Source organism: Dehalobacter restrictus DSM 9455, from assembly GCF_000512895.1.
Lineage (GTDB): Bacteria > Bacillota > Desulfitobacteriia > Desulfitobacteriales > Syntrophobotulaceae > Dehalobacter > Dehalobacter restrictus.
On sequence record NZ_CP007033.1, the window covers coordinates 1,280,343 to 1,336,445 of the forward strand.

Annotated in this window: 64 protein-coding genes and 1 pseudogene (1 of these 65 cut by a window edge); 57 read left to right on the top strand and 8 right to left on the bottom strand. The window is 45.4% G+C overall.

All coding sequences use genetic code 11. The annotated features are described in order from the left end of the window. From DEHRE_RS06165 to DEHRE_RS06215, 11 genes are all read left to right on the top strand, one after another. Positions 1-397 carry the 3' portion of a shikimate kinase gene (locus DEHRE_RS06165; RefSeq protein WP_019225803.1) on the top strand. Its footprint begins 143 nt before the window's first position, so the window shows 397 of its 540 coding nt (coding positions 144-540); its start codon lies beyond the left edge, outside the window; its stop codon occupies positions 395-397. Next, entirely contained in the window at positions 394-1,473 is a 1,080-nt protein-coding gene (aroB, locus tag DEHRE_RS06170) for a 3-dehydroquinate synthase (RefSeq protein ID WP_019225804.1), read from the top strand. The genes DEHRE_RS06165 and aroB overlap by 4 nt, the downstream gene beginning before the upstream one ends. 180 nt (positions 1,474-1,653) lie before the next feature. Beyond that, positions 1,654-1,989: a type II secretion system protein GspG gene (locus tag DEHRE_RS06175; RefSeq protein WP_019225805.1), complete on the top strand. Its 336-nt coding sequence runs from the start codon at positions 1,654-1,656 to the stop codon at positions 1,987-1,989. Positions 1,990-2,074: 85 nt separating this feature from the next. Continuing rightward, entirely contained in the window at positions 2,075-2,452 is a 378-nt protein-coding gene (locus tag DEHRE_RS06180) for a type IV pilus modification PilV family protein (protein WP_019225806.1), read from the top strand. Between the two features lie 135 nt (positions 2,453-2,587). After that, positions 2,588-3,085 (top strand): type II secretion system protein, encoded by a 498-nt coding sequence (locus DEHRE_RS06185; RefSeq protein WP_019225807.1) that lies wholly within the window; start codon positions 2,588-2,590, stop codon positions 3,083-3,085. 59 nt (positions 3,086-3,144) lie between these two features. Beyond that, positions 3,145-3,468: a hypothetical protein gene (locus DEHRE_RS06190; RefSeq protein WP_242837057.1), complete on the top strand. Its 324-nt coding sequence runs from the start codon at positions 3,145-3,147 to the stop codon at positions 3,466-3,468. Continuing rightward, positions 3,461-5,152 (top strand): GspE/PulE family protein, encoded by a 1,692-nt coding sequence (locus DEHRE_RS06195; RefSeq protein WP_019225809.1) that lies wholly within the window; start codon positions 3,461-3,463, stop codon positions 5,150-5,152. Before DEHRE_RS06190 ends, DEHRE_RS06195 begins: the two co-directional genes overlap by 8 nt. Before the next feature lie 25 nt (positions 5,153-5,177). Next, entirely contained in the window at positions 5,178-6,341 is a 1,164-nt protein-coding gene (locus DEHRE_RS06200) for a type II secretion system F family protein (RefSeq protein WP_019225810.1), read from the top strand. Positions 6,342-6,436: 95 nt separating this feature from the next. After that, positions 6,437-6,892, top strand: coding sequence for a prepilin-type N-terminal cleavage/methylation domain-containing protein (locus DEHRE_RS06205; RefSeq protein ID WP_019225811.1), 456 nt, complete (start codon positions 6,437-6,439; stop codon positions 6,890-6,892). 18 nt (positions 6,893-6,910) lie between these two features. Beyond that, a complete protein-coding gene (locus DEHRE_RS06210) occupies positions 6,911-8,281 on the top strand; it encodes a type IV pilus biogenesis protein PilM (RefSeq protein WP_019225812.1) in 1,371 nt (456 codons plus the stop codon). A gap of 170 nt (positions 8,282-8,451) precedes the next feature. Continuing rightward, positions 8,452-8,871 (top strand): hypothetical protein, encoded by a 420-nt coding sequence (locus DEHRE_RS06215; RefSeq protein WP_242837059.1) that lies wholly within the window; start codon positions 8,452-8,454, stop codon positions 8,869-8,871. A gap of 45 nt (positions 8,872-8,916) precedes the next feature. Here the strand turns inward: DEHRE_RS06215 and DEHRE_RS06220 are convergent, their stop codons facing one another. Then, the gene (locus tag DEHRE_RS06220; protein WP_019225814.1) at positions 8,917-9,363 is read right to left on the bottom strand and encodes a MarR family winged helix-turn-helix transcriptional regulator; all 447 of its coding nucleotides are present in this window, start codon (positions 9,361-9,363) and stop codon (positions 8,917-8,919) included. A gap of 274 nt (positions 9,364-9,637) precedes the next feature. Between DEHRE_RS06220 and DEHRE_RS14390 the strand changes: the two genes are divergently transcribed. The 6 genes from DEHRE_RS14390 to efp all read left to right on the top strand — a co-directional run bounded on the left by DEHRE_RS14390 (position 9,638) and on the right by efp (position 15,087). Further along, entirely contained in the window at positions 9,638-10,675 is a 1,038-nt protein-coding gene (locus DEHRE_RS14390) for an amidohydrolase family protein (RefSeq protein WP_019225815.1), read from the top strand. Positions 10,676-10,693: 18 nt separating this feature from the next. Next, positions 10,694-11,686, top strand: a complete 993-nt coding sequence (locus DEHRE_RS06230) for an amidohydrolase family protein (RefSeq protein ID WP_019225816.1) — start codon at positions 10,694-10,696, stop codon at positions 11,684-11,686. A 593-nt stretch (positions 11,687-12,279) separates the two neighbouring features. Continuing rightward, a complete protein-coding gene (locus DEHRE_RS06235) occupies positions 12,280-12,786 on the top strand; it encodes a LysM peptidoglycan-binding domain-containing protein (protein ID WP_019225818.1) in 507 nt (168 codons plus the stop codon). Positions 12,787-12,948: 162 nt separating this feature from the next. Then, entirely contained in the window at positions 12,949-13,446 is a 498-nt protein-coding gene (locus DEHRE_RS06240) for a type II 3-dehydroquinate dehydratase (protein WP_025205480.1), read from the top strand. Further along, a complete protein-coding gene (locus DEHRE_RS06245; RefSeq protein WP_019225820.1) occupies positions 13,406-14,464 on the top strand; it encodes a M24 family metallopeptidase in 1,059 nt (352 codons plus the stop codon). The genes DEHRE_RS06240 and DEHRE_RS06245 overlap by 41 nt, the downstream gene beginning before the upstream one ends. Before the next feature lie 65 nt (positions 14,465-14,529). Further along, complete coding sequence (gene efp / locus DEHRE_RS06250; RefSeq protein WP_015042509.1) at positions 14,530-15,087, top strand: elongation factor P; 558 nt, start codon at positions 14,530-14,532, stop codon at positions 15,085-15,087. 89 nt (positions 15,088-15,176) lie between these two features. On the opposite strand, the gene DEHRE_RS06255 is transcribed toward efp, so the two are convergent. After that, the gene (locus DEHRE_RS06255; protein WP_025205481.1) at positions 15,177-16,586 is read right to left on the bottom strand and encodes a glycoside hydrolase family 18 protein; all 1,410 of its coding nucleotides are present in this window, start codon (positions 16,584-16,586) and stop codon (positions 15,177-15,179) included. Positions 16,587-16,780: 194 nt separating this feature from the next. Here DEHRE_RS06255 and spoIIIAA point away from each other — a divergent pair, with 194 nt between their 5' ends. From spoIIIAA to DEHRE_RS06330, 15 genes are all read left to right on the top strand, one after another. Next, positions 16,781-17,836: a stage III sporulation protein AA gene (gene spoIIIAA / locus DEHRE_RS06260; RefSeq protein ID WP_019225822.1), complete on the top strand. Its 1,056-nt coding sequence runs from the start codon at positions 16,781-16,783 to the stop codon at positions 17,834-17,836. 36 nt (positions 17,837-17,872) lie between these two features. After that, on the top strand, positions 17,873-18,382 hold the full coding sequence (locus tag DEHRE_RS06265; protein WP_019225823.1) for a stage III sporulation protein AB: 510 nt from the start codon (positions 17,873-17,875) through the stop codon (positions 18,380-18,382). 16 nt (positions 18,383-18,398) lie between these two features. Further along, positions 18,399-18,596, top strand: a complete 198-nt coding sequence (gene spoIIIAC, locus DEHRE_RS06270; protein ID WP_015042513.1) for a stage III sporulation protein AC — start codon at positions 18,399-18,401, stop codon at positions 18,594-18,596. 12 nt (positions 18,597-18,608) lie between these two features. Next, on the top strand, positions 18,609-18,995 hold the full coding sequence (gene spoIIIAD / locus DEHRE_RS06275) for a stage III sporulation protein AD (protein WP_019225824.1): 387 nt from the start codon (positions 18,609-18,611) through the stop codon (positions 18,993-18,995). 12 nt (positions 18,996-19,007) lie between these two features. Further along, on the top strand, positions 19,008-20,252 hold the full coding sequence (gene spoIIIAE / locus DEHRE_RS06280; RefSeq protein ID WP_019225825.1) for a stage III sporulation protein AE: 1,245 nt from the start codon (positions 19,008-19,010) through the stop codon (positions 20,250-20,252). Between the two features lie 17 nt (positions 20,253-20,269). Further along, positions 20,270-20,887, top strand: a complete 618-nt coding sequence (gene spoIIIAF, locus DEHRE_RS06285; protein WP_019225826.1) for a stage III sporulation protein AF — start codon at positions 20,270-20,272, stop codon at positions 20,885-20,887. Positions 20,888-20,903: 16 nt separating this feature from the next. Continuing rightward, entirely contained in the window at positions 20,904-21,461 is a 558-nt protein-coding gene (locus DEHRE_RS06290; RefSeq protein ID WP_019225827.1) for a stage III sporulation protein AG, read from the top strand. A 1-nt stretch (position 21,462) separates the two neighbouring features. Beyond that, entirely contained in the window at positions 21,463-22,005 is a 543-nt protein-coding gene (locus DEHRE_RS06295; RefSeq protein WP_019225828.1) for a SpoIIIAH-like family protein, read from the top strand. A 144-nt stretch (positions 22,006-22,149) separates the two neighbouring features. After that, a complete protein-coding gene (locus DEHRE_RS06300) occupies positions 22,150-22,587 on the top strand; it encodes an Asp23/Gls24 family envelope stress response protein (protein WP_019225829.1) in 438 nt (145 codons plus the stop codon). Positions 22,588-22,723: 136 nt separating this feature from the next. Next, positions 22,724-22,879: a DUF2273 domain-containing protein gene (locus DEHRE_RS15230; protein ID WP_242837081.1), complete on the top strand. Its 156-nt coding sequence runs from the start codon at positions 22,724-22,726 to the stop codon at positions 22,877-22,879. 23 nt (positions 22,880-22,902) lie between these two features. Beyond that, entirely contained in the window at positions 22,903-23,325 is a 423-nt protein-coding gene (nusB, locus tag DEHRE_RS06310) for a transcription antitermination factor NusB (protein WP_015042521.1), read from the top strand. After that, complete coding sequence (locus DEHRE_RS06315) at positions 23,322-24,275, top strand: Kae1-like domain-containing protein (RefSeq protein WP_019225831.1); 954 nt, start codon at positions 23,322-23,324, stop codon at positions 24,273-24,275. The genes nusB and DEHRE_RS06315 overlap by 4 nt, the downstream gene beginning before the upstream one ends. Positions 24,276-24,555: 280 nt before the next feature. Continuing rightward, positions 24,556-25,398 (top strand): sulfide/dihydroorotate dehydrogenase-like FAD/NAD-binding protein, encoded by an 843-nt coding sequence (locus DEHRE_RS06320; RefSeq protein WP_015042523.1) that lies wholly within the window; start codon positions 24,556-24,558, stop codon positions 25,396-25,398. A gap of 2 nt (positions 25,399-25,400) precedes the next feature. Next, a complete protein-coding gene (gene gltA / locus DEHRE_RS06325; protein WP_019225587.1) occupies positions 25,401-26,789 on the top strand; it encodes an NADPH-dependent glutamate synthase in 1,389 nt (462 codons plus the stop codon). A 627-nt stretch (positions 26,790-27,416) separates the two neighbouring features. Beyond that, positions 27,417-28,370, top strand: coding sequence for a magnesium transporter CorA family protein (locus tag DEHRE_RS06330; RefSeq protein WP_025205486.1), 954 nt, complete (start codon positions 27,417-27,419; stop codon positions 28,368-28,370). Between the two features lie 155 nt (positions 28,371-28,525). Here the strand turns inward: DEHRE_RS06330 and DEHRE_RS06335 are convergent, their stop codons facing one another. Next, complete coding sequence (locus DEHRE_RS06335; RefSeq protein WP_019225585.1) at positions 28,526-29,044, bottom strand: ferredoxin domain-containing protein; 519 nt, start codon at positions 29,042-29,044, stop codon at positions 28,526-28,528. Between the two features lie 179 nt (positions 29,045-29,223). On the opposite strand from DEHRE_RS06335, the gene xseA reads away from it, so the two are divergent. The 11 genes from xseA to recN all read left to right on the top strand — a co-directional run bounded on the left by xseA (position 29,224) and on the right by recN (position 39,132). Beyond that, a complete protein-coding gene (gene xseA, locus DEHRE_RS06340) occupies positions 29,224-30,471 on the top strand; it encodes an exodeoxyribonuclease VII large subunit (RefSeq protein WP_019225584.1) in 1,248 nt (415 codons plus the stop codon). After that, a complete protein-coding gene (gene xseB / locus DEHRE_RS06345) occupies positions 30,468-30,704 on the top strand; it encodes an exodeoxyribonuclease VII small subunit (RefSeq protein WP_019225583.1) in 237 nt (78 codons plus the stop codon). Before xseA ends, xseB begins: the two co-directional genes overlap by 4 nt. Positions 30,705-30,719: 15 nt before the next feature. Further along, positions 30,720-31,586 carry a polyprenyl synthetase family protein gene (locus tag DEHRE_RS06350; protein ID WP_019225582.1) on the top strand — a complete coding sequence of 289 codons (867 nt, stop codon included), beginning with the start codon at positions 30,720-30,722 and terminating at the stop codon, positions 31,584-31,586. An 87-nt stretch (positions 31,587-31,673) separates the two neighbouring features. Further along, on the top strand, positions 31,674-32,132 hold the full coding sequence (locus DEHRE_RS06355; RefSeq protein WP_015042532.1) for a divergent PAP2 family protein: 459 nt from the start codon (positions 31,674-31,676) through the stop codon (positions 32,130-32,132). 122 nt (positions 32,133-32,254) lie between these two features. Then, on the top strand, positions 32,255-32,785 hold the full coding sequence (locus DEHRE_RS06360) for a hypothetical protein (protein WP_242837060.1): 531 nt from the start codon (positions 32,255-32,257) through the stop codon (positions 32,783-32,785). Position 32,786: 1 nt separating this feature from the next. Continuing rightward, positions 32,787-34,661 (top strand): 1-deoxy-D-xylulose-5-phosphate synthase, encoded by a 1,875-nt coding sequence (gene dxs, locus DEHRE_RS06365; RefSeq protein ID WP_019225580.1) that lies wholly within the window; start codon positions 32,787-32,789, stop codon positions 34,659-34,661. Positions 34,662-34,720: 59 nt separating this feature from the next. Next, a complete protein-coding gene (locus DEHRE_RS06370) occupies positions 34,721-35,539 on the top strand; it encodes a TlyA family RNA methyltransferase (RefSeq protein ID WP_025205487.1) in 819 nt (272 codons plus the stop codon). A gap of 4 nt (positions 35,540-35,543) precedes the next feature. Next, positions 35,544-36,362 carry an NAD(+)/NADH kinase gene (locus DEHRE_RS06375; RefSeq protein ID WP_019225578.1) on the top strand — a complete coding sequence of 273 codons (819 nt, stop codon included), beginning with the start codon at positions 35,544-35,546 and terminating at the stop codon, positions 36,360-36,362. Next, positions 36,352-36,960: a tRNA 5-(aminomethyl)-2-thiouridylate-methyltransferase MnmM gene (gene mnmM / locus DEHRE_RS06380; RefSeq protein WP_176714392.1), complete on the top strand. Its 609-nt coding sequence runs from the start codon at positions 36,352-36,354 to the stop codon at positions 36,958-36,960. Before DEHRE_RS06375 ends, mnmM begins: the two co-directional genes overlap by 11 nt. Continuing rightward, positions 36,957-37,406 (top strand): arginine repressor, encoded by a 450-nt coding sequence (argR, locus tag DEHRE_RS06385; protein WP_019225576.1) that lies wholly within the window; start codon positions 36,957-36,959, stop codon positions 37,404-37,406. The genes mnmM and argR overlap by 4 nt, the downstream gene beginning before the upstream one ends. A gap of 52 nt (positions 37,407-37,458) precedes the next feature. Continuing rightward, a complete protein-coding gene (gene recN, locus DEHRE_RS06390; protein ID WP_025205490.1) occupies positions 37,459-39,132 on the top strand; it encodes a DNA repair protein RecN in 1,674 nt (557 codons plus the stop codon). 76 nt (positions 39,133-39,208) lie between these two features. Here recN and DEHRE_RS06395 read toward each other — a convergent pair whose 3' ends face one another. After that, positions 39,209-40,228, bottom strand: a complete 1,020-nt coding sequence (locus DEHRE_RS06395) for a lysylphosphatidylglycerol synthase transmembrane domain-containing protein (protein WP_019225574.1) — start codon at positions 40,226-40,228, stop codon at positions 39,209-39,211. A 435-nt stretch (positions 40,229-40,663) separates the two neighbouring features. Here DEHRE_RS06395 and spoIVB point away from each other — a divergent pair. Continuing rightward, a pseudogene (gene spoIVB / locus DEHRE_RS06400) lies at positions 40,664-41,512 on the top strand (SpoIVB peptidase); the annotation flags it as partial. A gap of 264 nt (positions 41,513-41,776) precedes the next feature. After that, positions 41,777-42,586, top strand: coding sequence for a sporulation transcription factor Spo0A (gene spo0A / locus DEHRE_RS06405; protein ID WP_034362028.1), 810 nt, complete (start codon positions 41,777-41,779; stop codon positions 42,584-42,586). A 101-nt stretch (positions 42,587-42,687) separates the two neighbouring features. On the opposite strand, the gene DEHRE_RS06410 is transcribed toward spo0A, so the two are convergent. Further along, on the bottom strand, positions 42,688-43,254 hold the full coding sequence (locus DEHRE_RS06410) for a hypothetical protein (RefSeq protein ID WP_019225573.1): 567 nt from the start codon (positions 43,252-43,254) through the stop codon (positions 42,688-42,690). 137 nt (positions 43,255-43,391) lie between these two features. Between DEHRE_RS06410 and DEHRE_RS06415 the strand changes: the two genes are divergently transcribed. From DEHRE_RS06415 to DEHRE_RS06440, 6 genes are all read left to right on the top strand, one after another. Further along, the gene (locus DEHRE_RS06415) at positions 43,392-43,916 is read left to right on the top strand and encodes an NUDIX hydrolase (RefSeq protein WP_025205492.1); all 525 of its coding nucleotides are present in this window, start codon (positions 43,392-43,394) and stop codon (positions 43,914-43,916) included. Between the two features lie 78 nt (positions 43,917-43,994). Next, on the top strand, positions 43,995-44,594 hold the full coding sequence (gene spoIIM / locus DEHRE_RS06420; protein ID WP_019225571.1) for a stage II sporulation protein M: 600 nt from the start codon (positions 43,995-43,997) through the stop codon (positions 44,592-44,594). A gap of 101 nt (positions 44,595-44,695) precedes the next feature. Beyond that, positions 44,696-45,667, top strand: a complete 972-nt coding sequence (xerD, locus tag DEHRE_RS06425; protein ID WP_019225570.1) for a site-specific tyrosine recombinase XerD — start codon at positions 44,696-44,698, stop codon at positions 45,665-45,667. Beyond that, complete coding sequence (locus DEHRE_RS06430) at positions 45,636-46,820, top strand: phosphopentomutase (protein WP_019225569.1); 1,185 nt, start codon at positions 45,636-45,638, stop codon at positions 46,818-46,820. The genes xerD and DEHRE_RS06430 overlap by 32 nt, the downstream gene beginning before the upstream one ends. Next, the gene (locus DEHRE_RS06435) at positions 46,813-47,646 is read left to right on the top strand and encodes a purine-nucleoside phosphorylase (protein ID WP_025205493.1); all 834 of its coding nucleotides are present in this window, start codon (positions 46,813-46,815) and stop codon (positions 47,644-47,646) included. Before DEHRE_RS06430 ends, DEHRE_RS06435 begins: the two co-directional genes overlap by 8 nt. 582 nt (positions 47,647-48,228) lie before the next feature. Beyond that, positions 48,229-49,530, top strand: coding sequence for a pyrimidine-nucleoside phosphorylase (locus DEHRE_RS06440; protein WP_025205494.1), 1,302 nt, complete (start codon positions 48,229-48,231; stop codon positions 49,528-49,530). Positions 49,531-49,639: 109 nt separating this feature from the next. Here DEHRE_RS06440 and DEHRE_RS15235 read toward each other — a convergent pair whose 3' ends face one another. Beyond that, complete coding sequence (locus DEHRE_RS15235) at positions 49,640-49,810, bottom strand: tyrosine-type recombinase/integrase (RefSeq protein ID WP_345787672.1); 171 nt, start codon at positions 49,808-49,810, stop codon at positions 49,640-49,642. A 255-nt stretch (positions 49,811-50,065) separates the two neighbouring features. Between DEHRE_RS15235 and tnpA the strand changes: the two genes are divergently transcribed. The 3 genes from tnpA to tnpC all read left to right on the top strand — a co-directional run bounded on the left by tnpA (position 50,066) and on the right by tnpC (position 52,434). Continuing rightward, positions 50,066-50,398, top strand: coding sequence for an IS66 family insertion sequence element accessory protein TnpA (tnpA, locus tag DEHRE_RS14105; protein ID WP_019226926.1), 333 nt, complete (start codon positions 50,066-50,068; stop codon positions 50,396-50,398). Continuing rightward, on the top strand, positions 50,392-50,748 hold the full coding sequence (gene tnpB / locus DEHRE_RS06450) for an IS66 family insertion sequence element accessory protein TnpB (protein ID WP_019226927.1): 357 nt from the start codon (positions 50,392-50,394) through the stop codon (positions 50,746-50,748). Before tnpA ends, tnpB begins: the two co-directional genes overlap by 7 nt. Before the next feature lie 84 nt (positions 50,749-50,832). After that, positions 50,833-52,434 carry an IS66 family transposase gene (tnpC, locus tag DEHRE_RS06455; RefSeq protein WP_242836908.1) on the top strand — a complete coding sequence of 534 codons (1,602 nt, stop codon included), beginning with the start codon at positions 50,833-50,835 and terminating at the stop codon, positions 52,432-52,434. Between the two features lie 50 nt (positions 52,435-52,484). On the opposite strand, the gene DEHRE_RS15565 is transcribed toward tnpC, so the two are convergent. After that, positions 52,485-52,775, bottom strand: a complete 291-nt coding sequence (locus DEHRE_RS15565; RefSeq protein WP_345787666.1) for a tyrosine-type recombinase/integrase — start codon at positions 52,773-52,775, stop codon at positions 52,485-52,487. A 21-nt stretch (positions 52,776-52,796) separates the two neighbouring features. Here DEHRE_RS15565 and DEHRE_RS06465 point away from each other — a divergent pair, with 21 nt between their 5' ends. Together DEHRE_RS06465 and DEHRE_RS06470 are read left to right on the top strand one after the other, a co-directional pair. Beyond that, entirely contained in the window at positions 52,797-53,849 is a 1,053-nt protein-coding gene (locus DEHRE_RS06465) for a CHAP domain-containing protein (RefSeq protein ID WP_025205496.1), read from the top strand. Between the two features lie 8 nt (positions 53,850-53,857). Continuing rightward, the gene (locus DEHRE_RS06470) at positions 53,858-54,325 is read left to right on the top strand and encodes a hypothetical protein (protein ID WP_025205498.1); all 468 of its coding nucleotides are present in this window, start codon (positions 53,858-53,860) and stop codon (positions 54,323-54,325) included. Between the two features lie 691 nt (positions 54,326-55,016). Here DEHRE_RS06470 and DEHRE_RS06475 read toward each other — a convergent pair. Further along, positions 55,017-55,358: a winged helix-turn-helix transcriptional regulator gene (locus DEHRE_RS06475; RefSeq protein ID WP_025205499.1), complete on the bottom strand. Its 342-nt coding sequence runs from the start codon at positions 55,356-55,358 to the stop codon at positions 55,017-55,019. Positions 55,359-55,515: 157 nt separating this feature from the next. Between DEHRE_RS06475 and DEHRE_RS06480 the strand changes: the two genes are divergently transcribed. After that, a complete protein-coding gene (locus DEHRE_RS06480; protein WP_025205501.1) occupies positions 55,516-55,908 on the top strand; it encodes a pyridoxamine 5'-phosphate oxidase family protein in 393 nt (130 codons plus the stop codon). The last annotated feature ends 195 nt before the right edge of the window (positions 55,909-56,103 follow it).

A 56,103-nucleotide genomic window follows, 5' to 3' on the forward strand; every position in this document is an offset into this window, starting at 1 on the left:
AAGGTTGAAAATCCCGGAAATTTTTCAAAAATACGGTGAAGCAAGGTTCCGGTCGGAAGAAAATCTGCTGGTTCATAAGATTTCCGGATTTACCGATACAGTTATTGCCACTGGCGGAGGAACGGTTTTAAATCCGGAAAACTGGAATATTCTCCACGGACTTGGGAAGTTGGTTTACCTATATGTTCCATTGGAGATTGCTTTACAGAGAGCAAAAGAACATCACGATCGGCCGCTTCTTTCCAGCAGCGAGCCGGAACAAATAGAAAAGCTCTGGAGAGACCGGGAAGTGATTTACAGAAAGGCGCCTATAACGGTTGACACATCGGATAAAGATGTTCAAACCGTTGCGGCGGAGATCCTCGAACTGCTGAAAGGAGAACACATTACAGCATGATACAGAGAATAGATGTCAGTAGAGGACACGGTTACCCACTGTTACTGGGAGCAACTTTGGACGAGCTTGGCGGTCATTTGAAAACAGCATACGGCACGAGCGGGCATTATCTTCTCATCACAAATGATGTTGTGGCCGGATACCATGCAGATAAACTTTTGGACGGAATGAAGGACTTAAAGACCGATTTGATTACCGTTCCTGACGGTGAACAGGAGAAATCACTGGACAGGATCAGTAAACTGACGGAACAGGCGCTGCAATTCAAAGCGGACAGGGACACTGTGGTACTGGCCCTCGGCGGAGGGGTGATCGGGGATTTGTCCGGATTTTTTGCAAGTATTTTTATGCGTGGAATGCGTTACATCCATATTCCGACCACCTTGCTGTCCCAGATTGATTCGAGTATTGGCGGCAAGGTGGCGGTGAACCATCCTTCCGGTAAAAACCTCCTGGGGTCTTTTTATGCCCCCCAGGCCGTCTGGACGGATTTTGACACCTTGCAGACACTTCCGTGGCAAGAGATGCGGAACGGGCTTGCCGAAACCATTAAACACGCGCTTGTCGCTGATCCGGATTTGTTTGAATTCATCGAAGAACATGCTGATGCTATCAAAGGATTGGACTACAAGATCATTAAGGAAATGTCCCTGCGGTCTCTGGCTGTCAAAGTTAAGATTGTCACTGAGGATGAGAAAGAAAAGGGAAACAGGATGCTTCTAAATCTCGGACACAGTTTCGGGCATGCTCTGGAGACAGAGGAAGCCTATCAGGGTGTTATGCACGGCGAAGGGGTCAGTATCGGGATTGCCGCCGCAGCCAATCTGTCCAGAGAAAGAGGTTTGGTTAACGACAAACAGCTTGACAGAATCCTGAATCTCTTAATGAAAATGGATTTGCCCACTACGGCCAAAGCGCATGACCGGGCAGTACTTCTTGGACACATGTCTGCAGATAAGAAGAATAAAGCCGGTAATAAGGTGCTGATTTTGCCGGTCGGCATTGGGAGATCGGTCATCGCTGCAGACTGTAACGATGAAGAAATCCTTAGGGCCTGGGAAAAAGTCATCATTTAGGTCAAATAAGTACTAATAATATAAATTGCAGAATAAAAAACTGTAAGTTGAGATTTACAGCAGTACCTTTTTGTTGTTCCCCCAAAATACCAATCTTAAAGGAAATAGAATATTTGTGTAGAAAATATGTAATTAATTTACATATTTTTTCGTTTTATCAGAGACAAGAAAGGAATCGTTATGCCAAAAGCTTGCAAGAACGGTTTTACTTTATGGGAAGTATTATTGGTCATCGCTTTGTTGGGTATCCTGGCCTCTATGATTCTGCCATGTTACAGCGGCAGTATCAACAGTACAGAATCGGAAGTGCACAAAGTCAATATTCTCAAAATAGAAAGTGCTGCAAGACTATACCGTCTTGACGTGGGCAGCTATCCGGAAAGTCTGAATGATCTGATTACCTGCCCTTCTGCTGATCTAAACTGGCAAGGACCGTATCTTGAGGAAATACCGGCATGCCCGTTTGATCCAAGCAAACATTATACGCTTGATGATGGAAAAGCAGTGGTTCGTTAAGCTAAGGATACTAATCCAAGCAAAGCTTGTTTTTTTAATTTTTATAGGATTTACGAATTAATCTACTTAGGGGGGAGGCGCAGGAATGAACGATAAGAAAAAAGGTTTTGTTTTGCTTGACGTTTTAACGGGACTCTTTATTTTTAGTTTGGGATTTGCAGTCATGCTGGCATTGATCAATACGGCTTACATCAAGAATAGCCATACGGATAATATCCTGCAGGCAGTCAATCTTGCCAGCTCGACAGTAGATGAAATTACGGTGGTCCTGCTCGATGATCCTTCTGCCGTTAATCGTTATTTGAACGGAACTGAGCGCGATGAATCCGGCCGGTTTTCCAGAACTGTTTGTTGTGAATGGGACTCTCAAAATCTGCTGAAAATTTCTGTAAAAATCATCTGGACAGAGTTGAAAGATCAAAAAGAGTACAACCTGACCTATCTGCATTATATTGCAGAATAATAATTAATTTGGGAAAATAAGTAAATTATTTTATAAAACAGGCAGGAAGTTTAAGAAATATGTAGAAATATAGTAATTAAGTTAAATAATGGAAATAAGTAGATGAGAGTTTGACTATGCTGGTTGGAGTAACATATGGCTGGGTTGACAAAGAAAACGGTACAGCAAAATGACAAGGGGTTTACGCTGTTAGAAGTCCTCGTTTCACTGGTCATTACCGGAATCATTGCGGCAATGGTTCTTCAATTGTATATCAGCCAGTACCGGATGGCTAAAGGGTTAATGGCAGATGGCGACCTTTCCTTTGCAGCTGTCCGGGCAGGCCAGGTATTGACCGCCGCTGTTTCTACAGCAGAAGGTGTAGCATGGACAGGCAAAGTATTACGTATCAACTGTCTTGAGGACGGTAAGATCATTACAGACAGCTACTATCTTGCGGACAAGGACTTTAACGGAGTTTTGGACTTGTACCGTGAACATCTTGGCGTTCCGATTCCGGTAGCAAGCAGGATTTGTGAATTTCATTGTACTGGGGTTAGGGAGGGATTATGGCAAATATCTTTAACAGCAGCGCAGGCGGAAAGAGCCGTTTATTGGCAAAGAACTGTTCGCTTAAGAAGTTCTTCGGAATAAATTGGGAAAGCGGTAATGTATCTTTACTAATACTTCTTGTTACGTTTTCTTTATCCTGGATGGGAGTTCAGACCTTTATTCTGATCAGCTCACAGGAACGTATCGTTGTCTGTGAGGCCCAAAAAATTAAGACCGCTTATATGGCTGACAGTGGGCTGGAATACGCCAAAGCAGTTCTTGCTCATGATCCTTCCTGGCAGGGGAGCATTCAATACGATTCGGAAGGAATGGTTGTAGAAATTGATGTTATACGGGCCAACGATGTAACTCAAATCACATCCAGGGCAACAATGGGGAATATGAAACAGTGCAGAGTTGGGGAGCTTGTGTTGGGAGAAGATGGGAAGTACGACCTTACCGGGTACAGGTACGTTTATGATTGATCAGTCCAAACCAGGATTTTGGAAAGATTTTGTACTTAAAGAACTTTACGTGTATGCCCGTGAGAACAAGGTGCTTATTTCAAATGCCGATGAGATAGCTACTCAGCTTGCCCTGCTTGACCAGGGAGCAAAACTTGAAGAACTTCTTGCAGCGTATTTGGCAGAAGAGGAAATCCTGGAATTTAAAAGCCGGATATCAGGAATTAACATGATCAGTCTTGCAGAGAGACCTGTCAATGTTTCAGCAGCAAAGTTGGTTTCGGAAGAACTGGCCCGGAAATATACGCTGATTCCGATTGCGGCTCAGAATCAAAGAATCATCATCGCTATGGCGGATCCTACAGATAGAACCGCGTTGGATGATGTGATGCTTTTTACCGGATATCAGGTTGATCCACTCCTGGCTTCCGCTGAAGAAATCAAAATTGCGATCCGAGAATGTTTTACATTGGAAAGATCAACTGGGGAACATGCTGTTCTAAATCCAAACGAATCAGTGAGCTGGAAGATTGAAGAAAATATCAATGCCCAGGAAACGCCGGTCGTCAGCCTTGTTGATTCGCTGTTCCGACAGGCTGTTATCGAAAAAGCAAGTGATATACACTGGGAACCGATCGAAACCGGATTCAGCGTGAAATTTCGGATAGATGGGCTGCTGATGGTTAAGGAAAACTTGCCAAAGGATCTGTCCAGAAGTGTTACCGCCCGTTTGAAAGTCATGTCGGGTCTGGATATAACCCAAAGACGTCTCCCTCAGGATGGCAGAATCATGCTGGACATTTCTGATAAGAAAATTGATGTCAGAGTTTCTACTTTTCCGACTGTCTATGGAGAAAAAGTCGTGACCAGGATTCTGGATGAAAAGACCGCACGTCTCTCCCTGGAAGAACTGGGTATGCGGGAGGATGTCGAATACCAAATTCGAAAGCTTATCCGCCAGCCGCATGGGCTGATTCTCATTTCCGGCCCGACCGGGAGCGGCAAAACCACCACATTGTATGCCCTGATCCGGGAGCTGCAGTCTGAAACCATCAATATGGTATCCATCGAAGACCCTGTCGAATACCGGCTACCGGGAGTCAGTCAGGCCCAGGTCAATGCCGGTATTGGCCTGGACTTTGCAAGTGGCCTGAGATCCATTCTTCGTCAGGATCCGGATGTTATCATGGTAGGGGAAATAAGAGACAGAGAAACCGCCAAAATTGCAACAGCGGCTGCAATGACCGGGCACCTTGTTTTATCTACCGTTCATACCAATACTGCAGCAGAAGCGCTTACCCGTTTATTGGATATGGATATCGATGCCTATATGGTAGCTTCGGCGGTTTGCGGGGTACTGGCTCAGAGACTTGTCCGGAGACTATGTCTGAATTGCCGGAAATTAAAACCGGTTTTAGCTGAAGAGAAACAAATTTTTCACGGGGAAGCCTTATCAGCTATTTATGAACCGGCAGGCTGTTCCAAGTGCCATGGGACCGGATACAACGGCAGGATAGGGATTCATGAATATCTTCCCTACAATCAGGAAATTAAGGAACTAATTCTGCAAAAAGGCAGTGCCGCCAGCCTTGAAAAGGTCTCTGAAAAATCTGGAATGCTTACGTTGAAAGAAGATGCGCTTAGGAAAGTCGCTGCCGGAATAACTTCTCTGGAAGAAATCATGAGACTGTGGGCGGAAATATAGATTAGGACAATAAGAGGGTTTGCGATTGCTCTGGAAATGGAAAGCCGTTGATCAAAATAGCAATATACGGAAGGGCTACTGGGCGGAGGAAGATCAAAGCAGAGTTGTTTCCGGGCTTAGGGAACAGCATTTATATCCCGTGGAGATCACCAGGGCATTATTCACTTCGGTGTGGATCAGATACAAGACGGGAAATAGAAAACTGTTTTGGGGGAGGACAGCTCGTAAGCTGGGAACAATGCTGGAGGCAGGCATTCCTCTGCTTGCGGTATTAGATGTCATTGCGGAAAGAGAAAGAACCGGTTTAGATAAAAATCAATGGAAGCAGGTTAGCCGCTCTCTTCAAGCTGGCGTCGAACTGCATGTCAGTTTGCAGGGCATCATTCCCTCTCCGGGGCACTTGTTTGCCACGATGGTCAAAGCCGGCGAAAGAAGCGGGACCCTGCCGACTGCGTTGATCGATATCGCAGATTATCTGGAGGACGCATATTTTTTTGAGAAGAAATTCAAAAATGCTTTATTTTATCCGGTTCTGCTTCTTGTCGCATCTTTGTTTATTATCTATACCCTCAGTATTATGATTCTGCCGATGTATGAAACCCTTTTCCGCGGGTTTGAGACGGAATTGCCGCTGGCAACCAAAATAATGTTTAATGTGGGTTGTTGTATCCCGTATTTGACAGCCGTTATCCCTGTTTTGGCCATAACGGTGTGGCTGCTGAATAAAAAAGGATATTCCTTCATCATACCTGGAACCGGTAAGATCAACAGAACCAGGCAGCTCATTCAATTTTGTTCGGTCCTGGGAAGATTGCTGGACGCGGGGCTGTCTCTGCAGGAATCACTGCTCCTGGTGAAAAACCTTTTCAAGGATCATCTGATGCAGGAATTGACAACCCAATTAATTTTTGCTGTCAACGAAGGAAGAAGAATGTTCTCGGTCATCATGACGAGTAAGCTGTTTCCTCCGGAAGTTGCAAAAATGCTGGAGGTTGCGGAGGAATCCGGCAAACTAAGTGAAATGCTTGCGTATATGACTCGGATGTTCAAAAAAGAGCTGGAGGAGCGAATTGAGCAGTATACGAAGCTCTTAGAGCCTGCTCTAGTGTTTCTTATGGCGGGCCTGGTCGGTTTCGTGGCTATCGGAGTTCTCCTGCCGATCTTTGATATAAGCTCACAGATTCATTAAGCTGATATTTTGTACAATAAAAAAATTCAACATGCCATTAAATCACAGGAAAAAATTAAAATAACCGTCAAAAAATACAGGGAGGAATGTCTTAAGTGGTTAAAAACGAGAAAGGATTTACCCTTCTGGAAGTTATGCTGGTGGTCGTTATTCTGGCCATCCTAGCCGCAATTGTCATCCCGCGTTTCGTTGGGAATGCAGAAACAGCTCGGGAGAAAGCCGACATCACAACAGGACGTGAAGTCAAAGCAGCGCTGGACAGGTATCAGGTCGACAATGGAATATATCTCAGGATTGATGAACTTTCTGCTGCAAACGGAACGATCACGGGTTCAGGACTTATCCCTGATTATATTGCCAGACTTGATCCAACGGTGACGCAGCAAAAGGCCGAGACAGGGAAAACGGGCTTTGGTATTGCAGAAATTACCGGAAATACCTTTCCTGACCCCGGAAATTTGATTATGGTATATCTAAGTTCGGATGGATCTCAGGCTGAAGTTAAAGTTTTTGACGAAAGTCTTGCCAGTACTTTATGGTCGTCTATTTAGAAGGCAGGCCGAGAAAAAATGCTTTTTTTAGAGATTGATGCCCAAGAAATAAGATTTTTTTATCGCTCGAAGCGTCTTGGAAACATGGGTTCCGAGATTGTCGTCTCCAGCTTTCCACTGGAGACTTTTTCAGGGTCCGAAGGCAGTGACACCGAAGAAAATCTTAAAATGGTTCTGGATGAATATCGTCAAAAAGACTGTCAGGGACGATTTGGGCAACGAAAATGTTCGAGAAAAGTCCCTGTTTATCTGTTGCTTCCTTTTCAGAACGGGCTGATCAGGGAATTTTGTATTCCTTGGGTTGTTCCGAAGTATCGGGATAAAACAGTTCATCTCTGGCTTGAACAGGAAGTTCCGGTTCCAATCAGCGAACTTAGTTATGAATACGTGGTATTGGACGAGAAGAAGGATGAATATCTTCGGATCAGCGTCATTGGCGTAAGGAAAACTACGCTTGAGCTTTATGCCCGGTGTCTTCAGCAGACGGGATATGAACTTTGCGGTGCTGAATATACTGTTCAGGCATTTGGCGGGATCCTGGCACCTTTAAAAGAAAAAAGAATTCTTTGCCTGTTTAAACTTCATAATCAAAATATCCAGGCTGTCCAATATCGCAATGGCTTGCCGGAAGTGATAAGGGTGATCCCGGGCAGTGAACCGGAGACTCCGAAATATCAGATTTATACTGCGCTGAAAGACTGCACAATTCCTTTCAATATCGTTGTCACGGATGGAAGCGCTGAAGCCACCCGGATCGCAGATATCCTGATTGATTCAGGAGAGGCTGAGGGTGCCCGGACACTGGAATCCGTTTATCAGGAATTCGATTCCAGTGATTTTTCGGCAGATAGCCATTCTATGAATTTTCATTACCTGGCACTGCTGGCTGGTAGGCAAAGAGTGAAAGAAAAGAAAAACTGCAATTTTGGCTGCATTTTTTTGCGGCCGGCCAAAATAAAAACATGTCTGCTGGTCCTGATGATTTTTATTGGAATGATCTTCGGGATAGGTTGTTATTGCTATCCGCTAATCAATCATATTTCTGAGCACCAGATAGAAATTACGGCACTGCAGGAACAGGTCGATGAACTAAACGCGGAACGGAAAAATCAGATCTGGTCGGAATGGGAACGGAACCGCAGCGATACATTTGGGGATTTGACAATGGTTCAGAAGTCCTTAACCAGTCTTAACAGCAGTATACGTTTGAATCGCCTGAGCTATCGGCAGAATACGCTGTACCTATATGCGGACTGTTCCGATAATCTTAGTATCACAAGTTTAATCGGGGTTTTGACGGAAGAAGGCTGGAGGGAACCAGTCCTGACCGATTATGATTATCGGGATAAAACAATTTCGTTCTGCTTGCGTGTAGAAAGAAAAATTTGAAGTGAGGTAAAGATGTGTCTTTTAAATACCTTCAATTTTTAAAGCACTTTTTATCTGATAGAAACATCTCATCTCAGAGAGATTTCTTATCTGAGCCTGCTACAAGGTGGCGGTTTTTAGATAGGTTAAGTTTAAGCAGAATTGTGATCATGGGCGGGAGTATCATTCTATTGGCCGTCATCGCAGTCCAGGTCCTGGCAGTGCGACCGCTGACCCGGCAACTAGATACCGTCAGTGCAAAAGAAAACTTACTCCGGCAGGAATACCAGGACATTCTAGCAGAAGGCGCCAAGAACAATGTGCTGATACCGGATCGCGCCGATCTTCCGCATATGCTGGAACAGATCAATCATTGCCTCAAATCCGAAAATGTTTCGGTTAAGGCAATGGATATCACCCAGCCGTCAATGAAAAGAGGGGATTTCTTTCAAGCCACGATCAAAGTAAACGGAGAAGGGGAACTGAAGAAAATACTCCGGGCGGTGAATACAATTCAGCTTCAGAAGGAGGTCCCTTTTTTGATTCAGGAACTGGATTATGTAAACGGAGAAGCGGAAATTCGTCTGAGTATTCTTATTCGCTCCGAATAGAGAGGGCGACTTTGATCATTTCCTACCTAAATATTTATACTTATCCTATTCATTTTCATCTATTTTCTCGAGCGATTTCTTAATTGAAACCGCCGCAGACATTAACGCGTCAAGCTCTTCATCGGACAGTAGATCCAGCTTTGATGAAAGTCCGGTTTCTACATGCGTATAGATCTCATTAAGAGCGTTTCTTCCCTCTTCGGTCAGCCGGACATAGACAATACGAAGATTATTCTTATCAAGATAACGCTCAACGTAACCCTTTCTCAGCAATTCACCAACGATGATGGTAAGCTGCTGCTTCGAGACCAATAGGTCCCGACCGAGTTCTGACATGGTCATCTCACTGTAATTTGACAGTGCGATCAGGGCGTACTTTTGCGAAGGCTTTACATTCACTTTGCAATTTGATTCTATGGGCCGGGTTAGAATCTTGCGAAAAAGATGCCCGACATCGGTTAGTTCCTTTATTAGTTCGGATTTATTCTGCATGATCGTTACACCTTATTACATCATTTTATTACGGTAAAAAATATTTTACTTTACCGTTGACAATGGTAACATCTGGTAGTATCATTGTCAACGGTAAAGTTTTTTTTACCATAAAGTAAATATTACTTCGAGAGGTGGTCTGCCAGGCATATGAAATAGAAGGAAATATCGTATGAATAACAGGTGGTTTGTTAGGGATCGTCGGGAATTGGACTAGCGGGAACAAATATGAAGTAAGCGCTTGTCCCAAAATGAGAATTTAGGAGGGGAAGTTATGTCAATAGAAATAACCAATGTACAGATTTTTGATGGCATAAAATTAACGAATCATAAATCGGTTGTGATTGAAAATGGTTTCATATCCCACAAAACCAAAGGGGACACGGTTATTAACGGCGAGGGGGGTACACTGCTGCCCGGACTGATTGACGCGCACGTCCATATGGAAGCATTAAATGATCTGGAAAATGGTGTAAAATACGGAGTCACCTCTATGCTTGATATGGCGGCTCATTCCACGGAGTTTATAAACAGCCTGAAAAAACGCCCGGGATTTTCGGATATATTGACTTGTTACACAGCTGCGCTTTATCCTATTGACGATCCCAAAGCTTTCGTTGCCGATCAGGTTAATAAAGGCGCAGATTATATAAAAATCATCATTGAGGATCAACCGCGTATGGCGGAAAAGCCCTTATCCCCGGAAACAATTACCGCCTTGACGGAGGCAGCACACGAACATAAACTTCTGGTATTCGCTCATGCTGTATCGATGGCGACTTTCAAAACGGCCATTGATGCAGGTGTTGATGTTATTACGCACATTCCGGTTGAAGCCCCGATGTCGCAATCCCTGATCGAAGAAATGTTGAAAAAAGGGACTATTACGGTTCCTACTTCGGGCATGATGAAAAAAACGATCGCTTTTCTAAATCGTATCCCCAATGTCAACTTGGATACGCAAAATATAGATATGACACTAAAAGCCTTAATGAATGCGGGAATACCAGTCATTGCAGGTACTGATGCAAATCATGCACCCTTTGCCCCTGCCAGTATCGACCACGGCATTGGTTTACTTGATGAAATCGAAGCGTTTGTGGCTGCAGGCATGACTCCTGTGCAGGCGCTGCAAAGCGCAACCAGCCTTCCAGCCAGATTATTCGGATTCATCACTGACAGAGGGATGATTAAACCGGGTCTCAGGGCGGATTTGCTTTTGGTTGATGGTGACCCTACTACCGATATTAAAGCCCTCCATAAGGTTAAACGCGTATGGGTCAATGGGATTGAGTCATCTATTACCGCATAAAGGAAACGTGAATAAAAAATGAAGATTATTACAATTGAAGAGCATGTAAATAATAAAGAAATAACCGCAGCGTCATGGAAAAATTTGTTGCAAATGACACCGTACATTTCCGATTCCCACTCGCCGGGGTTGTCCTATTACACAACGAGTACCGATGGGAATGTTGAGGAAAAGTGGTTGGAAAGCATGGATGCAGGAAAAATAGATATGCAGGTGCTTTCTTATACCACAGCGACTCAGCTAATTCCGGCACCGGAAGCTGTTTCGATAGCGCAGGCAGCCAATAATGAAATGGCGGAGAGGGTTAAAAGATATCCTGACCGCTTTGCAGCTTTTGCAACACTACCGTGGGCAGACCCGAAGGCGGCGGCAGATGAACTGGAACGCACCGTCAAAGAACTTAATTTCAAGGGGGTTTTACTTAGCGGACGACCGTCTGCAGACGCAACCTTTCTTGATAACCCTAAATTTGAGCCTGTTCTTGAGATGGCAAACTTTTTAAAGGTGCCCATTTATATGCACCCGGGATTTCCTGCCAGAACAGTGCAGGAGGCGTATTATGCCGGATTGGATCCAGTTGTCAGTGCAAGGTTGTCAGCGTTTGGCTGGGGGTGGCACGCAGAAGTAGGCGTCCATATGCTACGAATGATATTAGCGGGTATTTTTGAAAAATATCCCGATTTACAGCTGATTGCAGGTCATTGGGGCGAGATGGTGCCGTTTTTCCTTGCACGTCTTGATGAAGCACTTTCCAAGGAAGCGACACATCTCCCGAAAACAATATCTGAAACCTTTATAAACCATGTTTATGTTACGCCAAGCGGTATGTTTACGCTGCCGCACTTCCAATTTATCTTGCAGGTATTGGGAGCAGACAGGATCATATTCTCTGTAGATTATCCTTATATCGGCAACGAGAACGCGCGAGCGTTTCTTGAAAATGCACCAATCAGCCCTTCCGATAAGGAAAAGATTGCCCATGGCAATGCAGAGCGTCTGCTCAAGCTGTAAATTTCAACTTCATATTAAAGCAGTTGCCGAGAACATTTCCCCGGCAGCTGCTTTAATTTGTTTTTACCACCCTAACTACATGATTTAATTTAATCGGTTCATCTTTCGATATATCAAATTCATCAAGAGTAAGGGTTCCGTCGTTGTGTTTAATTGCTATCAATAGAACGGCAAGTCAATCATTTCATTAACCGAAGAATTTGTAGGCGCGTACAAATTCTTTAAATTAAAAAAATTTGCCGTATCGAAGATTCACATCGAAAGACTTGACAACAAGTCATGCGGGGAAAGGGAACAACAATGGATGACTGTTAATCATTTGCACATATGCCTTTTACAGTAGCATAGTAGACGTAAAGAAAGTAAGGATGTAAAGGATAAAAACAAGAGGTAAATGAAGCTACATGTTGGAGCTTCTTTGGCCAAGAATCGCTGATACCGTGGATATTTTACCATTTCTCAGGAGTGATCGTAATTTTATCGACGACTTGATGTTTATAAATTTCGTTAAAGCTGTCAAAGACCTACTAGATAAAAAAGAACCTGACAACCTTGATCTCCATAATATGGAAATGTAGAAAGGGGTAGGGCCGTTGAAAAAGTATGCAATAAAGTCAGGAGATACATTTTTCCTTTTAGCCAGCCAAAACGGGTGCTGCTGGCAGGATATCAGCAAAGCAAACCCCGGCGTTGATCCCTGCGCTTTGGTCATAGGACAGCTCATCAATATTCCGGATCGTCAGGCTTCCGGTTATGGTGCTTCCGGATCTGCCGGTTCAGCTTACGCCAACAATCCAGGCAATTCTTTTACCGGTGCCCAAAAACGGTATGATGATGTAATCCTTGAAGTCGAAGGCGTAAAAATCCGGGTTGCCAGAATCGGCGAACCGACAGTTCCGCATGAGGTGCATTTTATCCTGCCAAGGACTGAAATCCGGAAAGTGGAATGTCCCGGAAATGGAGTTATTGAAACCAGCATCATGCTGAGCAATATTAACATTGTCAATTCTCCGCGGATCGAAGGCGAAAAATCTGCGCTTGGAGTTATTTATCGTCAGACCCAGAACAGTGAGAAGACGAACAGCGAAGCGCCAAAATAGATGTCCCTGACGCGGTTCATAACGATTTGAAAGAAATCACTAAAATGATTTTAATAATCTTCATTTTTTTGTTATAATGAGATATGCCTTATTTTAGATAGAAAAAGGCTATGTCATTATTTTGTTTTCTATAGAAAATAATAGATAAAGAAGGAGAGACCTATGAACCGTATTCATGTTTTCCATGGTGTCAATCTTCATTTTCTCGGGCAGAGAGAACCGGATATATACGGCAGAATAACCCTTGATGAAGTGAACGGCAGACTGATCGAGACGGGGCAAACACATGGCTTCACTGTCGAGTGCCGTCAGACGAACTATGAAGGAGAGCTTGTGGACTGGATTACAAAGTTAACGCCGTCTGATTTTTTAATCCTTAACCCCGGGGCCTGGACCCATACGAGCTATGCGCTTTACGATGCGATCAAAGGGGTCAGCGTACCCGCTCTCGAAGTGCATCTGTCGAATATTTACGCCCGGGAAAGTTTCCGTTCCCATTCGGTGATCGCTGGAGCTTGCGTCGGGCAAATCAGCGGACTCGGGACAGACAGTTATTTTCTGGCCTTAGCCTATGCGCTGGAATTTCAAAAGTACCGTCAGAAAGAAAGGAATAGCAACCATGAGGCTGGAAAAGATTCGCCGGAGACTGGCCGAGAATAAACTTGATGCGCTGATCGTGACCTCACCGCCCAATATTTTTTATTTGAGCGGTTTCACGGGAACCAGTGCAACCTTGCTGATTGAACCAGAACGTTCCATTCTGTTCACAGACTTCCGGTACATGGAACAGGCAGCAACGGAAGCTCCGGGTTTTGAAATTGTCAAAGTGGCCGGAGATCCCTATACAGTCATCGGGGAAATGCTTAAAGGGCTGATCGTGATAGGGATTGAGGAAGAGGCTTTGTCCCTGGGCGATTTCCAGAAACTGCAGAAGACTCTTGACGGGCGCAGATTCGAGAATGCCTCAGCACTCTTTAAGAAGCTTCGACAAATTAAGGATGAAACAGAAATTGCGCTGATTCGCCAAGCGATTGGAATCACGGACCATGCCTTCGCCCAGACGCTCAGCAAGATTTATCCAGGAATGACGGAAGAAGAGCTTTCTCTGGAACTGGAATTCTCGCAAAGAAAAATGGGTGCCAGCAGTCGTTCGTTTGACTATATTGTGGCCTCAGGGATACGCTCCTCGTTGCCGCACGGTACAGCTTCCAGCAAAAAAATGCAAAAAGGGGAATTTTTAACGCTCGATATTGGAGCGGTCTACCAAAGGTATTGTTCCGATTTCACACGGACGCTGTTTTTGGGAAAGCCTGAGAGCAAGCACCTGGAAGTTTACGATATCGTGCTCGAGGCACAACTGACCGGGCTTAAAGCTCTGAAGCCCGGCGTTAAGGCCAAAGATGTCGACGCGGCAGCCAGAGAAGTGATTACGCGTGCTGGTTACGGTGAATATTTCGGTCACAGTCTGGGACATTCCCTCGGGATCGAGATCCATGAGACACCGTTTTTAAATACCCGTGATGAAACGGTACTCGAACCGGGTATGGTACTTACCATTGAACCCGGAATTTATATCCCTGACTGGGGCGGTGTCAGAATCGAAGATGTTGCGCTTGTCACAAATTCTGGTGCGGAAGTATTGACACAAACGCCAAAGCAGTGCATTATTATTGATTAGTGGTATGACTTGTATCCGTTATTGATACATAAAAGAATCTACAATATTATGGGAGGATCAGCAAAATGATTTCTTCAAACGATTTTAAAACCGGAGTGACTATTGAACTGGATGGCGATATATTTCAGATAGTCGAATTCCAACACGTGAAACCTGGAAAAGGCGCTGCTTTTGTGCGTGCCAAAGTTAAGAATGTCAGAACGGGCGGCGTTGTCGAAAAGAAATTCAATGCTGGGGAGAAAGTTCCCAGAGCCCGTCTGGATCGCCGTGAGATGCAATATTTGTATAAAGACGGTGATCAATTCGTTGTGATGGACAATGAAAGCTATGAGCAGATTATGCTGACCGAGGCTCAAATTGGGCAGGAAGTCAAGTGGCTCAAAGAAAATATGAACCTTGGTGTCTTGCTCTATAATAGCGAAGTCATTGGGGTAGACCTTCCCAATACAGTTGTGCTTAAAGTAACGGAATGTGAGCCCGGAGTTAAGGGTGATACGGCCACAGGCGGTACGAAAGCTGCCACTGTCGAGACTGGCGCTACGGTTCAGGTTCCATTCTTTGTGAATGAAGGCGATGTCCTGATTATCGACACCAGAAGCGGAGCGTATGTTTCCCGGGCTTAGTCATCTTATCTACCGCAAGAAGAATAATTAGAATAAAAAGGGTTGTTGGGCAAGTAATTTTCTTGAGCAACAACCCTTTTTTATTTGGCTCATTTCCGGATCGTAAAATTATCTTCCAGCAAAGCCCAGTTTTGAGGGAAGGGATAGGCTAAAGCCCAATAACTAATACCTCTTAAGCCATAAGCTTTGACGGTATCAAATTTGGCCTGGGCACTGCGGGCATCCTCAAACCACACTTCGTGACCGCTTCCCTGCGTATCCGTATACCGGTAGAAAGGGGACTGGGTAACCGTGTCGTACTGGATCTCAGCATGGTATCGAAGGGCTCTGGACATTGCTTCATCCATCCCAAAGGTTTCGGCAATTTGGCCGGAGACGTGCGGCAAAAGCCAATCTCTGGCATAAATTTGAAAGCCAAAAAAGATTTTGTCTCTTGGCATGACTAAAACAGCATAATCCAAAACCCGTTTGATCTGATTCAAGGGAGAAATTGCCTGCGGTGAAGCACCACGCCAACCCCATTCATAGGTCATGAGAACAACGAAATCTACAATTCGGCCATGGGCTGGATAATCGTGCGCCTCATAGAGCAATCCCCGTTGCTCTGCGCTTAATTTTGGCGCTAAAGCCGTTGAAACGAAGAAACCCTCTGCATGAAGACGGGTTACGGCTATTTGAAGCAAAGCGTTATAAGCTTCTCTATCCTCGGGAAGTACGTTTTCAAAATCAATGTTAAGTCCCCGATAACCCTTTTCTTTCATGATATTGATGACATTTGTCATTAACCGATTAATGGCTTCAGTATTGGTTAAAACGAGATGAGCAAGATTTTCTCCACGCGTAGTGGACGTAAAGTTGGTAATAGACATCATCGGGGTCACCTTTTTTGATATGGCAGCTTGAATGAGCGGAAGATCATCAATTGTCTGCAGGCTTCCATCCTCTCTAATCAAGTAGGCAAAAGGACTTAAATATGTAAGATGTTCAGCTTCCCGATTGACAGTAGCAACCGCGTCCTGACTGAAACGATAGATATAGCCATTGACATCGATGGTCGGCCGAGGTTTACGAGGGATAATGAGTACGGTGCCCGGATAGATCAAATTGGCGTTCGTGATGTTATTGACTTTAATGAGGTTTTGTAAAGAGACTTGGTATTTTTGAGCAATAAACCATAAAGTCTCCCCAGCAAGGACGCGATGCCGCCTGGCAGGAATGGTGATCAACTGACCAGGATAAATATTGGCAGGGTTCGTAATTTGATTGTTTCCGAGAATGACTTGTACGGTCGTTCCATAAATCTGGGCAATTCTCCATAATGTTTCTCCCGGTTTCACAGTATGGAGGACATCTTCAGTCGGTATAACTAATGCTAGTCCGGTTAGCAATTGTACAGGTTCAACAAGTCCATTCACGCTTATGATTGATGCCGGCGAGACCCGATATGTAATTGCAATCTGATCCAAAGTTTGATTCGCTTTGACGACATGGATAAGCATAGAGCACCTCCCACTCCTTTTCATGTAGGATATGTAGAAAGGGGACTCAAGGTGATTTATCTTTGGCAAGGGGCCTTTCATGTTTAATTTTCCTTAAAACGGCCATTGAGGTCGTTTTTTATTTTCTCCGAACAAACTGGTAATTCTAAAAACGTTTATTAGGACATACCTTCTAATACAGAGGAGGTTAAAACATGAAGGTAAGCTTTGCTTCACCTTTAACGGAATTTCCTAGGAATAAAAATGATGTACTCTTTAATCCGGAATCAGAGGGTGAAGGGATTATCCGTTGGTTTGGGGAACGGCTGGGCGGAATGATCCGCAAGGCGGCAGGGGCTTTACCCGACACGGAAAATATTGAAGAAATTCGTCTCAGAATCAACCAGCCTGTCCTCTTCAGAACAGGGACCAGGGAATATTTCTGTACTTCGGCGGGGCAAACCGGAACAAAGAATCTAGCGTATATTGTCAAGCGTGAAGACCTGTTGGAAACGCTGGAAAAAATGACCTTCAGTTCTGTATATGCCGCTGAGGAGGAATTACGGCAGGGTTTTCTGACTTTGCCCGGTGGGCACCGCGTGGGATTAAGCGGAGAAACAGTCGTTGAACATGGCAAGATCAGGATCATGCGCCATATTTCCGCTTTGAATATTCGTTTAGCGAGACAGCCGGAAATGATCGTTCCGGAATTGCTGGGCTTACTGATCAATCAGGAAAATACAGTCTGCCATACGTTGCTTGTTTCACCTCCGAGAGCAGGGAAGACCACAATGCTGAGATTTTTAGTAAAAAATCTCAGCAACGGTGTACCTCAGCTATGCCTGAAAGGTCATAATGTCGGCGTGGTTGATGAAAGAAGTGAGATTGCCGGAATGTGGCAGGGCATTCCTTCTTTTGATCTTGGCTGCCGCACAGATGTGCTGGACAGATGTCCCAAGGCCCAGGGACTGATCATGCTGATCAGGTCTATGGCGCCTGAGGTGGTTGCTGTTGATGAACTGGGGGGGCGGGAAGATGCCGCGGCGCTTGGGGAGGCCGTTCGCTGCGGCGTAAAAATTCTGGCTACGGTCCATGCCGGTTCTCTGGACGAACTGCAAAAAAGGGCCCATCTCAGGGAATTGCTGAATAGAGAGACGTTTGAAAGGATTGTTGTGTTAAGCAGGGCAAACGGTCCAGGCACGGTGGAAGCTGTTTATGACATGGCGAGCGGCGTTAATTTGTTTAATAAGCAAGAACGTTTTACGCATTGATCGGTCCGCTTTATTAGGCCGTTGGAGGCGAAAAGTATGTTGGTTGCAGGGTATCTTGGGCTGATTATAGGGTTTGGTTGTTTGGGGATTATCAGAGCAAATCAAATTAAGAAACGTCCGCAGGAAATCAGGGAAATGATCAACGCCTTGGCGCTGCTGGATACGGAGATATACTGGGGAGCAACACCCCTGCCGGATGCTTTCCAGGTACTTAAGGAAAGAACCGGTCCTCCCTGGCAGCTGTTTTTTGCGAGTCTCGAGGAAAAGATCAGAGCCGGAGAAAATGCTTCTCAGGCCTGGAAAAAAAGCATTGAAATGCACCGCCGGAAAACCTGCCTGATAGAGGACGATTGGCTGGTGATCAGTGGAATTAGTCAGGGATTGGGCAGGTCGGACCGGAATGAACAGCATAAACAGCTCGAACTTGTTCAGCGGCATTTGGCAGGCGTAGACGAAAAGGCCAGGCAGCAGGCAGAAAGCAGGGCAAAGATGTGGTCTTACCTCGGTTTCCTGGGCGGAATTGCGGTTGTCATTATGATCATGTGAGGAGGTAGGGTTCGCGATGAGTATTGACCTCATTTTGAAGGTAGCAGGTATTGGTCTATTGGTGGGCATTTGTGCAATTATCCTGAATGAGGCCGGTAAGAAAGAGCAGGCCCAGATGGTTACCATTGCCGGGGTTGTTGTCGTGTTGTATCTGGTCATCCAGGGAATCTCCGATCTGTTTGTTCTGGTGAAAAGCGTATTTAATCTATACTAGGGGGCTCTGGCAATGGAAATAGCACAAGTGATTGGACTCGCCATCATTGTCACGGTTCTCGGAGCTGTTCTGAAACAAATTAAACCTGAGATTGCAATTCAGCTAAGCATTCTGGCAGGGGTAACCATATTTCTGCTGATCATGGACAAAATCAGACTGGTGGTTGATCTGCTGCAGAAACTGGCTGATCAGGCAGATATCAGTTCCTACTACTTGTTCATAGTTCTTAAAATCGTGGGAGTAGCCTATTTGGCGGAATTGGGAGGCCAAATCTGCCGGGATGCCGGAGAGAATGCACTGGCCACAAAAGTTGAAATTGCAGCCAAAGTATTCGTGGTCATTTTGGCTATCCCGATCATTGCAGCGATTATGGAATCCATGATGAAGCTGCTGGCGTGAGGAGCGATACGGATGACAAAAAAAGTCTTGGCTGCGCTGGGGCTTGCCATATGGATGACCCTGGTATTTGCTTTTCCAGTGGTGACCCTGGCGGCAGAAAGTCAGGAGACGAGTTACACAGGGACGGAGGCGGATAAACGATTTGCGGAAGCAGAGACTTCCGGGGAGATGGGCGTGTCCGGAAAAGTAGATTTGTCTGAAGAGATAGATTTATCTGAAGTCAGAGAATTTTTGAATCAACTGGACCGCGATGTTCAGGACTCTCTGCCTGATTTTTCTTTAACAGAGATCTTTGAAAGCATTAAAAACGGCGAGGTTAATTTTAGTCTGCAGGGCATCGGCAGCAGTATTGTCAAGGCTCTGCTAAAACAGGTAGTCACCAACGCGCCTTTGATTGCAAAGCTGCTGGTGCTCGCTGTGATCTGCGCAATCATCAATCAACTGCAGTCTGCTTTTACTGGCGAAGTAAGCAGGATAGCCCGAATGCTCGTATATCTTGTTCTGCTGGCGCTTGCGATGACATCTTTTCGTATTGCACTGGATGTTGGCAATGCGTCCATTGACAATATGGTTTCTTTTATGCAGATCATCCTCCCGGCCATGTATACTGTCCTGCTGACCATGGGCAGTCTGACCAGTGCAGCCTTGTTTAAACCAATGGTCATCGGAAGTCTGATCTTTTTGGCTACGGTAATCAAAAACATTGTGTTGCCGCTTTTTTTCCTGAGCATTATCCTGAGGCTGTTCAATAACATTTCCGAACAGTTCAAGCTCAGTAAATTAGCCTCTCTGCTGGAGTTCGGAGGTAAACTCAGTATTGGTATCGTCATGACGGTTTTTATCGGCATTATGTCGGTACAAGGCGTAACAGGGGGGGTAGCCGACGGGGTCACGCTGAGGACGGTAAAATATGCAGCAGATTTGATCCCGGTTGCCGGCAAATTTTTCAAAGACGCTGTTGAGATCGTGGCAAGCTCAGGTCTCTTGCTTAAGAACGCGCTGGGGATCGTGGCAATGATTGCAATTATCATCATTACCTTTCTGCCGGCGATTAAGATTATCGCGATGATGTTTACTTTTAAACTGGCTGCGGCGCTGGTCGAACCTTTGGGAGAAAAAGAACTTGCGGATAGTCTTCAGGACATGTCCAAAGGTTTATTATATATTTTTGTAACCGTTACATCCGTCGGTATCATGTTTTTTATGACGATTGTGATCATTGTCGGGACTGGAAATTTGGCGGTAATGCTTCGCTGATTTTGAGGTGTGGGAAAATGGAAGGATTAAAGACGCTGATTCGCAACCTGGCTTTCATTCTATTGCTGGCCTCCTTTCTCGAGATGCTTCTGCCGAATAAATCCATGCGGGGATTTGTGCAGATGGTCATGGGGCTGTTTGTGATTGCGGCAATCCTGAATCCGTTGGCAGATCTACTGAACTGGGACTTTGAAAATAGCGTGCCGGCCTGGGCCGGCAGTTCTTCCGGAGACTTGCCTGTTCTGGCACAGGAAAATAGTTCTGACGGAGAAGACAATTCTTCCACGGAAGCAAATGCTCTGGTGATCGAACAATACCGCAGGATTCTGGTTAGCCAGATCCAGGCCCTTGTATCCGGGGTGGAAGGGGTCAAAAGCTCGGATACGAATGTTGAACTGGAGGACGGTGGAGAAGGATTTGCCGACTATCCGCAAATCCAAAAAGTCGAGATCCATTTCAGTCAGCAAAGTGTCAGCATTGAGCCTGTTAAGCCGGTCATTATCGGAGGTGTCAACACAGACCAGGCCGAGGGCCAGGGAGCGGCTGAGTCAGCGAAAGCAATGGAAATAAAAAAACAGGTTGCAGCACTCATGCAGCTGCCGGAAGAAATCGTGTTTGTGCAGGAAGAAAAATAGGAGGAAGGAAGTCAGTATGGGATTTTTCAAGCAGGTGATCACAGAAAAGATTACGTTGGCCGTGATCTTGCTGGTAATCGTCGCAGCAATTCTTATTTTTACCTCACAGGAGGATCAGTCCGCTGCATCAGTCCAACTCCCGGCTGAAACGGTAACAGCCGTTCCAGAAAATGAATCGGGTTTTACTGCATTGGAAAAACAACTTGAAGAAAAACTTGCAGCCAATCTGGAAAAAATTCAGGGCGTTGGCAAAACGAAGGTCCTGGTTACCCTGACCTCCGATGTAAAGAAACAGTATGCCAGGGATGAAAGCGTTACGAAAAAAACTTCCAAGGAAACGGATAAAGACGGCGGAACCAGAGAGACGGAAGAGGTGACTCAGAATAACAAGATCGTGGTCGTCGGCGAAAATGCTTTAATCATTACGGAGGAGCGTCCACAGGTCACGGGAGTATTGGTTATCGCGCAGGGAGCAAGTGATCCCAAAATAAAGGAACAAGTATTTGAAGCGGTCAGGACGCTGTTGAATATTGAACCGGCCAAAATCAGCGTTGTTCCAATGGGGGGCGTCTGAATTGGACCTAAAAATAAAAGCATCCTTAATCTGGATCACCGTGATTCCGGCCATCGCGGTATGCTCCATTGTTTGGCTCAGCCAAGCATGTTTTGGGCAGCAAAAGGAAGAAGGCTTGCCGGTCAATATCCCGGATTCCGTTTGTTTCTCAGCAGAAATTATTGAACTGACGGAAAATCAGGGGGAAAACTACTTTGTTAATTATAGGATCAAACGGGAACAGACCAGACAGGAAACACTTAACATGCTGGAGCCTCTGCTGGCGTCCGATATCACGGAGACACGCAGTCAGGCGCAGCAGCGCTGGCTGGACTTAAGCGACAAGATCAGCAGGGAAGCCGAAATTGAGAATGTGCTGAAAATGAAAGGTTTTACAGATATTGTTTCGGAAGTCAACACGCAAAAGGCCACGGTTACAGTCCTGACAAACCAATTAAAAGTTCAGGACATGTTTATTATCCAAAACACGGCATCGGAAATTACCGGTTTTTCAGTTGATCAAATCGAAGTAGCAGTCGTCAAAGACACGTCGGAAAAAATCTGAGAATCGGGTCCGGTGGGAAATGTTCCATATTTGCGTTATTCAGGAATGAAATTTACGTTAATCAGGCAGGGGGATTTGCGGCAACGGGGGATTCTGTTATAATAAAAATAATAACAGGTTGAAGATGGAAAATGAGGTGCGATAATGGATAATAACAAAATAGATCATTCAATCGGTTCAGTCAAAATTGCTGATGAGGTCGTCGAAGTGATTGCCGGAATGGCAGCTTCGGAAGTTGAGGGAGTCGCTGAGTTAAGCGGAGGTTTCGCCCAGGATATCGCCAATATTTTAGGCCGGGGCAAAAATACATCCAAAGGTTCCAGGGGTATCAAAGTTGAAATTGACGAAAAAGAAGCTTCCGTGGATTTGTTTATTGCCGTCCAGTACGGGGTGTCAATTCCTGATGTAGCCCAGAAGGTACAGGTCGTTGTGAAAGAAGCGATTGAAGGGATGACCGGATTAACCGTCATGGTCATCAACGTTCATATTCAAGGCATCGCGTTTAAAAACACGGCTGAGATCAAGGACGTCAAAGACAGCAAAGATAAAACGAATAAAGAAAAAGATTTGAAAGAAAAATAGAACAGTGCAGCAGGGTGGAGAGATGAGCAATTTCTGGAGAAATATCGGAGATAAACTCAATATTTTTTTTCTATGGTGTCTTAATAATCATCCTGGTAAATTTTTTGGTTTTTTGATTGGTTTTTTTGTGGCTTTGATGTTTATTTTGCTGGGATTTTGGCAGACGCTGCTTTTAGCTGCCTTATCCTGCGGGGGATATTACTTGGGAAAATGCTGGGATGATGGGGTTTGGCCTACCGGACTGAGCAAAGTAATACATAGAATACCTTTTTGGGGCAAACATAAAACGTAGAATGAAATTCCGGAGGCATATTCATGAGTAAAATAATGGGCCGAAGAAAGGCCCGCGAAACGGCACTGCAAATACTTTATCAAATTGATATAACGGGAGAAACGGACAAGCGGGAACAAGTCCTGCAGCATTGGATCCAGGAATTTGCCGTCTCTGATAAGACGGCAGATTTTATTAGGGAACTGGTTGAAGGAACCCTGCAGAACAAAACGGATATTGATGCCAAGCTTGCTTCGACTTCCCACGAATGGGCCCTGGACAGGATGGGCAATGTGGACCGTAATCTGATGCGGCTTGCTGCCTATGAAATGCTGTACAGCCCCGGCACCCCCCAGCGGGTCACTTTAAATGAAGCGATTGAGATTGCCAAAAGGTTCGGCGGAGATGATTCAGCAAAATTCATTAACGGTATTTTAGACAAGCTGATGGACGAGAGTGAAAAATGATGTTCTTAGGTCTTGATACAAGCGCATACACGACATCCGTTGCCGTGGTGGATCAAGAAAAGCATCTGGTCTGCGAAAAAAGACGCCTACTCGAAGTTCCTCAGGGAGAGAAAGGCTTGGCCCAGTCGGAAGCTCTTTTTAATCATATTAAAAATCTTCCGGAACTACTGGCCCTGGTTCCGCCAACGATATGGCCGGAAATTGCCGGCATTGGCGTCAGTACGGCGCCTCGTCCGGCAGAGCAATCCTATATGCCGGTCTTTCTGGCAGGAAGGTCGGTTGCTTCATCTCTGGCCAGCGCTTTAAATGTAAAGCTTGTAACGACGAGTCATCAGGAAGGACATCTGGCTGCAGGATTGGAATCCGCCGAAGGTTTTGCTTTGACGGATTTTTTGGCTGTCCACCTTTCGGGAGGAACAACGGAAGTATTGAAAGTCCGGAAGGATTCTCCGGGAAAACTAAGTTTGCAGATTCTTGGCGGAAGCAGTGATCTGCATGCCGGTCAATTTGTAGACAGGGTCGGCGTGCGTCTGGGACTATCTTTCCCGGCGGGAAAGGAGCTCGAAAAACTGGCTTTAAAATCAGCGCCTGGATCTGCTTCCCTGCTGCCTTCCTCGGTCAAAGGATATGAGATGAGTTTTTCGGGCGTCGAGTCGGCAGTTCAGCGTCTGATCGAAGAAAAAAAACGTCCGGCCGATCTGGCCCGGGCGGTGGAAGGATGTATTGTCCGGACGATTTATAAGGTATTGACCAAAGCTGTTGACGATACCGGACTCACAGATATTCTGATTGTCGGCGGAGTAGCCTCAAATCAATATCTAAGGAATCAGCTTGAAAAGAAGCTGGAATCTCAGGCCAGATTATTTTGGGCAAAGCCGGGATGGAGTTCGGATAATTCGATTGGGGTCGCACTTCTGACGCGGGAAACGATGCTGTCGGACAATCATTAATTGTTTTTATCTTCTATAAAGAGATTTAAAAAAGAGATTTAGAAAAAAGATTTTAGAATAAAACTAAAAATATGATATATAATGAGTTTTTTCGTGCCCTAAGGACATTTTACAATTAAAAGACTTGATTTCGAGGCAAAAGTTCATTTATAATAAACAAGGTAAAGTATCAAATACGTGTTACTGTGCCAAACATAGATGTATATACTTGTATAGCTTGGAAAAAGGGACCATGCATCCGTTTGGTCGGTACAACGAATAATCCTGAGGGGGAGACAACGTGTATAAGGTAGTCAAAAGAAGGCAGTTGGCGGACATTATTACACTGCTGGAAGTAGAAGCTCCGGAAGTCGCCAAAAAAGCCCAACCCGGCGAATTTGTCATTGTTCGACAAAATGAGGAATCTGAAAGGATCCCTTTGACCATCATGGACTTTAATCGGGATAAAGGGACAATCACCATCGTCATCCAGGAAGTAGGCTATTCATCCAATCTGATTACCCGGATGCAGGAAGGGGATTCTTTTGTTACATTTGTAGGTCCGCTCGGACAAGCCACCGAAATCGAGAATTACGGTACGGTTCTGTGCATTGGCGGCGGCGTGGGCGTCGCGCCGGTTCATCCGATTGCGCGCGGCCTGAAAGAAGCAGGCAACAAGGTCATCTCCATTCTCGGAGCAAGAACTAAAGACCTGCTGATCCTCGAAGACGAAATGCGGGCTGTAAGTGATGAAGTCATCATTACAACCGATGACGGGACTTATGGTATGAAGGGTTTTGTCACGCACGGCATTCAGTCCGTTTTGGATCAGGGCATCAAAGTTGATGCGATCTGGGCGATTGGTCCGGTCGTTATGATGAAATCCGTAGCGAATTTCACCAGACCTCTTGGTATTAAGACCATCGTCAGTATGAATCCTGTCATGGTCGACGGAACAGGTATGTGCGGCGCCTGCAGACTCGATGTCGGCGGCGAAACCAAATTTGCCTGTGTTGACGGGCCGGAATTTGACGGCCACAAGGTAGATTTTGACCTGGCCATGAAACGTTCGGCCTTCTTTAAAAACGAAGAAGCTGTCGCTTACGGTAAAGTCAAGTGCCAGTGTGCAAAGGAGGGCAAATAATCATGGCATCAAAAGCACCACGACATGATATGCCCTGTCAGGACCCGATTGTCCGGGGGAAAAATTTCAGCGAAGTTGCGCTGGGATACACGGTAGAGACTGCTGCAGAAGAGGCCAAACGCTGCATTCAGTGCAAGAAGCCAAAATGTGTGGAAGGCTGCCCGGTAGGGGTAGATATTCCGCAGTTTATCAATAAAATAGCCGAGGGTGAACACCTCGAAGCTGCGTCCATCTTAAAAGGTAAAAATACCCTGCCGGCAATTTGCGGACGTGTCTGCCCGCAGGAATCCCAGTGTGAAGCCCAGTGTATCCTTGGCGTAAAGGGCGAACCGGTTGCAATCGGCCGTTTGGAGCGCTTTGCAGCGGATTACGAAATGGCCAACGGCACAAGCAAATTAGAAAAAGCAACGCCGTCAGGCAAAAAAGTAGCCGTCATTGGTGCTGGTCCTGCCGGACTGACCTGTGCAGCTGAGCTTGCCCGCAAAGGCCATGCCGTAACCGTTCTGGAAGCCTTGCATGTGGCCGGCGGCGTACTGATGTACGGAATTCCTGAATTCCGTCTGCCGAAAGCCATTGTTCAGAAAGAAATCAACAGCTTAAAAGATATGGGCGTCGAAATCCTGGTTAACCAGGTTGTCGGCAAAGTCACTTCTGTTCAGGAGTTGCTGGCAAACGGCTATGATGCCGTATTTATCGGCACCGGCGCTGGATTGCCATACTTTATGAAGATTCCGGGTGAAAATTACAACGGCGTATATTCCGCCAATGAGTTTCTGACCCGGTCGAACCTGATGAAAGCCTATGATTTCCCGAATCATGCGACCCCGATCAAAGTAGGGGAGCAGGTCGCGGTACTTGGCGGCGGCAACGTGGCCATGGACGCAGCCAGAACAGCACTTCGTCTCGGCGCCAAAGACGTATACATCGTTTATCGCCGTTCCATGACCGAACTGCCGGCGCGTGTTGAGGAAGTGCATCATGCTGAGGAAGAAGGCATTCAATTTAAGATCCTGACCAATCCGATTGCGATCAATGGTGATGAAAACGGTAATGTCAAGAGCATGACCTGTCTGAAATATGAGCTGGGTGAGCCGGATGCATCCGGACGCCGCCGTCCGGTAGCGATTGAAGGTTCCGAGTTTGACCTGCCGGTGCAGACCGTCGTAGTCTCAATCGGGCAGGGACCGAATCCGCTCGTGACCACCACGACAGCAGGTTTGGAACTGAACAAGTGGGGGAACATCGTAGCCGATGAGACGACCATGGCGACCTCGATTCCGGGTGTGTATGCCGGCGGAGACATCGTGACCGGCGCAGCCACTGTCATTCTGGCAATGGGCGCTGGAAAAACGGCTGCAGCTTCGATCGACGCGTATTTAATGACAAACTAGCTGACTGTAACACAACTTAGCCCTAAATAAAAGACGTCATATTGAAGTGCACCCCAAATGTTGGACAAAAAAATCTAGCATTTGGAGGTGCACTTTTAGCACCATCCAAAAAAATGTAAAAAATTTAAAAACTATCACGTAAAGTACTTGTATACTCATGTGATTTGTGATATATTGTACATGTCGGACGGTGGTATGACCACCTGACAAGTTACAATAGGATGAACGGAAACTTTATTTAATTCGGTGTCCAAAAAATTATTATAGAAAATGGCCGGTACGTGTTCAGCCGGTCATTTTTCATTAATGTTTGACTTATGCCTGATTAGAGAGTATATTTTTTATAGGCTTCGAAAGACTTTTGAAACATTAGAGTCTTTTTTCAGTGAAACGAAGGCGACTGCCAAAAGGCTTGGCATCAGCCAAGTTTTCTAAAAATGAGAGCAGGTGAGAAAACTGGACGGTGACGGTTCCTACGGAGGAATAGAAATCTACAATAGTATAAAGCAGGAAAAAGTCTTAGTTTTCTTACGATTTTTTGAACATTGAAAATAGTTCTGTCATCAAGCAGATAGCGTTGATCATTTGATTCTGAGACTTTCTTCCTGCGGAAAACGGGGGGAAGCTGTGCTCAGAATCTATAAAAATGATGGAATTAATTACCAGGAATATGACCTGAACAGCCTGACGCGAAATGCCTGGGTCAACCTTGTTAATCCCGCGTCAGATGAACTTGTTCTGATTGCGGAAAAAACCAACTGCCCGCTTGATTTTCTTAAAGCGGCGCTTGATGAAGAAGAACGTCCGCGTATTGAAATCGAAGATGATTCTGCGCTTATTCTTATTAATATACCGGTCATGTTAAGTGAGACGAGTTATGACACGTTGCCTTTGGGTATCGTTATAACGACTGAAAACATTATCACGGTCTGTCTCGAAAATAACCCCGTTGTTCTCGAATTTAATGAGTATAACCGGCGGTCTTTCAATACGGCCAAGCGAACAAGGTTTTTGTTTCAGATCCTCTACAAGTCGGCAACGTATTATTTAAGATATCTGCGCCAAATCAGCAGGTTAAGTGAACAAATTGAAGTGGATCTGCGCAGAACCATGAAAAACAAAGAACTATTCGAACTGATGGATCTCCAGCAGGGTTTAACCTACTTTACTTCCTCGCTTCGTTCCAATGGCATTGTTATGGACCGGCTGCTGCGTATTCGCTCAAATAATCAGTGCCGGCATCTCATTCAGATTCATGAAGAAGATGAGGATTTGCTGGAAGATGTCATCATTGAAAATAATCAGGCTGTTCAGATGGTTGAGATGTACAGCAGGATCTTTACGAATCTGACAGATACGTTTGCATCCATTATTTCGAACAACTTGAATATGGTCATGAAATTCTTAACGTCGATGACGATTATTTTAGCGATTCCGACGATGATCGCAAGTTTCTGGGGAATGAATGTCAATGTCCCTTTCCGCGATTCAAATCCATATGGGTTTGGCTTCGTCGTGGCGATTGCTGCGCTGGTTACGGGAACTGCGGTATATATCCTGATTCGGAGGAAGATATTATAAGAAAAGATATTCAGTCTAAGATGGCGCTTCATTTGAGGCGCTTTTCCTATTGCTCGGGAAAAATGATAAAAAAATACCACCAATAGTCTGTGAGCTATCAGCAGTATACGAATACAAAAGATTCTTTACAAAAATGACTAAGTAAGAACAGAACATTACCGGTCAAAATAGATGTTTTTGCTGCTCGCATTCAGCGGGATTGCGACAGCGATATCCCCCTCAATTAACCCTATTTTTTTCGCAACGGCGCCTGCGGAATACATGATGCGGTTATCCGCGTTGAGTGTTCCGGCTGTCTTTACGGCTGATCCGAGCGCAATACCCAGGTCAATCAGGCGCCAGGGACAAAGCGGACCGTTAAATTCCGGCCCTTGCGCGACAGCTTCGAGCATCGCGCAGTTTGGATGGCCGCAGGCGCCGCAGTTTAAGCCGGCATGTTTGGCATTCTTCAGAGACAGTAAAACCAGCGCCTGAGAATTACGTATATTGGCAGCATCACGGTTGAAAAATTTCTTCCCGTTTTCCTCGCTGCACTTCGACATTTCATCGGCCAGATAAGTCAGTACAGATGATTCTGTAATGACCTTTACGTTTATGTAATCCTGTCCTTTTGCTTTCGGAGCAGTGACTGCGGACAAAGCCATAAGCTCTGCTACTGTTTTCATAATTTCCATATTTCTGCTTCTCCCTTCAAAATTGTGCGCTGTTCTAGTGTTTTTGGTATTTTGTAAGTATAATAGTACTATTATTATAACGAATTACCAGAACTTTGTAAAAATCTGCACGCCATTATATCCATATTTTTAAGATTGACAAGGATATTTAAAGGGTATTTAAATGAGGTGGAACTGATTTGACTGAAAGAATACTGACAGTATCGGAAGTCAACCGGGAAATCAATGACGCGCTGAAAAAACATAACGGTTTATGGAATTGCTGGGTGACAGGCGAGATATCTAATTTTAAAGATCATATTCCATCAGGTCACTGGTATTTTACATTGAAAGATAAAGAAGCCGGCATTAAAACCGTAATGTTTAAAACCAGGAATCTGACGGCCGGTTTTCAGCCTCAAAACGGAATGAAGGTGTCGATCCGGGGAAGTATCCGTCTTTATGAAAAAGACGGCAGCGTCCAGCTGTATGCGGAAGAAATCTACCCGAGCGGCCTCGGTGCTTTATACCTGGCATTTGAACAGCTAAAGAGCCGCTTGGCTGCCGAAGGACTGTTCGCCGCAGAGAAAAAGAAACCGATTCCAAGATTTCCTTCGAGGGTGGCCATTGTGACCAGTTCTACCGGAGCAGCGCTGAAGGACATCTTGCACATTGCCCGAAGACGCAATCCATTGGTTTCTTTAATCATTATTCCTTCTGCGGTTCAGGGTGAGGCAGCACCGGGAGAAATCGCCCGAGCTATTCAGCGGGCCAATCATTACGGAGAGATTGACCTGCTGATTGTCGGCAGGGGAGGCGGTTCCCTGGAAGAACTATGGGCTTTCAACACTGAGGAGGTGGCAAGAGCCATTGCCGCTTCCAGCATACCGGTGGTTTCTGCTGTCGGTCATGAAGTCGATTATACGATTGCGGATTTTGTTGCCGATTTAAGAGCACCGACGCCGTCAGCTGCTGCAGAATTGGTCATTCCGGTCCTTAACGAATTGAAAGACGGTATCCGTTATTATGAAGAAAAACTCACACAAAGGATCCAAAGCGTTCTGCGAACCAAAAGGCATAAAGTGGAAGAACTGATGTCCAACTCTGCTTTGGCCCGCCCGGGCTGGCGTGTCGAACAGTCCAGACAGAATCTGGATTATCTCTCCACGCGTCTTGTCGAGGGAATGACTGGATTTCTGACAGAAAAAAATGGTATACTTAGGTTGTTAAGCGCGAAAATTGACTTATTAAGTCCCTTAAATATACTGGGAAGAGGATATTCGTTAGCCTATGATATCGAGGGGAAATTAATCAAAACGGTAAGACAGGCCGCAGCAGGGGACGCTTTATCCGTGCGGCTCAGTGACGGGACATTAATCTGCGAAGTTACAGATATAGAAGAACTTCAAGCTTCAAACGATTCAAACGTCAAGAGAGGGTTACCATGAAAAAGAATAGCGATAAAGAAGCCTTCACCTTCGATAAAGGGATTGAAAGGCTGGAGCAAATCATTAATGATCTGGATCAGAACAATGTGCAGCTCGAGCAGTCCCTGGACTTGTTTGGGGAAGGAGTTAAGCTGATCAAACAATGTAACGGCCTTCTGGATTCGGCCGAAGCAAAGGTCAAAGTGTTGTTGGAAAATAGTAAAGGCGAACTGGTTGTAACCGATCAAGATTAGGAGTACAGACAGAAAATGTTTAAAGAACGCTATCATGACTATTTGGAGATGGTTGAACAATATCTCAATCATTTGCCGCTGGATCGGAATATCCTGGCCAGGAGTATGAACTATTCCCTGGTCGGCGGAGGTAAAAGGATTCGGCCCGTATTGGCTCTGGCCTGTGCGGAGCTTGTCGGCGGCCGTCCGGAAGAGCTTGTGTCAGAAGCAGCTGCGATCGAGCTTATCCACACCTATTCCCTGATTCATGACGATCTTCCGGCCATGGATGATGATGATTATCGCCGAGGTAAACTGTCTAACCATAAAGTGTTCGGAGAAGCGGGAGCCATTTTGGCGGGTGATGCCTTGCTTACGCTTGCTTTTGAGCTGCTGGCCGGACCTTCGGCAATAGAGGCTCAGAATAAATTAAGGGTCATCAGAGAGACCGCTCAAGCCGCGGGCTGGCAGGGCATGGTCGGCGGGCAGAGCCTGGATACGCTTGGAAACCTAGAAAACAGTACGCTGGCTGATATCGAGCAGGTCCATCATTTAAAGACCGGCGCTCTTCTGAAGGCTTCAGCTCGTCTTGGCGCAATTCTAGGCGGAGGATCGGAACCGGAGATTGAAATCCTGACAAGCTATGCTTTATACTTGGGATTAGCCTTTCAAATCAAAGATGATATTCTTGATGTTGTAGGAGAAAGTGCGGTTATCGGTAAATCCGCCGGTAAGGACCAGAGATCCGGCAAACCAACCTATCCGTCGCTGCTGGGGCTTGAGGGGGCCAGGGAACAACTGGAAAAAACGATCTTTCTGGCGAAAGAATCCCTATCTTGTTTTGGCCCGAAAGCAGCGTTTTTATTATCGCTGGCTGACTACACCGCTGAAAGAACAAACTAGATAAAAATGACGAATGACGGGAACAATGACAGAAACATCATCATGATAGAAAAAATTAATCAGGATGAGAGAGGATGATTCATCTCCATGAACCCAGTCTCTTCGATATTGAACAACAATATCATGTGGGTTTCGCTTTTTGCCTGGATACTTGCCCAATTTTTAAAGATCCTGATCAATTTTGTGATTGAGAAGGAATGGGATTTTGATCTTCTGACAAGTTCCGGTGGATTTCCAAGTTCTCATACAGCGATTGTCTGTGCCTTGGCCATCAGCATTGGCAAAACCGATGGCTGGGAATCTTCTCTGTTTGCGATTGCTGTTACGCTGGCTGTTATTGTCATGTATGATGCTGCCGGTGTCCGGCGCGCAGCCGGAAATCATGCCAGAATTATCAACTATCTTGTGGAATGGATGCGGCAGCACCCGACAGATTTTTTAGGTTATAATATTCAAGAGGAAAAGTTTAAGGAACTAATCGGTCATACGCCTTTTGAAGTGTTTGGCGGCGCAATTCTAGGCTGCGCAGTCGGTTTGATCTTTTAGTGACGCCAGAATGCAGCGCATTCTCATGTCGTTATTTTGAGCACGGGGTATAGGATTAGAAAGGCAGGATAGACTTTTGGTTCGCAAGAAACAAAGTGTTCGCTATATTATTACCGTATTTATTGCCACGTTTTTTATTGCTTCACTTCTGGGAAGTGGAACAGAGGCTTTTTAAGGTTTTTTCGGTAAGCCTGACCTGGATATTGCTCATGGTTGTGATTACGGTCGGAATCCTGTTTGATATCATCGGTATTGCGGTGACAGCTGCTGATGAAGCGCCTCACCATGCCAGGGCAGCCAAAAAAGTTTTTGGTGCCAAGCAGTCTGTCTATTTAATCAAACACGCCGATAAAGTCGCCAATTTTGCCAATGATATTGTCGGTGATATCACGGGAACATTAAGCGGGGCGATGGGCGCGACCATTATCTTAAGCTTAATCGCTAAATTTTCTGTTTTAAGTACCTGGAAGGTACTTTTAAATGTGTTGATTTTGGCCTTGATTGCTTCGCTTACTGTGACGGGAAAGGCCTGGGGCAAAACCATTGCGATTAACGAAGCAAATCGGATTGTTGATATGACCGGCAGAGTGATTGCCAGTGTGGAAAAGGTAACTGGACTGAGCATGACAAAAAATAAACGAGGAGGAAAATAATTTGCGGCTTCTGGACAAAATTGATTCTCCGACCGACCTGAAAAGCTTAAACGAAAGTGACCTGACAGTTCTGGCCGAAGAACTCCGTCAGGAGATGATAGATATTATTTCTGTGAATGGCGGTCATCTGGCATCAAACCTCGGCGTTGTGGAACTGACCCTGGCGCTGCATAGAGTATTTGACACCCCAACCGACAAGATTATCTGGGATGTTGGTCATCAGGCCTATGTTCATAAGATTCTAACCGGAAGGAAGGACGCTTTTAAGACGATCCGGCAATTTCACGGTTTGGCAGGTTTTCCGAAGAGAGAGGAAAGCGAATACGACTGTTTTGATACCGGACATGCCAGCACTTCCATCTCAGCTGCACTGGGCTTCGCCAAAGCCAGGGACATTAAGAAGGAAAATTATCATGTTGTTGCTGTGATTGGTGATGGGGCAATGAGCGGCGGGATGGCCTATGAAGCGATGAATCATGCCGGTAACAGCGACAGCAATTTAATTATTGTTTTAAATGACAACGAAATGTTTATCTCCCAGAATGTCGGCGCAATGTCCTCGTATCTGAACAAGATCAGGACAGATCCATCTTACGACAGAAGGAAGAAAGATGTCCAAAAGTTCATAAGAAATATCCCGTGTATTGGTTCCTCCATGGCCAAAGCAGCCGGAAGGGCTAAAGACGGCATTAAATATTTCTTGGTACCCGGTCTGTTGTTCGAGGAGCTGGGTCTGACCTATCTCGGGCCAATTAATGGACATGATATTGCGGCACTGGAAAAGGTTCTCCATCAGGCCAAACAAAAAAAAGGTCCGGTTCTGGTTCACATTAAGACCTGTAAGGGCAATGGGTATGAGCCGGCCAAGCAAAGCCCGGATATCTTCCATGGGGTAGGGCCATTTTCCAAAGAAACGGGTGAAATGGTTAAAAAGAATGCGCCGCCGACTTATACGGAAGTCTTTGGACGGACCATTTGTGAATTGGCGGAAGAGGATAACAGGATCGTTGCAGTTACGGCAGCCATGGGATCGGGGACAGGTCTGAACAATTTCGGCCAAAATTACCCCGAAAGATTTTTTGATGTCGGAATTGCCGAACCGCACGCGGTAACTTTTGCTGCGGCACTCGCGCTGGAGGGACTGAAACCGGTTGTTTCCATGTATTCCACGTTCTATCAGAGAGCGTATGACCAGGTCCTGCATGATGTCTGCCTGCAAAACGCCAAGGTCGTGTTTGCGGTCGACAGGGCCGGCGTCGTCGGCGAGGACGGGAAGACGCATCATGGTATATTCGATATCTCTTTTTTCAGAACGATCCCGAACCTCACCTTGATGGCACCGAAAGATGAAAATGAACTTAAACATATGATTCATACAGCGCTCACCTTGGACAACCCGGTAGCTGTCCGGTACCCGAGGTCGGCCGGTGTCGGTGTGAAGATTGATAAGGAATTCGAAACATTGCCGAAAGGCAAAGCGGAACTGCTGCGAGAGGGCCAGGATATTACCCTGATCGGTTTTGGGCCGGTTGTCAATTTTTGTATGGAGGCTGCTAAGCAGCTGGAGTCTGAAGGTATTCAGGCCGGTGTGATTAATTTGCGTTTTATCAATCCGATCGATCGGGAAATGGTGACTGCTGAGGTCCAAAAAACAGGGAGGCTGGTTACGGTTGAGGACCATATCCTCGCCGGAGGGATGGGCAGCGCGGTACTGGAAGTTCTCGAAGAAGAAGGAATTCAAGGTACAGCAGTCGAACGGATAGGATATGATGATTATGTTGAACACGGGGCAATTCCGCTTCTCCATCAAGACTGCGGCCTTACAATTGAGCATATTGTCAGTGTTTCCAGAGAACTGATGAAGAATAGATGTTAATGATTTATTAACGATTTATTAATGATTTTAAATAGATATAGAGCAAGGATGGGCATATCGTGGCCAAAAATAAATCCAGACTCGATCTTCTTCTGGTCCAAAAAGGATTGGTTGAAAGCAGAGAAAAAGCTAAAGCTTTAATTATGGCCGGAAAAGTCTATAAGGACAATCTTCGTCTTGACAAACCAGGCATCATGCTGGAAGAAGATACGGGCCTGATTGTCAAGGGAGAGATCCATCCTTACGTTTCGCGCGGAGGTCTGAAACTGGCCAAGGCGATGGACGTATTTCAGCTGGATCTGAAGGATAAGGTCATTGCCGATATTGGGGCGTCTACCGGTGGATTTACAGATTGTGCACTGCAGAATGGGGCTTCCAGGGTCTATGCGGTCGATGTCGGCTACGGTCAGCTGGCATGGAGGCTGCGCAGTGACGAAAGAGTGGTCTGCCTGGAAAGAACCAATGCACGTTACCTGACTGCTGACAGTCTCCCGGAAAAAGTAGACTGGATCGTATGTGATGTTTCATTTATTTCCCTGACCAAGATTTTTCCCTCGATGACAGCGATTCTGAAAGAAAGCGGACAGGGGCTGGTCCTCATCAAACCGCAATTTGAGGCCGGTCCAGAGAATGTCGGCAAAAACGGTGTTGTCAGAGACCCGCAAGTCCACCGGGGGGTTCTGCAAAACGTCCTGTCTGAAGCTCAAAAACAAGGATTTCTGGTCAAGGGACTAGATTTTTCGCCAATTCGCGGTCCCGAAGGAAATATAGAATTTTTAGCCTGGCTCCGCAAGGGAAATGAGCAAGAGGCAGCGGTATTCGACTGGAATCCTTGTCTGAATGAGCTTGTTCTGAAGGCTCAGGCAGGAACGGAGTGAACGGATGCGAAATAAGGTAGGGATATGGATTAACCATTCTAAAATTACGAAAGAGAGCATCACCCCTCAGCTGATTAATTGGTTCAACAGTCAGGGATGGGAAACTGTACCGGAATGGGACCAGGAGATTACGGAAGATGTTGATTTTGTACTTTCCCTTGGCGGAGACGGCACAGTCTTGAAAGCTGCCAGAGAAGCCGCCCGGTTCAACATCCCGGTTCTCGGCGTGAATTACGGCCGGCTTGGTTTTTTATGCGAGGTTGAGCGCGGCGAAATCTATTCTGCCTTAAAAAAGGTGCTGCGCAATGAATATACGGTCGATGAGAGACTCATGATGATTACTTCATATTTCAAAGACGGTCAGAAACAGCAGGATATGGTTCTGAATGATGTCGTTTTTATCCGGGACAGTGAAGAGACGCTGATAACGCTTCAGGTCAAGCTTTCCGGTGAACCGATTGCGAGTCCGCCTTCGGACGGCTTGATTATTGCAACCCCGACAGGTTCGACCGCCTATTCACTTTCAGCCGGCGGACCTGTTGTGAGTCCGGATGTTCAGGCCATGCTGATCACGCCGCTGGCTGCTCATGCGCTTTCGTCCCGGCCAATGGTCATATCAAACAAGGAAAAAATAGATATCAGTCTGACCAGAGGCAATAAATGCCGGGTGACCGTCGACGGGAAGTATCTGACGACCATGAATTCCGGAGATGCGGTCCGGATTGAGACGGCTCCGATCAAAGCAAGATTTATCCGGCTTGGAGGAAGGAGCTTCCCGAAGGTTGTCCGGGAGAAACTCCGGGACCGCTGGCATGAATCATGAGATGAACGGTGTCTTTAATCCGAAGGGAATCGAAAATACGCAGACAATGTTAAAAATGTATCTGCAGCACCTTATCCAGCCGGGAGATCAGGTGATTGATGCTACGGCAGGACGCGGCAAGGACACCCTTTTTCTGGCGGAATGCGTGGGTCCTGAAGGCCGGGTGTTTGCGTTTGATATTCAGGAAGAAGCTATCCAATCAACCCGGGAACTGCTCGCAGCGCATAAGATGCTCGACAGGGTAGCCTTATTCCAGGAGAGTCACACAGAGATTGGGCGCCTTGTTCCGCAAGGAATCAGAGCTGCCGTTTTTAATCTCGGATATTTGCCCGGGAGCAGTCAGACAATCATTACCGGGCCGGAGACAACGCTTCGGGCGGTAAATGATACATTGAAGCTGCTGGTTGCCAAAGGGGCCATCATGTTGACCGTCTATCGCGGACACAGCCGCAGCTTGGAAGAAGCAAATACACTGAATGCCTATGCAGCAGAACTGTCCAAGAAGGATTTTCATGTCCTGCAGGGAATGTATCTAAATCAAGGTGAGACATCTCCATATTGGCTAACAATTCAGAAGAACAGAGGTGATCATTCATGAAAAGCCGCCGTCAGAAAAAAATCCAGGAACTGATTACCAATGAACCGGTTAAAACGCAGGAAGAATTAGCGCAAAGGCTGCTCGAAGAGGGCTTTCATGTCACACAGGCCACTGTTTCGCGGGATATCAAGGAGATGGGTCTGATCAAGATATCCGGCTCGGACGATGAATACCGCTATGCCATTCAGGCTGAAGCGCATCCTCCCGGGTATCAGGAAAGATTGAAACGAATGTTCAAGGAAGTCGTGATCTCGTTCGACAGCAGCGAAAACATCATTGTGATCAAGACCATACCGGGAAATGCGCAGGCGATGGCGTTGCTGCTTGACAATATTGGCTGGAAAGAAGTGATCGGCACTGTAGCCGGTGATGATACCATCTTTCTTCTGATCAAACCTAAAGAACAAATAGAAATCATTCTGGAAAGACTAACCGAACTGAGCTGAACCATGCCTTAAAATCATGGATTGACTGCGTATGGCAAAGAGGAGGAGACCTATGCTCGTAGAACTTCGCATCAAAGATTTTGCACTGATGGAAGATGTCCATTTGGTTTTTGATAAAGGCTTGTCTGTTTTTACTGGGGAGACAGGAGCCGGAAAATCCATGCTGGTCGATGCGCTGGGTTTGCTTCTGGGCGGAAGAGCCAGCAATGAATTTCTGCGGCATGGCAAGGACAAAGCGTGTGTGGAAGGGATTTTTTCCAATCTGCCGCTGAAATTGACTGAAATGTTGCAGGACGAAGGATATCCGCTCGAAGATGATCTGCTATTTCTGTATCGGGAAATCAATGATTCCGGCCGGAATGTCTGCCGTGTTCAGGGCAGAACCGTCCCGTTATCCCTGTACCGGACATTCTGTGAAGGACTCGTAGACATTCACGATCAGATGGAGCACCAGTCACTGCTGCAGGCCGAAACCCAAAGGGAGCTCTTAGACAGTTTCGGCGGCGAGGAGCATTTAAAACTGCTGAAACAAGTCAGGGACGCGGCTGTCAATTACCGGAACACCATGTCCAGAGAAAGAGAACTCCTGCGTTCGGAGCGGGACAGGGAGAAAAGGGAAGAAATACTGCGTTACCAGATTGAGGAGATTGACCGGATTGCACCGGTTTCCGGGGAAGAGGAATCTCTGGAACAGGAGAAAAAGTTTCTGCTGAATGCCGAGAAGATCGTCAGTCTTGTCAATGAAGCCTATGATGAACTATATGCCGGAACCAAAGAAGCCTCTGATTCTGCTTTTGATATGATTGGGTCAGCCACGGAAAAAATGGGGGAACTCTCGGCGCTTGATCCTGAGATTGAGGAGCTGCATAAGAACCTTGAAGAAATCTATTTTAGTCTCGAAGATTATGTGACCAAACTGCGGTCGTATAAAGACAAGCTGGATTTTGAACCGGGAAGGCTTGACGGAATTGAAACCCGCCTGATTGATCTCGGGAAGCTCAGAAAATACGCGTATACGATTGAAGCTGTTTTGGAAAGACGGGTTGAAATGGAAGAAGAACTTGAAGAAATTACCCATCTTCAGGATGAAAAGGAAAATATCCGGCGCGAAAAGAAAGAAGCGCTGACAACGTATAATAATCTGGCGGAGGAACTTAGCCTGAACCGCGGGATCCAGGCTGAACGAATTGAAAAGGGCCTGGCAGACGAATTGCTCGATTTGGGACTAAACGAGGCCAGGATTGAAATCATATTCTCACCAGTCACCGAACCGTCGCCCGAAGGTGCGGAACAGATCGAATTTTATTTTTCCGCGAATGTCGGAGAACCTCCCAAGCCTTTGGCCAAAGTGGCTTCAGGCGGAGAAATGGCCAGGATCATGCTGGCTTTCAAAAGCTTATTATCGAAAGTGGAAACTGTGGATACGTTTGTTTTCGATGAAGTGGACAGCGGAGTCGGCGGCAGAACGATCATGAAGGTCGCTGAAAAGCTTGAAAAAATATCTGAGAACAGACAAGTGCTCTGCATTACCCACTCGGCCCCTATCGCGGCATTTGCCGACAGCCATTTTGGCATTGATAAAGTCGTTGTGGAAGACCGGACACAGACCAAAGTCAATCGGCTTGGCGAAAGTGAAAGGGTCCAGGAAATGGCCCGAATGCTTGGCGGTGAAAGAGTCGCGCTAAGCCTTGCGGAGGAATTATGGCAGCAGGCCAAAAATAGTTAAAAATGTAATAAAAAAAGTGCCCTGTTATTTCGCATACAAAAGCGATAACAGGGTACTTTTTAAATACGGGCTTCCTTTACGACTTCCTTAAGTTTTGTTTATAAAGGTAATCGATCAGTACGACAATCCCGCCTACGAACAAGTTTAAATAATAGATGATGAATCTCCAGAGCATGATCGCATAGATCATAACACTGGAAGGGAAAACCAGCCCGAATATCAGGTAAAATCCTCCCTCGGATGCTCCGGCATTTCCAGGCGTCGGAATGTAATTAATCGCCATGTAATGCAAAGACTGCACAGCAAGAATATCAAACAGGGACGCGTCTCTTAAACCAAATGACAGATAGACAAAATAGGTTACGCAAAAGTACACGATGACTTGAATCAACGTATAGAGACAGGTTAGAAGCAGAGCTTTGCGGTCTCTCAGGAACAAGCGCAGAGAACTTCTGTATTCCTCAATATGTCTGGAAAAGATTTGATCGTTCATATTCTTGGCCAGTTTGATTTTATGAAGCAGTCTTAAGATCAGAAGGAAGACCTTTTTCACAATCAAACTGTTGTAACAGAGCAAAAGCAGAGCCAGCGTCGATATGATATTGATCATAAAACCTATAGCAATGAAGGTTTTGCTGACAGCACCCTGCTCAAAGATAAAATCATACTTAAAAATAGCCATAACCAAGGCGAAGGCAGTCACAATAATATGATAGATCGTAAATTTATTGATCGTGACGGATGAAGCCAGCCCCAGCGGGATTTTATAGTCATTTTTCATCGTATAGACCTGCGCGACAGGCTGTCCTCCTCCAGAAAAAGGAGTAATGGAACTATAATACTGTCCGATCAGCGCTATTTTCATATACTGCCAAAAACGGATACCTTGATCAGAGATCTCAACAATCACTTTAATAATTAACGCATCAAAAAACCAAAAAAGGACCATGCAGACAAATGCCAGGAATAACAGTCCTCCATCAGTTATGGCGATCAGGTGAGGTATAATACTAAATTTTGAACTGGAAATCAATATCCAGACGGTCACTGCAATGACCAGGGCTGTAAAGAAATAATTTACAAATATTTTTTTCATGTTTGTTTCCTTTTATAAGCATTGTAAAGCCTATTATAACCCAACAAATGACAAGAGTGCTAGCTTTTGTCATTTGTTTATTTCGCCATAAATTTAAGAAATCCTAGAAAACATTTCACAGGATGAAACCTTTTTATAAGGGAAATCTAATACTGCAATAAAAAATTTTATTGTATCTCTGCAGAGAAAAAAATACGTGAGGAGGGTGAAAAACTGAAGGGAAAAAACGGTTTGCATAAAAAACTAACCCGTATTATTTTCCGAATAGGAATTCTCCTCGTTTTTACCCTTAGTATTCAACAAATTGCAGGATTCTATCAGAAAACAGAAACCAGTCGTTTTTACCCGGTAATTAATTATCTCGATTTTTTTTCAGCAGGCAAGGAAGTCAATAAAGCACGGCCATCCGTTGTTCCAGGCGGACAATCCATTGGAGTGACCTTGCAGACCAAAGGAGTCTTGGTCGTAGGATATGCTCCGATCACGAACAAGGAAGGCAAACAGTCTTATCCTGCAAAGGATTCTGGAATAGAAGTCGGGGACATCATTTTAAAAATTAATGGCATCACAGCAACGAATGATTTTCAGGTAGCACAGGAAATCGATAAAAAATGCAAAGAAAACAAAACCATTGTGCTTGAGATCAAACACAAAGAAAAAATTCTGGAGAAAAAGATTCAGCCGGTATTCTGCTCAGAAACCCAACGATATCGGGTAGGGCTGTTTATCAGGGACGAGGCTGCAGGAGTGGGAACTCTGACATTTATTGAACCCAATACGAAAATATTCGGGGCTTTGGGACACGTCATCACGGATATTGATACCAATAACCAAATTGAATTAAGTGACGGCAAAATCGTCGAATCCACAATCTACTCCATTGAAAAAGGTCAAAGAGGAGACCCCGGAGAAAAAATTGGTACGTTTATGCTTCAGTCAAATTTCACCGGTAAAATTGCTAAGAATTCAGGCAGCGGGATATTTGGTATTTATGAAGGTGAAGTCCGGAATCCGTATTTCAGTACCATTGTGCCTATAGCCTGGAAATCCGAGGTTGAGGTTGGGCCGGCCAAAATCTATACGGTTTTAAAAGACAATACCATCGAAGAATTTGACATTAAAATAGAAAAAATTATGCAGTACCGGACTGACAACAAAAACATGATTATCCGGATCACCGATCCGGAATTACTGGAAAAAACCGGAGGGATCGTCCAAGGTATGAGCGGCAGCCCGATTATTCAAAATGGCAAAATTGTTGGCGCCGTTACGCATGTATTTGTCAATGATTCTACCCGGGGATACGGAATATTTATTGAGAAGATGATAGACGAATCAGGTATAATAAGTAAAGCTGCAGCCGCCCGCGAGGGCGGTTTCTTCAGTACATGCATGCTTATATTTTCTTATTATAAAAAATGGTACTTGATACTGAATATATATATTTTTCCAATAGATCAGAAGGAATTGGTAAATTCTTGTCGAAGAGTAACAGAATTGGATTTATATGTTTTTTCGGCGTATCTTTGGAAACTGGAGGATAGTTCGATGGAAACGAAAACGATAAAAGTTTTGTTGGCTGACGATAACCGCGATTTTATTGAAGTATTAAAGGAATATATAAGCAATCAAAAGGACATGGTGCTTTTGGGTGTAGCTTATAACGGAAACGACGCACTGGATATGATCAAAAAAGAGGAACCTGATGTCGTGGTCCTGGATATAATTATGCCTCATCTTGACGGATTAGGCGTTATGGAAAAACTAATAAACACGATCAAAAGGCCCAAAGTGATCATTTTAACTTCTTTTGGCCAGGAAAATATGACACAGCGGGCAGTTCAGCTGGGGGCTGATTATTACATATTGAAACCGTTTGATTTGGAAACGTTAGGGAAAAGAATACGGCAGCTGGTCGGGGTTTATGAAGCCGCTCCTTCGTTTAACAATATTTCAAATGCGATGTTATCTTCGAATATGAGCAGTGTTATCCAGGTTAACGCCAAAAATTCCAAGATGATTGAAGTTGAAGTTACCAAGATGATCCAGCAGATGGGAGTACCCGCGCATGTTAAGGGCTATCAGTATCTGAGAGATGCTATTGTCTCCGTGATCAAAGATGTTTCTCTGCTTGGTGCTGTGACCAAAGAATTGTATCCCATGATCGCCAAAAATTATGGGACGACTCCCAGCAGAGTGGAAAGGGCAATCCGCCATGCGATTGAACTAGCCTGGGACAGAGGAAATATTGATTTCATGAACAAATTTTTTGGCTATACGATTAATGTTGACCGCGGGAAACCGACAAATTCCGAATTTATCGCTATGGTCGCAGATAAGTTGAGAATTGCTGATTAATTGCCTGCTGAACTCAGCACCTCAGAATTTTATTTCGAATAAATTTCGAATAAATTCTGAGGTGTTTTAAATTGTTCAGCTATATACGATTGAATGGCGGTCTAGGTTTTGCCAAGATACTGGATGATCTGAGCCTTGTCTTCCCTGGAAGCATGATAAATTGGCTGAAGCTGGCCTTTGGAGATACCGGCCCATCGTAAATAGATAATTTGTTCGTATTGTTTTTCAAATACCGGATCAAAATATTTCAGATTTAAAATAATATAATGCTGATTGACCTGTCCGGTATCAATTCCCTGGGTCTGAATATCGACGGTGACAACTAAATCCACAGTGGAATCAGGAGAAACATAATTGGCGAGGGAGATCTGATCAACCTGGAGCGGTTCGGCATTTAAATCACTGTCTGCAAAGATGGCCTGGCAATGGAGTGAAGCTGCCGGATGCGTACCGACGTTGGTGAAATGAAAGCTGAATGTCAGATCATTTTTATGGAGGATCTCCACAGAAGGAGATTGCGTAAAGGTAAGGTAGGGTTTGACTGATTCCCGTTCTTCCTTCCAGGCTGTCAGGGAAATATAGACGGTAATCATGGAGGTAACAGCAAAGATAAAGGTTGTTATCGTTACCAGCAGCAGATAGGTGTTATGATGAGATTCAGTCGACATATTTACGCCTCCCAGACCAAACAAACCTATTCTATCTTAGTATGGAGGGAGACGATAATATGCCGGAAGCCGGTACAAAAAACATTATGAAGAGTGCAATCCACAGATTTTATGGAATACGAATACAGGAGGTTAGCATGGACAAAATCGGCCTGACAGAAAAATGTATTGCCGAACAGAGCGTATATTCCGGAAAGTTCATCAGTGTCAATCAGGATACCGTTGAACTACCGAATGGAAAAACGTCTATTCGGGAAATTGTAAGGCATCCGGGTGCTGTAGCCATCGTGCCTGAACACGAAGGCAAGATCCTGATGGTTCGCCAGTACCGCTATGCGCTGGACAAAGAGACGCTGGAAATTCCAGCCGGTAAAATGGACCCGGGTGAAGACCCGGAAACCTGCGCCTTAAGAGAATTAAGAGAGGAAACAGGTTATGAAGGAGAACTGAACTATCTTGGCTCCTTTTATACATCACCGGGTTTTACCGATGAGATTATCCATATCTACCGGGCACAGCATCTGAGCTGGTCCCCTCTGGACTGTGATGAGGATGAGTTTCTGAATGTGGTAGCTGTTCCGAGGGAACAGGCCCTGCAAATGGCAGGGAGCAGCGGGTTCTTTGATGCCAAAACTGCCATTGGTCTGCTTCTGGCTTTATAAACATTGTCCTAGTTGACATAGTCTTCTGCCTTCCTGAATATGATTTTCTTGAGGACAAGTCTTCGGGGAGGTAGAATGATGAAGAAAATGCTGTACGATCATATCAAGCAGTACTGGGTTATCTATCTGACGCTCTGCTGCGTATTTCTGGCAGGAGGTGTTTTCGGAGCAGTTGGGGTCGGTTCATTGGGCATAGAAAAAGCGAAAGAACTAACCGGTTTTTTTAACAGCCTGCTCGGAGAACAACCAACCGCCATCGACACGTCATTCCTTCAGCAGCTGGCCAGGGATAACTTTATTATGATGGCAGGGATATGGGTCCTCGGCTTGACGGTGATCGGAGCTCCGCTGGTGTACCTGATCGTCTTTACGAGAGGATTTATCTTCGGTTTTACCGTTGTGTTTATTATTCAGTTGAAAAAAATGATGGGCTTGGGCTTGGTTCTGTTTACGGTCCTTTTTCCATCGCTTCTGGCAGTTCCGTGTCTTCTGCTCGGAGCCGGTCTAGCGACTGTTTTTTCGTTTCTTCTGCTGCAGGGTAGGATGCGGGGCGATTTTTTGAAGAATAACTTTCTCCACTACTGTGGCATGGCCTTATTGATCTCCATCGCGGCTTTAGCCACAGGCGTGATACAGGGATATTTCACCATACTGGGGGCCCGCCTTTTTGGTTTATAGACAGGGTACGAGTCTTATTTTTTAAATTAAATATGAACGATAATCCCTAAAGAAAAGGATAATTCCTCCTTGCGTAGAAATGAACTGCGGGGAGGATATTTATGTCTAAAGATAGCAAATTAAGGGATGATCTGTTAGAAGATTATCTGTACCATCTGCGTGTTGAAAGAGGGCTTTCCGTAAATACCTGTTCCAATTACAGCAGGGACCTCTATAAATTTGTGCTTTTTATTCAGGAAAATGGCAGGACAGTTTTGCAGTGCAGTACCTCAGACCTGATCACTTTCATTCTGGATGAAAAGAAGCAGGGGAAATCTGCAAGAACACTGGCCAGGTATACGGCAGCCTTAAGGGGATTTTACGGGTATCTGCTTCAGGAAGACAAAAGAAATGACGATCCAACGGTCTTTCTGGCGGCCCCTAAACTCGAACAAAAGCTGCCCCACGTCTTGTCGGAAATCAATCTGACCAGGGCAATTGACCAGAACGATAGTCAAAATGATCTCAGCAGCAGGGACCGGGCGATTGTCGAGGTGCTCTATGGAAGCGGGCTCAGGGTCTCAGAGCTGATTGGACTCAGCCTGAACGATATTTCCTATCATTTAGGATATATTCGCTGCCGCGGCAAAGGGAATAAAGAAAGAATCGTACCTTTGGGTGAGCCCGGTATCCTTATCTTAAAGGCATACATTGATTCCACAAGGCAAATGCTGCTCGCCCGCAACCCGAAACCAACAGCAGAAGCCAGGAATATCCTTTTTCTCAATTCACGCGGCAAACCGCTGACACGTCAGGGTGTCTGGCTGATTCTGAAAAAATGGGCAGCGGAAAACAACTTGGGATCAAGTGTCTACCCGCATCTGTTAAGACATAGTTTTGCAACGCATTTGCTTGATAATGGCGCTGATTTGCGTTCGGTTCAAGAAATGCTTGGACATGCCGATATATCGACCACTCAGATCTATACGCATTTAACAAAAAAACGCCTGCTGGATGTTTTCCGCAAATCTCATCCGCGGGCTAAAAAAGGAGGAAATACAGATGGTTCGGGCGATACTGATCGTAATGGATAGTGTTGGCATCGGAGCAATGCCGGATGCAGCCCAATATGGCGATGAAGGAAGCAATACACTTGCGAATATATCCAAGCAGGCAGGCGGATTGAAAATCCCGAATCTTGAGCGTATGGGTCTTGGCAACGCACGCGAAATTCCTTTTGTTTCTCCCCAAAGCAATCCTGCCGCAAATTACGGGTTCATGGCTGAAAGATCAAAAGGCAAGGATACCATCACCGGCCATTGGGAAATGACCGGTATCATTCTGGATCAGGCCTTCCCAACTTTTCCGTCCGGCTTTCCAAATGATTTTATCAGAAGGTTTGAAGAACGAATCGGCCGGCTGACTTTAGGCAATGAGGTGGCATCCGGCACGGAAATTATGCAGCGCCTCGGGGCAGAGCATGTCAGGACTGGACAACCGATTGTTTATACCTCAGCCGATTCGGTATTCCAGATTGCGGCGCATGAAGGGGTCATCCCGCTAAGCGAACTGATGGAAATATGCAGAATTGCCCGGGAAATGCTGCAGGGTGAATTACGGGTTGCCCGCGTTATTGCGCGTCCTTTTCTCGGTGAAGCAGGCAATTATCAACGAACGACCAACAGGCATGATTTTGCAGTTGACCCCCCTGCCAGAACACTGCTGGACAGGATTACTGAAGCCGGGCAGAAGGTGTTGGCAGTCGGCAAAATCAACGATATCTTTAATGGCAAAGGAGTCAGTGAGCATGTCAGCTCCCGTGGAAATGACGATGGAATCAGCAAGACTCTTGAATATCTGCGGCGGGATGACCCCGGCTTGATTTTTACAAACCTTGTTGATTTTGATATGGTTTATGGACACCGCAATAATGTCAGGGGTTATGCCGAGGCCCTTGAGGCCTTTGATGCCAGAATTCCGGAAATTACCGGCATTCTCAGGCAGGATGATATCCTGTTTATTACGGCCGACCATGGCTGTGATCCGACGACAGCAAGCACAGATCATTCCCGGGAATACGTTCCGCTGCTTGTTTACGGGCCGAAGCTGAAGCAGGGAGTGAATCTTGGACAGAGAGCCTGCTTTGCAGATCTTGGAGCGACCATTGCCGAATATTTAGGGGTACAGTGGCTTGAAAACGGAACCAGTTTTTATACGGAATTAAAAGGAGAGAACCAGCATGATTAATGAACAAGTCATGACGACATGGCTGAATGATGCCCAAAATTTTCTGCTCAAGAAAATCCCATATATTCCTGAACTAGGAATCATTCTGGGTTCAGGTCTTGGCAAGCTGGCCGAACTTGTGGAAGATGCGGTCGTTATTCCGTACAGTGAGATCCCGCATTTTCCTGTGTCTACCGTTACAGGGCATTCCGGCAAGCTGATTGTCGGAACACTGGGGGACAGAAAGGTCATGGCTCTCCAGGGACGTTTCCATTATTACGAAGGTTATGAGATGCATGAAGTGACTTTCCCCGTCCGTCTGATGCAAACGATCGGGATGAAAGGCTTGGTCGTGACCAATGCCGCCGGCGGCATCCATCCGGACTACCGTCCCGGTGATCTGATCGTGATCAAAGACCATATCAATCTGACTGGAAGCAATCCGCTGCGCGGAGCGAATCTCAGCAATCTTGGACCGCGTTTTCCGGATCTCAGTGAAGCCTATGACGGCAAATGGAGAGAGCTGGCGCTCTCCCTGATGACGGAGCACGGCTTGAATCCACGGCAGGGAGTCTATGCGGCTCTCAGCGGACCGAGCTATGAGACGCCTTCGGAAATCCGTTATTTGAGAACGATTGGGGCCGACCTTGTTGGGATGTCCACCGTACCGGAAGTCATTGTTGCGAATCACGGCGGGATGAAAGTGCTCGGCATTTCATGTGTGACCAACATGGCCGCCGGGATCTTGGAGCAAAAGCTCGACCATCAGGAGGTATTGGCGACGGCGGATCGAATTGAGGAGACGTTTCTGCGGTACATGGGGCAGCTAATCGCGTTGCTGGACTAACGGTATGCATTATAGGCATGCTTTCACGCCTGGAAACCTCTTCAGGGGCTGTCTGGGTTTCCAAATTACTTTAGGGGTAGATCTCCGTGTAAAAATTCTATTTGGGTAGGTCAGCGTGCCACAGCACCGCTCTTCGGCTATTGCGCCCTCCGTGGCGCAAAAAGCCGCGCTACGCAATCCTGCTCCGCTCTTCGCGGAGCCGTGGCACGCTGACTGATCTGAGGGTTTTATTTCAGCGCAGATAATCGCAGATGATTGTTGAAAATACAGTTGTTCCAATGATAACTCATTTCTTTAGCTGGAAGCCTCATCTATTAACTGTGAGCTTTGTTCATCTGTGGATGTAGGGTTGTCGCTTTCGTATTGAAATGCTTGCGACAATGCCATGATAAAACGCTTCTTACATCATGACATGCACAATAGACTTAGACTTGTAATCAGTCTGGGTGTCACAACTCCGCGAGAAGCGGAGCACGATGCGGAGCGCGGCTTTTTGCGCCACGGAGGGCGCAATAGCCGAAGAGCGGTGCTGTGACACACAGACCAGCCCCAAATAAATAGTTATAAGGCGGCATGAATACGATGAGAATGGTTGAGCTGATTGAAAAGAAGAAAAACGGCTATCCGCTGACGCGGGAGGAGATCAGGTTTATCGTTCAGGGTTATGTTCAAGGAAAAATCCCGGACTATCAGGTCTCGGCCTGGGCGATGGCGGTCTATTTTAAGGGAATGACCGTTCAGGAGACATCGGAGCTGACCATGGCGATGGCGGAGAGCGGAGACCAGCTTGAACTGTCCCTTCCGGGGAAAGTATTTGTCGATAAGCACAGTTCCGGAGGTGTCGGGGACAAGACTACGCTGGTTGTCGCTCCGCTGGTGGCGGCCTGCGGCGTCCCGGTTGCCAAGATGTCCGGTAGAGGACTCGGACACACTGGGGGAACCATCGACAAACTCTCTGCTATTCCCGGATTCCGGGTCGAGTTAGGAGAGCAGGAATTCCTGCAGCAGGTCGGCAGGATCGGCTTAGCGGTTATCGCTCAGACCGGAAGGATGGTTCCAGCAGATAAAAAACTCTATGCCTTACGGGATGTTACGGCAACCATCGATTCGATTCCGATGATCGCTTCTTCGATCATGAGCAAAAAGATTGCTGCGGGTGCCCAGGGAGTTGTGCTGGATGTAAAATACGGCTCAGGTGCCTTTATGGCGACTTTGGAAGAAGCTGAAACACTGGCGGAAATCATGATTGGGATCGGTAAAAATCTGGGCAGAGATATGGTGGCGGTACTGAGCAGTATGGATCAGCCGCTCGGGAGGGCCGTCGGCAATGGTATTGAAGTTCTCGAGGCGATTGAGTGTCTGCAGGGGAACGGACCTGATGATTTAATGGAAGTGTGTCTGGAACTGGCAAGCTGGATGCTTGTGCTCGGGAAGAAAGCTGCTACAATCACGGAAGCTGGCGAGATCCTGAAAGATACACTGCAGAGCGGCAGGGCCTGGGAGAAATTTTTGGCGTTTGTTCAAGCCCAGGGAGGCGATACGGCCGTGCTGCATGCCAAAAACCTGCCCTTGGCTTCAGAGAAAATCGTTTATAAAGCCGAAAGAGCAGGTTATATTCAGCATATTGATGCCCGGAAGATTGGACTTCTGGCCATGGTTCTTGGAGCCGGCCGGGAAAACAAAGACAGTGAGATCGACTTTGGCGCAGGCGTTTATCTGTTGAAAAAGGCCGGTGACGCAGTTCAAGCCGGTGAGCCATTATGCATGCTGCATACTTCTTCTGCCGAAAAAAGTTCGCTTGGATTGGCAAAGGCTGCAGAGGCGATTACAATTGGCGAAGAAAAGCCGCTGCTTAAGCCAACGGTTTCGACAGTGATCCGGTAAAAGGGGTAGTAACAGCGAAGCTGTCACCAGAGGCAAAGTAAATGGTGTTATATGGGGAATTTGTTGATAACATCGTTATATTCTGCTTGTGCGTCTGTTATTGCTAATTTCAATATACTTCTAATGACTTTCGACTCTCGTAGGCAGAATAAGGTTGAATCAGTGCATCATCGATGCCTTGCTTTTTTAACCAGGTTAACGAAAAATGCCTTAATTTATGCGGTGATAAGTTTTGTGCCAGCTCTGCTTCTTCTGTATACTTAGCCAGGATTTTTCGGATACCACGGTCTGATGAATATTTCTTTTTTCATGAAGATTCAAACAGGTAAACGGCTTGTTTTTTGGACATTAAATCAGCGTGCATGGCCAGTAACTCCTTAAATGACTGAGGGAACGGGACAATGCGATCCTTGGTAAGCGTAAACCATGTAGGCGGATTGTCATAGAATCAGCAGAATGAGAGAATATCCCAAAGAGTCTAAGTGTCACCAAAAGAGTCTAAGGTAGACATTTAGATAGAATGGGAGTGACTCAAATGGAGCAAAGCCTGCAAACCTTAAGCGTAAACCAACGGCTGGCCGAGTGGAGCGAGCGGATCTCATCCTGCCGGAACAGTGGAATAAGCATCAGGCAATGGTGCCTGGAAAACGGGATTGTCGAGAAAACATATTACTATTGGCAACGCCGAGTGTTTAAAGCATTGACCACGCATCAAGAGCCGTACTTTGCCAGAGTTCCCGTTGAACGCCGGAATGACTGTCTGGAAATAGCGGCAACAGTGCGCATCGGAAATGCCGAAGCCGACATTTACCCCAGCGCAGATGCATCAGCCATTGAAGCAATCTGCCGCGCGCTGAAGTCATGCTGAATGATTTCACCGGAGCCGACTGCATCTATATTGCCTGCGGATACACCGATCTTCGATGCGGGATTGACGGTCTATCTGGAATCGTCCAGCAGAAGTTTCGGCTGGATCCGTTTTCGAGCACCCTGTTTCTATTTTGCGGACGCCGATGTGACCGGATAAAAGCTCTGTATTGGGAAGGCAATGGGTTTGTTCTCCTGTACAAACGGCTTGAAAACGGAAGGTTTCAGTGGCCGCGTAGCCCCGCCGAAGCGCAGGCGCTTACCCCACAGCAGTACCGGTGGCTAATGGAAGGTTTAAGCGTAGAACAACCCAAAGCACACCGTCCGGCGTCAGGCCTCTGCATGGTTTAAGAAGGCTCAGAAAGGGTTCGAAAAGAATACTGGAAACCCTTGAAAACACTGGAAAAACTGGCTTTTTCATGGTATAATTTTGTTATGAAAGAGCTACAAAAAAATGAGATAAATAACGCCGAAATGGTCACCATTTCACGTGCGGAATATGAAGCACTTAAGGCACACAACACAGAGTTAAACAAACAGATTGAGTTGCTTCTGCAACAGATACGCCTGGGCCAAAAGAAACGCTTCGGATCTTCCTCCGAAAAAACGCAGGAAGCGGTCATGGAGCAACTGAGCCTTTTGTTTAACGAGGCAGAAGCGTATATTAAAATCGAGTCACCAGAGAAAACAAAAGTTGCTGCCCATACCCGCCAAAAGCGTTCCGGCAGCCTTGAGGAAATCCTGCCGGATAATGTCCCCGTTGAAGTCGTTGAGCATCGTCTTTCTGAGGAAGAACGGCTTTGTGCAGCCTGCGATACTGTCATGCAGGAAATCGGCAAGGAAGTCCGCCGCAGCCTTGTAATTGTTCCGCCACAGGTAAAAATCCGTGAAGACCGGTATTTCAGCTATGCCTGCCTGACCTGCAAAGCAGAGGCCTTGGAAACCCCCGTGTTGAAAACACGGAAAGATAAACCCGTCATCTCCGGAAGCTTTGCCTCCCCGGAAGCGATAGCTCACATCATGACCCAGAAATTCGTCATGTGTTCTCCCCTTTACCGACAGGAACAGGAGCTGAATCGAAGCGGTGTGATGCTATCCCGTCAGACGATGTCCAGCTGGATCTTAAGAGTAGCCGAGGACTGGTTGAAACCAGTGTATGAGGAGATGCACCGACGGCTCTTGCAGCACAGTGTTCTCTTCGCGGATGAGACCACCTTGCAAGTACTCAAAGAACCAGGCAAGAAGGCGCAAGCCAAAAGCTACATGTGGATGTACAGAACCGGCGGGGATACAGAGCACCCGCTCATACTTTATGAATACAAGCCGGATCGAAAAGCTGAAAACCCGAAGAAATTTTTGGAAGGATTCTCCGGATACCTGCATGCGGATGGTTATCAGGCTTATTACACGTTGCCGGAAAACATCACGGTAGTCGGTTGCTGGGCCCATGCTCGGCGTAAATTTGATGAGGCGGTCAATTCCTTGCCAAAATCCGAGCAAAAAGGATCTTCGGCAGTAATTGGGCAAGAGTATTGCAACAAGCTATTCTCGATTGAGGATAAGCTTAAATGTCTTACCCCTGAAGAACGATATACCCAGCGGCTGGAGTTGGAAAAACCGGTTCTGGATGCCTTCCTGACTTGGGCACAAACAAGAAACGCAGCTCCGAAGTCTGCCCTTGGAAAAGCCTTATATTATCTGCAACAGCAGTGGCCTCACTTGATAGAGTATCTGAAGGACGGCCGGCTGGAGCTCTCTAACAACCGAGCAGAACGGAGTATAAAACCTTTTGTCATGAGCCGAAAAAACTTTCTATTCGCAAATACGCCGAATGGTGCCCAGGGCAGTGCAATAATTTATAGCCTAATTGAAACCGCCAAGGAGAATGACCTTGATCCGTACAGGTATCTGGTATATGTCCTGAACACTGCTCCTAACATTGATCAAACACATCCAGACTGGGTGATTCCATTACTCCCGGCAAATGCTCCTGAGCATTGCCGAGTACCGTATGCTAAGAGCAAATGCGACGAATGATTTTTATATGACGCGAGCCTGCTGGTTACGGCGGGCTCTTTTTTACGCCGCTAGAGTTTACGCTTACGATCCTTGTTCCCTTTCCCTTTATTTATTCGTATTTGGCAGTAATGAAAATCAACATCTGCAAGCTTGATATTTATTAATTCACTAACCCTTGCGCCGGTATAAAGTAATGTTTTAACTATCATCATATCTCGGAAGGAAGTTTTTGGATTTCCAAACCACATCGTAAATATTGCAAATTCCAACAAAATTCTCCATTTATATATGGTAAAATATGTATATAAATTGAAAGGAGGATTTTTGGTACTAAAAAGGTTATCCATGTTTATATGCATAAAATTAGGAGGTAAATTAAAATGAAAAAAAGACTAATGGCCTGTATTCTTGTTATTACGATGTTGTTAAGTGTTGGAGCAACTACAGTGTTTGCTGATGACGCTACCACTAGTTTGGTATACGATTCACAAAATTCTTTCAATTTTTCTATGACACCAAAATCAAAGGAATGGAAAAACTACTCATCAGTGCAATTGAAGGAAATGTTGAATATCCCGCTAAGCACAGCTGAAAAAATGGATACGGCAACATTGTTAAAGACAGTACTAGACTACCCATTCATGATTGATATTTTTGCTTATGACAATACAACGCAAGGGTTTGAAGGTCTTTCTTTAGAGTTTAACGGCGCTGCGGTTCTTTTGCAGAGAGCAGACTTGACGGAAAACCTTAAAACTATTTACAAGAATACCATAGAAAAAATGATGGCCGTTGAAACAAAAAACAATATCAGCGATAAAGAAATTATGCAAAAAAAGTTTATGGAGTCGCTATTTGTCTATCCTAAAGTATCCAATATGCTGAGTCAGGATGAAAAATATGCCATAGTGGAACTTTCGAAACAAATATCTAATAAGTTTCAGACATCGCCCCTTGTAATGGAAAGAACAGCGGTAACGGCGGCAGCACCTGGAGATATCTTAGGCTATGGCTATGTTTATACTCCGATGTTACAACAGGTTTTAGTCCTTAGACTGCAGGATTTGACTTCTGCTGATAAAGCATCAATAAATGCATCTTATGATGCGGCATATCCAACAGCAACAAGGCTAGGTACTGCCACTTATAACTACAACTGTCATTCATATGCCTGGTATTTAGCCTCAACTGGCAATACGTGGTGGATGAATGATCCATCTGCATATATGTCTGGTGGTGGTTATACACAAGTAACGCCCCCCCAGGCCGGGGACAAGGTATATTGGACAAACACGCATTCCGGAATCGTTTATTCTGTAAACGGCTCCAATATAACAGTTACATCCAAATGGGGTGCTGCTGGCTTATATCGTCATCCTATTAATGATTGTCCATATTCTGTTATAATTGTCAAAACCTTCTGGAGACGTTAAAAAGGAAAATGATTAAAATAGAAAAATACCGGATTGTATGTGGTATTCTTTTCCTGGTTATACTGGTAATCATCTTGGCAGCATGCGGGAATCCTAATTTATTAAACAAAGGGGAAATCACGATTTCAAAAGATAAAGATAATATTTCTTTGAAGATTGAAAATACAAAAAGCATCAGTATTCATGACATAGCCAGCAGTAGTAGCAACTGTATTGTCCATATCACAGACCCGGAAATCATTAATCAGATGGAGAGTTTATTCAATAAAACCTCTTTTATCAAATGTACAGATAGTATACAAACACCCTTACTTTACATTAATTTTTCTAACGACAGTGGCTCAATCAGCTTTTTTGTTTACGCAAATGACATTGTAGATATTGACGGAATAAAATACAAATCGAAGGATATTACCTTCGATGCGGTCAATACATTTTATCTCAAAAAGAGTAAGGGGTTGCTCCCAAAGTCATAACATTATCATACGATATATCAATTTCAAACTGCTACCGGGACAACTCCCGGTTTTTCTTTGTTGTTTTTCCGCAATCGGCTGGGGCATATTTCTCCCTCATCTTCACCGGTCTAGCCTGGGATATATTACCAATCTCCAATAATTTTAAAAAAGGGTACTATTATGGAGAGTTTCTTAAATCTGCATCTTTTGTACTCATCTTATTCAATAGAAATAGACGATATCTACAGTTGCCGCAAGAGATTCTGTTGGATACGGAAATACCGGGAGTTCTTCTTGCGCACATGAACATGTGGGCAAGAAGAATGGAGCAATGTGGACGGGCACAGTTATTTATGTTTACAGCACCTCGGGTAGCGATTGAATCGTTGAACCTCTTCCTGATGCATATTATGCAAATTACTAAGCAAACAAGTTAAATAGCAATAGTACTATTATGAAAGCCTTTTCACGAAAGGCTCTCATAAAATTTTTAGAAAATTATTGCGCGCTACGGAGATGATGATACCTTATGACACCTGGCTTTTTTATACTATCACGGTAGCTAAGACGGGATGTGCCGGGAGCATAAAAGTAATTTTTATGGTGTTCTATACTTACGTGTTCTTCGCATCCAGATCCGACCCTGGTCGGTTAATCGTCTACTTTGCCTCTGGTGACAGCTTCGCTGGGATTACCCCTAAAAAGACTGTTATATTTTATATTCGGACATCTGGGCGATAAACTTATTGCCGAAAACTTCAAACTGCTCTAATACCGGAATAAATTCCTGGCCGATCTTACTAAGAGAATACTCGACTTTTGGTGGTACTTCCGGATAAACATAGCGGTCAATCATACCGAACTCTTCGAGAAATCTCAACTGTTTGGTTAGTGTGGCCTGGGTTATGCCCGGAATCTTGCGCTGCAATTCACCAAAGCGATGGGTCTTCTCTCTGAGATGCTTAATAATCAGAATGGACCATTTTCCGGAAAAAATTTTTTGGGCGGTAAAGTACGGACATTTGCCAAACAAATTGATTTCTTGTTCCATTTTTTTTGCTCCACTTCTTGTAATAACATGGTTAGTGTCTATAGTATCTATTTAGATACTTAGAATAGAAAAAAATCGTACTTGTTCGATATGGGATATCTGTTATTATGATGATATGTCACAATTATAACGCGTCATTTTGAAAGGAGTCAAGAACATGAATCCAATTGTCCAGTTTCTGGCCGATGCCAAGACATTTTACCTTGCTACAGTAGACGGTGATCAGCCGCATGTCCGTCCATTCGGCGCCGTCGCAGAGTATGACGGGAAAACGTACATTTGCACCAATAATCAAAAAAATATCTTTGCACAATTGCTTAAGAACCCGAAAGTTGAAATTTCCGGAATGGTTGGAGACAAATGGATCCGTCTCGTCGGGGAAGTTGCCGTTGATCCGCGCCCTGAAGCACGTGAAGCGATGTTCGAAGCCAATCCGAGTTTAAGAAATATGTACAAGTGCGATGACGGCCTTTGTGAGGTTTTGTACTTTACGCAAGCCACAGCAGCGATTTATTCCTTTACCGCAGATCCGGTGGAGATCACGTTCTGAGAATTTCAATATCACCTAAAAAACTAATATGACTTAAACGAAACCAAGACTAAAAACGGATAAAGACTTGAACTGTACAAGGTTCAAAGATACTGAAAAGGTCAAATAATAAGTTGAATACCTATATTTTTTTAATTAGAATGTGGGTATTTTTATGTAAGATATGAACAAAAATGTTATAATTGGGCATAGCGT

What these genes read in the sequence shown, in the direction of transcription:
- spoIIIAF (WP_019225826.1), top strand. Translation starts at nt 20,270, where the DNA reads ATGGAAGGATTAAAGACGCTGATTCGCAACCTGGCTTTCATTCTATTG.
- DEHRE_RS06480 (WP_025205501.1), top strand. Translation starts at nt 55,516, where the DNA reads ATGAATCCAATTGTCCAGTTTCTGGCCGATGCCAAGACATTTTACCTT.
- DEHRE_RS06350 (WP_019225582.1), top strand. Translation starts at nt 30,720, where the DNA reads ATGTTTAAAGAACGCTATCATGACTATTTGGAGATGGTTGAACAATAT.
- mnmM (WP_176714392.1), top strand. Translation starts at nt 36,352, where the DNA reads ATGAATCATGAGATGAACGGTGTCTTTAATCCGAAGGGAATCGAAAAT.
- efp (WP_015042509.1), top strand. Translation starts at nt 14,530, where the DNA reads ATGATTTCTTCAAACGATTTTAAAACCGGAGTGACTATTGAACTGGAT.
- spoIIIAD (WP_019225824.1), top strand. Translation starts at nt 18,609, where the DNA reads ATGGAAATAGCACAAGTGATTGGACTCGCCATCATTGTCACGGTTCTC.
- gltA (WP_019225587.1), top strand. Translation starts at nt 25,401, where the DNA reads ATGGCATCAAAAGCACCACGACATGATATGCCCTGTCAGGACCCGATT.
- DEHRE_RS06470 (WP_025205498.1), top strand. Translation starts at nt 53,858, where the DNA reads ATGATTAAAATAGAAAAATACCGGATTGTATGTGGTATTCTTTTCCTG.
- DEHRE_RS06230 (WP_019225816.1), top strand. Translation starts at nt 10,694, where the DNA reads ATGAAGATTATTACAATTGAAGAGCATGTAAATAATAAAGAAATAACC.
- DEHRE_RS06335 (WP_019225585.1), bottom strand. Translation starts at nt 29,044, where the DNA reads ATGGAAATTATGAAAACAGTAGCAGAGCTTATGGCTTTGTCCGCAGTC.
- tnpB (WP_019226927.1), top strand. Translation starts at nt 50,392, where the DNA reads ATGCTGAATGATTTCACCGGAGCCGACTGCATCTATATTGCCTGCGGA.
- DEHRE_RS06240 (WP_025205480.1), top strand. Translation starts at nt 12,949, where the DNA reads ATGAACCGTATTCATGTTTTCCATGGTGTCAATCTTCATTTTCTCGGG.
- DEHRE_RS06475 (WP_025205499.1), bottom strand. Translation starts at nt 55,358, where the DNA reads ATGGAACAAGAAATCAATTTGTTTGGCAAATGTCCGTACTTTACCGCC.
- spoIIIAE (WP_019225825.1), top strand. Translation starts at nt 19,008, where the DNA reads ATGACAAAAAAAGTCTTGGCTGCGCTGGGGCTTGCCATATGGATGACC.
- xerD (WP_019225570.1), top strand. Translation starts at nt 44,696, where the DNA reads ATGTCTAAAGATAGCAAATTAAGGGATGATCTGTTAGAAGATTATCTG.
- DEHRE_RS06220 (WP_019225814.1), bottom strand. Translation starts at nt 9,363, where the DNA reads ATGCAGAATAAATCCGAACTAATAAAGGAACTAACCGATGTCGGGCAT.
- spoIIIAC (WP_015042513.1), top strand. Translation starts at nt 18,399, where the DNA reads ATGAGTATTGACCTCATTTTGAAGGTAGCAGGTATTGGTCTATTGGTG.
- DEHRE_RS06180 (WP_019225806.1), top strand. Translation starts at nt 2,075, where the DNA reads ATGAACGATAAGAAAAAAGGTTTTGTTTTGCTTGACGTTTTAACGGGA.
- DEHRE_RS14390 (WP_019225815.1), top strand. Translation starts at nt 9,638, where the DNA reads ATGTCAATAGAAATAACCAATGTACAGATTTTTGATGGCATAAAATTA.
- DEHRE_RS06290 (WP_019225827.1), top strand. Translation starts at nt 20,904, where the DNA reads ATGGGATTTTTCAAGCAGGTGATCACAGAAAAGATTACGTTGGCCGTG.
- DEHRE_RS06190 (WP_242837057.1), top strand. Translation starts at nt 3,145, where the DNA reads ATGGGAGTTCAGACCTTTATTCTGATCAGCTCACAGGAACGTATCGTT.
- spoIIM (WP_019225571.1), top strand. Translation starts at nt 43,995, where the DNA reads ATGAAGAAAATGCTGTACGATCATATCAAGCAGTACTGGGTTATCTAT.
- spoIIIAA (WP_019225822.1), top strand. Translation starts at nt 16,781, where the DNA reads ATGAAGGTAAGCTTTGCTTCACCTTTAACGGAATTTCCTAGGAATAAA.
- DEHRE_RS06415 (WP_025205492.1), top strand. Translation starts at nt 43,392, where the DNA reads ATGGACAAAATCGGCCTGACAGAAAAATGTATTGCCGAACAGAGCGTA.
- DEHRE_RS06255 (WP_025205481.1), bottom strand. Translation starts at nt 16,586, where the DNA reads ATGCTTATCCATGTCGTCAAAGCGAATCAAACTTTGGATCAGATTGCA.
- argR (WP_019225576.1), top strand. Translation starts at nt 36,957, where the DNA reads ATGAAAAGCCGCCGTCAGAAAAAAATCCAGGAACTGATTACCAATGAA.
- DEHRE_RS06410 (WP_019225573.1), bottom strand. Translation starts at nt 43,254, where the DNA reads ATGTCGACTGAATCTCATCATAACACCTATCTGCTGCTGGTAACGATA.
- DEHRE_RS06185 (WP_019225807.1), top strand. Translation starts at nt 2,588, where the DNA reads ATGGCTGGGTTGACAAAGAAAACGGTACAGCAAAATGACAAGGGGTTT.
- DEHRE_RS06355 (WP_015042532.1), top strand. Translation starts at nt 31,674, where the DNA reads ATGAACCCAGTCTCTTCGATATTGAACAACAATATCATGTGGGTTTCG.
- DEHRE_RS06430 (WP_019225569.1), top strand. Translation starts at nt 45,636, where the DNA reads ATGGTTCGGGCGATACTGATCGTAATGGATAGTGTTGGCATCGGAGCA.
- tnpC (WP_242836908.1), top strand. Translation starts at nt 50,833, where the DNA reads ATGAAAGAGCTACAAAAAAATGAGATAAATAACGCCGAAATGGTCACC.
- DEHRE_RS06465 (WP_025205496.1), top strand. Translation starts at nt 52,797, where the DNA reads ATGAAAAAAAGACTAATGGCCTGTATTCTTGTTATTACGATGTTGTTA.
- DEHRE_RS06435 (WP_025205493.1), top strand. Translation starts at nt 46,813, where the DNA reads ATGATTAATGAACAAGTCATGACGACATGGCTGAATGATGCCCAAAAT.
- spo0A (WP_034362028.1), top strand. Translation starts at nt 41,777, where the DNA reads ATGGAAACGAAAACGATAAAAGTTTTGTTGGCTGACGATAACCGCGAT.
- DEHRE_RS06195 (WP_019225809.1), top strand. Translation starts at nt 3,461, where the DNA reads ATGATTGATCAGTCCAAACCAGGATTTTGGAAAGATTTTGTACTTAAA.
- DEHRE_RS06265 (WP_019225823.1), top strand. Translation starts at nt 17,873, where the DNA reads ATGTTGGTTGCAGGGTATCTTGGGCTGATTATAGGGTTTGGTTGTTTG.
- tnpA (WP_019226926.1), top strand. Translation starts at nt 50,066, where the DNA reads ATGGAGCAAAGCCTGCAAACCTTAAGCGTAAACCAACGGCTGGCCGAG.
- DEHRE_RS06395 (WP_019225574.1), bottom strand. Translation starts at nt 40,228, where the DNA reads ATGAAAAAAATATTTGTAAATTATTTCTTTACAGCCCTGGTCATTGCA.
- recN (WP_025205490.1), top strand. Translation starts at nt 37,459, where the DNA reads ATGCTCGTAGAACTTCGCATCAAAGATTTTGCACTGATGGAAGATGTC.
- DEHRE_RS06175 (WP_019225805.1), top strand. Translation starts at nt 1,654, where the DNA reads ATGCCAAAAGCTTGCAAGAACGGTTTTACTTTATGGGAAGTATTATTG.
- DEHRE_RS06375 (WP_019225578.1), top strand. Translation starts at nt 35,544, where the DNA reads ATGCGAAATAAGGTAGGGATATGGATTAACCATTCTAAAATTACGAAA.
- DEHRE_RS06245 (WP_019225820.1), top strand. Translation starts at nt 13,406, where the DNA reads ATGAGGCTGGAAAAGATTCGCCGGAGACTGGCCGAGAATAAACTTGAT.
- DEHRE_RS06315 (WP_019225831.1), top strand. Translation starts at nt 23,322, where the DNA reads ATGATGTTCTTAGGTCTTGATACAAGCGCATACACGACATCCGTTGCC.
- DEHRE_RS06300 (WP_019225829.1), top strand. Translation starts at nt 22,150, where the DNA reads ATGGATAATAACAAAATAGATCATTCAATCGGTTCAGTCAAAATTGCT.
- DEHRE_RS15230 (WP_242837081.1), top strand. Translation starts at nt 22,724, where the DNA reads ATGTTTATTTTGCTGGGATTTTGGCAGACGCTGCTTTTAGCTGCCTTA.
- nusB (WP_015042521.1), top strand. Translation starts at nt 22,903, where the DNA reads ATGAGTAAAATAATGGGCCGAAGAAAGGCCCGCGAAACGGCACTGCAA.
- DEHRE_RS06210 (WP_019225812.1), top strand. Translation starts at nt 6,911, where the DNA reads ATGCTTTTTTTAGAGATTGATGCCCAAGAAATAAGATTTTTTTATCGC.
- DEHRE_RS15565 (WP_345787666.1), bottom strand. Translation starts at nt 52,775, where the DNA reads ATGCATATAAACATGGATAACCTTTTTAGTACCAAAAATCCTCCTTTC.
- DEHRE_RS06440 (WP_025205494.1), top strand. Translation starts at nt 48,229, where the DNA reads ATGAGAATGGTTGAGCTGATTGAAAAGAAGAAAAACGGCTATCCGCTG.
- xseB (WP_019225583.1), top strand. Translation starts at nt 30,468, where the DNA reads ATGAAAAAGAATAGCGATAAAGAAGCCTTCACCTTCGATAAAGGGATT.
- aroB (WP_019225804.1), top strand. Translation starts at nt 394, where the DNA reads ATGATACAGAGAATAGATGTCAGTAGAGGACACGGTTACCCACTGTTA.